Origin of the sequence: [Ruminococcus] torques ATCC 27756, from assembly GCF_000153925.1 — a bacterium.
GTDB classification, from domain to species: domain Bacteria; phylum Bacillota; class Clostridia; order Lachnospirales; family Lachnospiraceae; genus Mediterraneibacter; species Mediterraneibacter torques.
This window is the reverse complement of the sequence record NZ_DS264367.1, coordinates 57672-100621: the sequence shown is the minus strand read 5'-3', so window position 1 is coordinate 100621 and position 42950 is coordinate 57672. Positions and strand designations below refer to the sequence as shown.

Genomic DNA, 42950 nt, shown 5'->3' with positions numbered 1-42950 from the left:
TCTTCTTCAACTTCGATTTCCACACTGTCCGTAACTTTCTTTTCGCCCTGCACTGCCGTTGCCGTGATCGTTGCTTTTCCGGCTTTCAACGCTGTTACTTTTCCTGCTTCATCTACTTTGAGCACCGTCGCATCAGACGTTTTCCATGTGATTGTAACATCTTTTGCATCTGTCGGATCAACTTTTGCTGTCACTGTCGTTTCCTCTCCGACTTTCAGTTTCTTACTCTCCGCCGTTACTGTTACACTCTTAAGCTCCGGCGTCGGTTCTGGTTTTACCTCTTCTTCAACTTCGATTTCCACACTGTCCGTAACTTTCTTTTCGCCCTGCACTGCCGTTGCCATGATCGTTGCTTTTCCGGCTTTCAACGCTGTTACTTTTCCTGCTTCATCTACTTTGAGCACCGTCGCATCAGACGTTTTCCATGTGATTGTAACATCTTTTGCATCTGTTGGATCAACTTTTGCTGTCACTGTCGTTTCCTCTCCGACTTTCAGTTTCTTACTCTCTGCCGTTACTGTTACACTCTTAAGCTCCGGCGTCGGTTCTGGTTTCGGATTCAGATTTTCAAGTTTTTCTGTCTCAGCTTTCAATGCGTCTGCTTTTTCAGAAACATTATGATTTAATGCATATGCATTTTCATACGCTGATTCTGCTTCCATATACGCTGCAAAGAACTCTTTATACTTCTCATCACCGTACTGGATACCATACTCTTTTAACTTATCATCTGCTGCTTTGAGCGTCTCTTTCAAATGATCTTTATTTACCGTTTCATATGCTTCAAATTCTCTTAACTGGAATGTTCCGTCAACGCCCTGCATCTTAATATAACGTGTCTCAAGCGGCTGTTCAAACTTGATTGTATTTACTGATTCGCCTTTTATAGATGCTTTTCCTTCAATATCCTTCCAAACTTTTCCGTCTGAAGAAACTTGAAGTTTAAATGTCGCCGGCGCTTTATCCCACTGAAGGACAAGATGATCGATCTGATGTGTCTGAAGCATATCTACCGCAAAACTGCTGTCTGCATAAAGACCTTCAAAGAAAGAGTCTTTCTCACTGACATCTGTTCCATGTTTTCCGTCTGCCGTATTTCCGTCACCATCAATCGCCTTCCAGCCTACACGAAGCTTTTTATTTGCATTGTCGTAATTATTATCGCCTTTATGCTGCGCTGTTCCTGCTGCAGCTTTGTCCTGCGCTACATTGACTTCTGTCACTGCTTTACCCTCTGCCGCCAATTTAATCGTCTTTGGGGACAATGCTTTGTCATAAACTTTCAAGTCTGCGATCTTTCCGTCAAATCCGTTTCCGATCGTTGTCAACGGAAATACAAATGTAGATAAAAGATGATTGTAATCCGTTTCTGAATTTGTTGTTCTCGTCAATGCTTGTTTAAATTCTCCGTTGATGTAAAGTTTTGTTACCTGCTGTGTTCCGACGATCGTTACATTTACACTCTTATTTTCAGGAATTGTATAATCAAACTTCTGCTCAAAATAAGAACGGTTGATCTTTAATTTTCCGTCTGATCCGATCGACAAACGACCGTCTCGTCCATCAAACAACTGTGCGTCTCCTTTTTTATCCACTTTCAGATCAAACTGAACTGTATATGGATAATCAACAGATCTTAACCCTGTCGTAAGACTTCCATCTCCGTTCAAGTCAAGCCAGTTTTTACCATCTTCTTCTTTCACATCTGCGTTTATAACTGTTCCATTATATCCGTTTCCTGCCGCATCATATACGACTGTTCCGTCCTCGCCTGATTTTACATTTTTAAAATCATAATCTAATACAAGCGATGTCTCTGAAGGAATATCGGATGCCAGTTCCACTCCCGGACCTGCTTTTAATTTTTCAAACTTGAGGCTATACTCCTCATATGTCTGGTCTTCATCCGTTCCGCCCCATGTTTTCTCACTAAGAACAGCAGCCTGACGCATCAATCGTTCGTAATTATCACGTTCTGTCACACCCATGTCTGCAATATCTGCCCACATCGCAGTCTTTGCTCCGAGAAGATTCGGATCTGCCGGCTGAACCGTACCGCTGCTGCTGAATGTAACCGGTGTCCAGTTATTGAAAATATGCTCTACATTGACAACATCGCGTTTATCCCTTCCTGTATTTCCATACAAATGGAAAGAATCCACATTGACGATCTTAAATCCTTCGGCGCTTCGTTTCGCCGCATTATCCCATGAATTTGACCAGAAATCAATTTCGATATCTGTATAATCTTTTGTGGAAATTCCTTTATCATCAAAATACTGCTTCATAGATCCCCACATACGTACTTTTTTTCCGCTTTCCTGAACGGTGTCAGCCATCTCACGGATGTAATTACGCATTCCGTCAAATTCATCGTTCTTAATACTCCAGTATTCGTCCACTCCGATATCAACCGTGTCTCCTAAAAATACAGGATCTGCTTCGTTCAGATATTCGCTGTACAGCGCCTTAAGAAACTTTAACGCCCACTGTCCGCTTTCTCCTTTTACAGAAAGCAGCTCCCAGTCCCGGTCGCTTTTAATTCCGTCTTCCGGCATATTTTCAAAACCTTGTACTTTTCTGATTTCCTCGATATTGTTTCTCACATATCTGTTAAATAACAACGAATGTCCCGGCGCATCGATTTCCGAAATCGGATTCATGCCGCAATCCATCGCAAACTGCTGGAGATCTTTATATTCTTCTGCTGTATACTGCGGTTCTCCGCCGTAAGCTCCGTTTTCATCATTGTAATATGCATTCTGCTGAGGATCTGTCTTTAAACTCGGAAACGTTTTGCTTTCCAAACGGAACATTCCTTTATAATTTTTCCAGTTATTATAATCTTCGCGTCCTGTCGTAGCTCCCGAATGACGATTATCGTTCAGATGAAAATGTACTTCATTAATTTTATAAAATGAAAACGTCTTCACAATATCTTTCAAAGCATCCAAACGATACGGAACACGCGCGATATCGATCATTACTCCGCGTACTTCATATTGAGAGAAATCTCTTGTCACACCTTTAGGGAAAGAATACGTTCCGTCTTGTGTATAATACACCTGCTCTAACGTCTTTGTTCCGTACAGACATCCGGTGTATCCGTTACTGCTGATATGAATTCCTCCGTCGTCTGCTTTCAGTAAATATCCTTCCTTGCCTGTGTCGTATGTATCTTCCGGCAGTGACTCAATCAAGATATCGTCTTCGTCTCCGCCTTCTCCGCTGACAACCTCAAGTTCCATTCCGGTAATTTCTTTCATATCGCTCTTAAACTGAGACGCTACTTTCTCAAGTCCGACTCCTGCGCCGTCCTTTAAAACAATACGGGAATTTTCCGTAAGCTTAACTTCTCCCTCATATCCATACCATTCTTGAAGACTTGGAATCACTTCCGGTTCTTCATTCTGATTTTTTATCTCTGGATAAATCTCTGCATGTTTTGATTTTTTATTCGGCACATGAACCTGAAATGTTTTCTCTGCCGTATCTTCAGGATCATTTTCATTCACAACTTCCAATATCACATCCATATCATAATCATACATATTATGATCACTGATCTGACCCTCATCAGAAATAACCTGAGGATATTCGCTTCCCTTCACACTAATACTGAATCCATCAGGCATCTTCGGAAGCGGAACTGTCTCAGAATCTACCGTGATCGCCTCAAGCGCTTTTACAGAATCCATCGCTTCTTTTGCATTTTTCGGCGCCGGATCTGTCACCTCGGGTGTCTGTACCTGATCCCCATGTATCTCAATTTCCTGAACAGAAACACTGTTGCCGCCCGCGTTCGTATTTACTTTATTGAAATAGAAACGCACATAACGGTCAAGACGCTTTCCTTCTACATCTGTGATACTATCATGCTTATTCTGCTCATTTCCCGGCTGACATGTCACATGTTTAACAGTTTTCCACTCTGATTTTTTATCAGCCCTTGTCTGAATCTCATAGTCGATCGAATATACAAGTTTATAAAAATAAAGGTCGATGCTTGTAATATTCGTAACCTCATTTCTCAGATCTATCTCAAGCCACTGCGGGGTCTGCTGCTGATTTGGTGAAGTTCCGTTTTTCATTGTAGGTGCAGACCATCTGGAAGTATCCGACTTCTGTCCGTCAACTGCAAGATTTGCAGTCAGATTCGGCATTGCCGCCTCTACTCCTGACGCAGACGCCGTCTTATTCAATGCGATATTTCCTGTGATCGTCTCATAACCGCTTTCACTTTTCTTCGTTCCAATCACCTGAAATTCCCGCACCCCGATACTGCGGTTTGCCGCCTGACTGTTTCCTGATGTAAAGTAAAGCCTTATATAGCGTGGAATCTCTCTCGCTTTTCCGTTTTCCTTCACATCAACAGTTTTTTTCAAGTTCAGATCTGTACCTTCCGGCATGTCTGCAGTCGCAATCGTTGTCCACACTGCGTCTTCTGCATTGGAATCAGAAACTTCCACACGGAAATCTCCGTACAGCCTTGCAAAGAAATCAACCTTGATCTCTGATACAACGCAAATTCCTCCCAGGTCTACTTCCAGCCACTGCTCTGAAAACTCCGCGTCCTCTCCACTTTGCCATCTGCTGTTATCCGCTTCTCCGTTATTATCGGAAATTCCGTCAAACGCAAGCCCCGGTTCTCTTGCGGGAAGGTTGCCCGATGCCGCAAGAAACTTAGATGCCCGCGCAGTGCTTCCCCTGTCTGCCGCAAGATTTATTTCTTGCTGTTCAGCCTCTCCACTCATTTCTGTGTGAGCTTCTTCTGCCTGCACAACTCCAATACCCGGAACAGAAAATCCTGTCACACCGAGTATTGCTGCCATTACAAGCGCCGCTACTCTTTTCTTTTTCATATTATTCTTTTTCTCCTTCTATGTATCCATCTCTCAGCCCAGCTTTAATCATCCGGACACACGGATACAGTTATTTCTATAATAATCCTTTCAACTTGTTTTTGTCTACACTTTTTAATATTTCCACCTGTTTTTAAATAATTTTGTGCATTTTTTACATAACTTTATTATTTTGATACAGTAAAAAACCGGGTGCATTATGCACTCGGTCTTATCCCTATCTTACTCTGTCATTACATTTTTTCATTTACAAGTAGAAGTTTTTCAGCTCATATCGTATAATGTATAAAAAGCAACCCCCCTCTTTAAATCCTGAGAGCAGCCGTCATATGTACGCGAATAATATGTGGTGTTTTTCGGAACAGGTTCTCAAATCATGTACTGATTATTAGTTGCCGAAGCGTCAATGTGACGGCTGCTCTCAAGACTTAAAAAGAGGATAATTCATTATATGCACTTTATGGGATTAATATTCCATTTGTAGTCGAAGCATTTTCTTCATACGGATATTCATTCCCCGCGATATGATCACAATGAACTCTGTAATAATAACCTCTGTCTACTTTCAAAGATTTTGCCGTAGATAAGTAATAATTATTCTCATCCTCTGCAACCCATGCGTCTATCTGCCCCCACTCATCGTTCTTTTCATCATATTGATCGACATACACGATTGTTGCTATATATTTTACTTCATGGTTTGCCGTAGTAGATCCATATGCATATATACGGGAGATTCCTGCTTTTGATATGATAGATTCGCCATCCATCAGATGTACTCCCCTTAAATCAGGAGAAGATGTATATCCTATAGACCTCTCCTCAGTCGTAAGATATGAACCGTCAACTTGTTTTAACTCTCTGTCTGATGCTCTGACATTTGTCGCAGACGCTGCAACAATTCCGCATAACAGAACAGCGCTTCCTAATATAGATAAAATACGTCTCTTCATAACTTTTCTCATTCCTCTTTGATGTTTTACTCTTTTTTGCTTCTCTATTAAGTAAACAACCAAACAGGAAAAAACTTACGCGTTTTACTTAGAAAAATATAAATTTTTTAAAATTTTTTCAAATTCTTCCTTTTCAACTACTCCTTTAATCTCATATTGAGCCCCGGCATACTCAAACTCTGCCTCATATCGCTTTACTTTTTCTTCTTTTTCCTCATATTCTTTCACTTGAATTTCCATTCCATTATTTAGACAAAGAACATACTCATTAATCAAATTATCTGGTTCTTTCTGTGCAAATGAAGAATCTACATCATTCATATACATAGTATATTTAATTACTTCGTCTTCATGTTTATATAATAATGTCGCCTTTTTTAGATCTTGATTTATTTCATAATTTTTTAATGCCATCCTATCTGGTTTATAAATCAATCTCACTGGCAGTATTCCCAGTTGTTTTGATATCTCTTTATAAATATACACTTCATTTGTATCTTCTATTTCTTGCAAATCCATATTTTCAACATCTATATATGATGCCTTTTCTCCACTTTCATCCCTATCCCACCATACTTTCCAATATGATTTACTTCCTACTCCAGTCATCACGCTTCCAAATACAAGAATAAACACAGCCGCAACAGCAATTATTGCATAACGCCTTTTCTTTTTACGATATACAACTTTTGCCCGTTTTTCATATTCATAATCTTGTATTTTTTGAAACAAAGCTTCTTCCATATCTTCAGATACGGTTATATGGTCAAGATCTTTTCGTCCTGAAACTTCTTTTTCAAGTGCTTCTGCTTCTCTTTCTATTTCTTTTTTCAGTGATAATTTTTTCAGTTTTTTCATTCCTTACCCCTTTTTCTGTCCTATATTTTTCCTTGACATTTCACCAAATAAGGTTAAGATGAAATTAGCTTTAGCCATGTGCTACTATTACCGGAGGTAACTTTATGAAACGAATCATTTTAACCGGCGGCGGAACTGCCGGACATGTAACTCCTAATATCGCCTTAATTCCAAAACTTCGGGAACTTGGTTTTGATATTCACTATATCGGCTCTTATAACGGTATTGAAAAAGATCTGATCGAGCCTTTTGGCATTCCATATCACGGAATTTCTTCCGGGAAGCTTCGCCGTTATTTCAGTTTACAAAATTTTACCGATCCTTTCCGTGTTATTAAAGGTTTTGGAGAAGCCCGCAAACTGATTAAAAATTTAAAACCCGATGTCATTTTTTCAAAGGGCGGATTTGTATCTGTTCCTGTTGTACTCGCCGGAAAAAAATGTAAAGTTCCGGTGATTATTCATGAATCAGATATGACTCCCGGTCTTGCTAATAAAATCGCAATTCCGTCCGCAGCAAAAATATGCTGTAATTTTCCTGAAACATTGGATTGCCTTCCGGAAGGGAAAGCCGTCCTTACAGGTTCTCCGATCCGACAGGAACTTCTCTCAGGAAATAAAATTGCAGCAATGGATCTCTGCAAATTCACTGCAGACAAACCTGTTATCCTCGTAATCGGCGGAAGTCTTGGTTCTGTTGTTGTAAACAATGCGGTCAGAGAGAGCCTTCCATGTCTGCTGAAAGATTTCCAAATCATTCATTTATGCGGAAAAGGAAAAACCGATGAATCTTTAAAAAACACAAAAGGATACTGTCAATTTGAATATGTAAAAGATGAGCTTCGCGACATTTTTGCATTATCCGAGATTGTCATCTCCAGAGCCGGTGCAAACGCAATATGCGAACTCCTTGCTCTTAGGAAACCAAACCTTCTGATTCCGCTTTCTGCCAAAGCAAGCCGTGGAGATCAGATATTAAACGCCCGCTCTTTTGAACGTCAGGGATTCAGTATGGTTTTAGAGGAAGAAGATCTTACAAAAGAAACCCTTACTTCCACTGTATATAAACTGTTTGAAAAACGTGGTTCATACGTCGATGCAATGCGTAATTCCAACCAACAAGATTCGATTGACACGATCATCTCTATGATCACTCAGGCATCCAAATAAATGTTTTCAAAAACAATATATTATTCCAAGCGTTTATCCAAACATTCATCCTGACTCTTATTTAAGCAGCAACTATCTTAGAAGTAGCTGCTGCTTATTTTCTAAGGAATTCTACCATCTTTATCCTGCATCTCTTCATACTCCGCACCGAACTTTTTACGTATCCATTTCTTAGCCCTATGCAGCAAAGCATGTAAGACTTCTTTCCTAATTTCCATTATTTCGGCCACTTTTACCTGCGGTATATCCATGTAATAAACAAGTATGATTGCTTCATACCATCTTGGATTCTTCTTTGACAATGCTGCCATTATTTTCTCATGGAATTGCTTTTTGTATAAAACTTCCTCTTTCTCTATAAATTCCGTTTCTAAGCTTTCTCCAAACTGCTCTTTGTTTTTATACAATTCATCATCTTCAGACAGCACTTCCCTTTTGAACTTCTTATTAAAATTCAGCGCAGAATTTTTTGCTGTTGTATATAACCATGCCGAAACATTTCCATCTTTCAGCTCTTCAAATCCTATGTATAGTTTAAGAAATGTATCCTGAGTTATGTCTTCTGCCGCATCGTAATTATCACCTGAATAAATATACGCAACTTTCAGGACGAGATTTTTATACTTTTTATAAATCTCGTTGTATTCACGATTACCTGTTAACATAATTTCTCCGGTTTACTTCATTTTATCCAAAATTTCTTTTTTATCTTCTTCCGACAACTCTCCCATCTTCCAACCAAGACCGACTTGATCCCCTTTATATCTCGGTATCAGATGCATGTGAAAATGGAATACGCTCTGACCTGCGCACTCTTCATTATTTTGAACAATATTATATCCGTCGCAATCAAGAACTTTTGTTAATTTATTTACCATCTTTTTAGCAAGAATCATCGCTTTTGCAACTACTTCCTCATCAATATCATATAAATTGCGGTAATGTTCTTTCGGAAGAATCAATGCATGACCTTTTGATGCCGGTCCAAGATCCAGTATTACCCGAAAATCATCATCCTCATAAAGCGTTGCAGACGGAATTTCACCTGCCGCAATCTTACAGAAAATACAATCTTTTTCTTTCATAAAATAACGCCTCTTTTCCTTTGTTTATTATGATTACATATACCTCATTTTACCACAAAAGAAAAACTTTATCAAAAATTCCTATTTATTTTGTAGTATACTTTCTGTTGCATTTTTTGTCGAATTTCGTCGTATGAATTATATTGAACAAGAATTTTTCTCATGCTAGACTTAATTTATGCGTACACTGTTTCGCATATTTATTTCAGTATGAAAGCGAGAAAATATTTATGCTTACTAATATCAATATTAACAAAATGAACCAATTAACAAGTGAAAACAAATCGTTTCACAACTCCTTGAAAACCATCAGACGATTGTATCCATGATTTCCCATGAAATCAGAAACCCTCTGACTCTCGTATCCTCTGCTCTGCAGATTATAGAGATACAGCATCCTGAAGTTATTAACTTTCACGGTTGGTCTCAGGCAATCGAAGATATTGAATTTATGTGTAACCTGCTCAATGAACTTTCAGATTTCAACAACGGAAGTACGCTGCACCACTCTGTCTTTTCACTGGAAAAACTTCTCAAAAATATTGCCGTTTCCTTTGCAATGTCACTTGATTCGATAAATTCAAATATTGAGTTCACATCAAAAATATCACTTAATTCCGACAACTATACAGGTGATAAGATAAAATTTGAAGAAGTTATTTTAAATCTTCTGCAAAATGCAAAAGACGCTGTCTCTGAAAAAACTTTTACCGACTCAAAAGGATCTATTTTTCTTTGTGCCGAAAAAATATCTGATTCTATTGTAATTTCTTGTACCGACAACGGATGCGGAATTTCCGATGATATCGTTAATACTATTTTTGATCCGTTCGTCACATATAAAACAAATGGAACCGGACTGGGACTTGCTCTTTCAAAAAAGATTATAGAAGCTCACGGAGGCACTTTAATCGTAACTTCTTCTGATGAAACCGGAACTGTTTTCACTATAACATTGCCGGTCTGATCGAATATCAGTATTCGTTATAATGTATTTTTTTCGGTCTGTATAAAATAACAGCAAAAATGAATCCGCATATGAGCCCCCCTATATGAGCCATATTATCAACTCCGCTGCTCGTCAACCCAAAATAAAGACTCAGAACAACCATAAAAATCATTCCTCTTCCCGAAAGCTGTCCTAATCTTCCTCTGTTCGCAATTACTACATAGAGAAGCGCTCCCATCAGTCCGAAGACCGCTCCCGAAGCTCCTGCAGAAACCGCAGATTCTCCTGCAGAAATTGCTGCAATCAAAGAAAGTATATTTCCTCCGATTCCACTGAGAAAATAAATTATAATAAAACGAAGCTTTCCTATTTCAAGTTCCAGATTCCAACCTAATGCTCCGAGCATTACCATATTATTCATTAAATGTGTAATTCCAAAATGAAGAAACATACACGTAAATATTCTATAATATTCCTGTCCTTCTGTAATAAACGGTTCATACATCGCCCCATGCTGAAGCATAAAGGCTGCATCTTCCGTATCTCCTAACATTGACAAGATTAAAAATACTGCAACATTAATAACTATCAAAACAGTTGTACAAAAAGCTTCGGGTTTTCTTCTCACGTCAAGTCCTCTTTTCTACTACAATATATTTCTTTTTTAATTATAAAATACCCGATGTGCTGTGTCCATCCATTTCCGTAATCAAATCATCCCACTTTCCCCATCTGTCACCTTTTATTCTATTTATTACTTTTTTTACTGTGCTTTCCTTCATGTAGATTTGCTCTTCTTTACATATTTCTGATATTTTATCTGTACTTATCCGCTCTTCCGCAGGGGAAAATATTGCTTTTTCCGAAATGTTTTCCTGTGCTTCGTCTCTTTTCTTCTTTTCTTCTATTTTTCGTATTCTTTTTTGCTTTTCTGCCTGTTTCTGCTTTTTTACGTCTTTTTTACAAGTTTCTATCACCTTTTTAAGGTCATAATTTTCTTTTAATGTTTCCCTGTGTATTTTTGAAACAAGAAAAACACCTTCTGTATCTTTATAATCAAGATGTTTTACAAAGTATTCCGTAAGTTCATGAAACGCTTCACACATTGTCGGTTCATTTTCTTTTTTTATAATCGGCAGATAACAGAAATAGTATTGTTCTGCCTTTTTAAAAATCAATTTCGGATCCAAAATAATATGATTATTATTCAGAAAAAATATTTTTATCTGTTCTGTTATAACAGAAAGTTGTTCCATAAAATCTTCAATTTCTTTTCCGCTTATTTCTGCTTCTTCATAAATTTTATCCATACTCATTCCATTTTCCAGACGAAATGTATATCGGCTTTGCCCGTCGCGTCCGATACCTTGTACCGGCAGCATTCCCTTTATTTTATTATAATGTATCATCTTAATCTGATAATCTTCCTCATACGGAATAGGAAGATCTACATGTATATTGGTATATTCCCATTCATTCTGATATGTAATCTGCATTTTCTTTTCCACTCCGCTTTTTCTTCTCAATTAAAACAACTCCGCTTTTTACTGTCTTATTTTAGCAATCTGATCTTTTTTTCAGGATTTACAATATCAGCCGTACGTTTTACATTTGTTTTCATAAATGATCTTTTCGCCTCTGCAAATACTTGAACTTCCTCTTTATTTACTTCTGCAATAACATTAACATCTGTCATATAAATTAATTTCCCGTGAATTTTCTCTTGAAAAAATGCTTCTATATCATAATTTTTATCATATCTTCTGACATACTGCGCTCCCATAACGGCAGACTCAGCCGCAGCGCCTCCTATAATCGCTTTATCATGATAATAAAACACCGTATGAATGATAATTACAAAAAGACTGAAAAATAGCGGCATTATATATGACATTTCTATTACCGAATTTCCACTCACCCATCTCATCTTTTTAGTATCCATTCAAAATGATCCCTCCTGCATATGCTGCCATTAAAAACGGAATAAACGGAAACTTTGATTTTTTATGAAATTTTGTTTTTAGAAGCATAATAACCGAAAACAATCCTGCCATAAAAAACGCCATAAAAAGTACTGACATAAGACTCCAAAAGCCAAGAAATGCTCCCATAATAACTATTAAAATACTATCTCCGTAACCAAAAGATTCCTTTGTTAATTTACTAATTAAAAGAAAAAATGCTCCTGCGAGTATGCCTGCGATAATCTCTCCTGTTGAAACTGTCCTTTCACATATTACCGATAAAATTACCCATATAATTCCTGATAACAAAAATCCAAGATGCACTTGTCTTCTTTTTATATCCATGACGGCAAGTATTATCATGTAGATCAAAAATGTAATCTGGCAGAACACCCATCCGTTCTTCAACACAAAACCTGCAACATTTATTTCCCTGAACATCTCGAACACCCTCCTATACCTTGTACTTCCGTTTTTTTCACTGCTCTGATCGTTCTTTTTAACCCGCTGCATCCTAATGAATTATGGTATTTACTTCCATTTTCGGTAATATACACCCCGGTCGATGCATCACCGTATACACATTTTTCACAGGCATAATATATTCCGCCGTTTTCATTGCGTATTTCTTCCAACTGTTCATAAGGAACAAATCTAATAGACAACTGCAAATAAGAACAATGATAATCTTCATGATAAACCGATTGTTTTTCTGTTATATAAACAATTTCCGAATCTTCGGTTTTTTTGTCCTTTCCATACCCTGTCCATCCATGGATTCTGAATGTTTCTTCCATCTTTGCCGATGGATTTCCGAATAAAGGAAGCGGAACTCTCACCTCATACTTAACATGAATATTCATTTCTCCTGTTTTCGAGGATAAATATGAATTCCAACAAGAAATTCCTTCACTTCCATCAACAATGATACTTCTTTCAATTCTCTCTTTTCCAAGTAAACGAATAATATCTGATTTTAACTTGATTGTATTTAGAACCGGAATGACTGCTGTATCTTCCGCCGCACTTTTAGCAGCACTATAAGCAGCCTGTTTTACGCCTATTTTAATGCTCTGTATTTCGATCATCCATATAAGACAAAGTGCTGCGAAAAGAAACAACGGAATCGCAAATGCGGCTTCAATCGTAATGCTTCCTTTTTGTTTTTTGGTTATCTTTGGTACAGATGCTCTTTCAGATTTTGCCAAGTATTTATTTTTATTCGTATTGTATTTACTCATCGCAACCGACTTTTCCTTTCATTTTTTTATAAGATGATTTTTCCGCATGAGGGAGTGCGGGAGAGAGAAAGAGCATCTGCACCAAAGATAACCTTATTCGTACCCGTAATATGACGGAAATGTATACGCAAGATCACCGAATATTTCAACCTTATTTCTTATCTCACACTTCGTTACACAGTGATCTGCTCTAAATTTTTCACAGTTTTGTTCTAACCGCATATTTTCTTCTATACGATCGATCGTACGCATTGTTGTCTCCTCTTCCGGTTGTAAAAACAAAAATGCCCTCAAATATTCTTTATATGTAATTCCTTCTTCTGCATCCGCACCTGAAATACCGTCATCTCCTATTCCCAGTGTGAATAATGACGCAAGCGTCAACTGCCAGTTATCCGATGTTTTTACTAGCGGAACTTTATTTCCTGAAAGAAGAGATCTTATATCTATAACACCTTCTCCTGCCGCCCATGCTAACAGGATCAGTTGTTTTACAGCTTCCGCTGCTTCCGGAATTAATAATAAAGTTGAAATTGTCGCTGCCAATGCCATTGCTTCCGACTTTTTCACAGAATCTCCCATAAGATAAACATAATTTAAAGCCATCCTTATGAAAAATATTTTTGTAACGACACTTTCCAGATTTTCTTTATCAGAAGATTTTCCCGAAATAATATATTCAATCTCGTAATCAAGAGATCTGTTCTTTTCGTCTGAGTCTGGATATTCCGAAATATTTTCTTTGGAAGCCTGCGTAAAGTTCTGCATAATATATTCGTTAAACAACAATTTTTCTTTCGCCTTATCTGTATTTTTCCTCATAGGAAACTTGCCTCTTCCTGTCTGCAGACTCCTTTTTGAAGCCTGCAGATCAAGATCGATCTGACGCCCTGAAAGCGGCATATCCTTCGGCATTGCAACAGATAAAATTCCTGTTCTTTCTATCTGCTCCAAACATTGAAAGGGATTTTCTTCTAACTCTGCCAAATCTTCAGATTCTGTTTCTTCTTCATCCGCTCCTTCATTCTCTGATTGTCCAGATGATTTTATTTCTTCAAACTCATCAAGTATCGTTTCTTCCACCTGCCGGATTTCTTCTCCTTGTATGCTTTCTTCTTCCCATACAGATGTCCTGCCTGCCAGATCTTCTATCAGTCCTATTCCATATTTTTGCTCCATATATGTAAGAACCTGTTCCCTAAAAGCCTGTCCCTTGTTGTCAGTAAGATATTGAATCCCGTTTATCTTATAATCTATATTTTTATTACTGTAATAATGCATCCTGCCTATTATCTTATCTTCATTAAACTCTCCTGTTCCATAACTCCCATCGAGTCCGAATATATGGTACGCTTCCATCAGTTGGCTTTCATATTCTCCGAATACGGAAAATATTGCTCCGTCAGCACATATCCTGCTAAGATTCTTTTCTGTCTGTATCACAGTAATTTCTATAATTCCAAATATAAACGAAATAAGAAGAACAACTATAAGACTTAAAAATGCCGTTATTTCTGCTTTCTTTACTTTCATATTTTCTAATTAAATGCCTGAACTTTCAGATGTGATCTTATCGAAAATCGAATTGATCAGATTGATCAGTTCTGTTTTAAAGATCAACAGAAGCGCTATGACAATAACTAATATCAGCACGAGTTCTATCACTGTAATTCCCGATATATATTTTCTTTCCGTGAAAAATCTGCAAATATTTTCTTTTAAGTTTCTTTGACCGGAAATTACACAGCTTTTTATTTTCATAATCTTTTTTTCCATATTTTCTCCTTTCCTACGGCATTTTTTCCCGACTTTTTAAACTTTGCTTTTTCTCTTACTTGCTATCTTTTATTCGGATTTTATATTCTGATTGAGAAAAATGCCGGAACAATTACAATCGCAAAAACAATGATCAACATTAAAAATAACGGAATCATTAATTTTGTTCCTGCTTCTTCTCCTGCTTTTTTCGCCAGATTTTTTCGCTGCTCAAACGCATCCTCCGCTTCTCTTTCAAGTAATTCTGTAAGTCCTCTCGTTCCTTTTCTTAAGTTTTGAGACAACATCATTCCGAATTTTCGATATTCGGACAGATTACATCTTATACCGTATTCCTCATAACATTCTCCCTCAGAAGCTCCTCCGCTGATCTTATACATTACATTAACCATTTCTTCATAAGCTTTTTTCCTGCCGCACGCTTTAGCGGATATCTGTTCTTTCTCTTTTTGATCTTTCTCATATTCTCCGGCAATTTTAAACCATGCTTTTCTGATCGTCATTCCGGATTTGATATAAAGATTAAATTTATTAATAATTTGCGGATAGTCCAGTTTCATTTCTCTGAATTCTTTTTTCTTTTCTTCTTTCTCTTTTTGTGATGATGATATAATCACAAAAACTGCAAATCCGATTCCCATAACAAGAATTCCATATGCTCTCGTCTGAACTCCATATGCCCATATAACTTTTTTTCCGTTTACCTGTTCGGGAAGAACGATATAGTCTTTTGTTTTTGTCTTTTTATCAGCTTCTTCAACCTTTTCTTGAAGCTGCCTCATCTCTTCTTTATCAGCGCTTAATTCCGACGGAAATACTTTTGCATAAAATTCATATCGTTCTTCCTCATCTTCATATGTTAAAATCACTGTAAGTTTTATCAATGTTCCTTCTGTCGATAAATTATCCTGCTGTAAATGTCCCTGTATATCCATAACGTCATAACGATCCAGTTCCCATGAAACTTTCATATTTTTTTCCGGAACAGATGTGATTAGATTCAAGTCCGATCTTACTTCATCCAAACTTTTATTTTTTCCGAGAACAGCTTGTTCAACTTCTTTTTCAGCTTCTGAAAATGCATTTTTCAGCTCTTCTTCATCATATTTTTTCCCTGAAACCGAAATACTGATGTCTTCCTGTTTTTCATCAATCTTTACTTTCATGTTTTTGAGTTCATCTTTTCCGCTCTCATTCCGTCTTAATATTTCCCTTCCTTTCTCATCTTTTTCAAGCTTTTTCCCATTATCTTTACTATATACACATCCGAAAATAATAATCGAAATGACCGCGATCATCCCTGCTTTAACATAAACAGGATGCTTTTGGAATATTTTATTTACTGTTGCTCTGTTCATAGCCTATACCTCAATATGAATGATTTTTCTTCCAAAGCTGTACGCTGCAATATATACGATTAAACAAATTGTCATGAAACACCTCCCCGCTGCATTTTCGTATAAAACACTTAGAAATTCTCCGAATGTCAGCTTCATGTATAAAATAATAAAAAACGGAACTGCACACATAATTTCAAATTCTAATTTTTTTGAAGCGAACATCGTTTGGATTTCCTGTTCCGTATCAATCTTCCCGCTTATAATCTTTACTGCATTTCGTATGATTGAAATACTGTCTCCTCCGCTCATCTTCGCAGATGAAAATACAGTGACAAAATCTTCTGTATCCTCTTGTTTCATTCTTTCGGAAAACTGTTCCATCACGCTGACTGCCGGCATTTTCATATCAAGCTGATGTACCATTTTTCTAAATTCTTTTCTGATCCTTACATTTTCTTCATACATAGGTGCGAGATCTTTTTCTGCTTCTCTTATCGCATTTTCTACAGAGTATCCCGCTTTCAATGCCGCTCCCATTGCCTGTATCGCATTACTGAATTGAACTCTGAATTCCTTTTCTTTTTTACGGCACAAATCACGAAGTCCGTCTCTTGCATATATAACCCATATGGGAATCATAAAAAATATCGGAAGAAAAGATTCGTAAAATACATATGTGATCAAAAGGATGACCGCTATCGACTTTACTGCCAAAAAAATGTATTCTGTTTTTTTAATATCCTGCAGCCACAAGTTTTCCGGTATTTTCAAGTTCAGCAACCTTCATAATGCTTCCTTTAACTTTTTCATTTTCTGTTCCCACCTCCTTAAACTCATATAATGTTTTTGTCTGTATCTTCCCATCCTCATATCCGAGTATCTCTTCAATCATAAGAACTTTTCTCGTTTTATCCCTGATTCTTCCAAGATGAATAATAATGTCCAGAGCCGATGCAACCTGCCTTTGAATCGCCTGCAAAGGCAGGTCTATTCCCATCATCATCATCGTTTCAATTCTGTGAAGCATGTCCTTCGGGTTATTTGCATGACCGGTTGACATTGATCCGCTGTGTCCGTTCAGCATCGCCGATGAAATCATATCTACAGTCTCTTCTCCTCTGACTTCACCTACAATAATGCGATCCGGTCTCATTCTTAAAGCCGATTTGATCAGATCACGAATCGTAACTGCTCCTTCTCCTTCCAAATTTGCTTCACGCGCTTCAAGTCTGACAAGGTTTTCAACTCCCTGAATCTGAAGTTCTGCATTATCTTCTATCGTAATAATCCTTTCTTCTTTTGGGATAAAATCCGACATTGCATTCAAAAAAGTTGTTTTCCCGGCTCCTGTTCCACCGCTCACAAAAATATTATATTTTGAACGGACGATCTTCCTGATAAACTCTGCCGCTTCTTTCGTTAAACTTCCCATTTTGATCAGATCATTCATCTTAATCGCTTTTGACGGAAATTTTCTGATCGTCATGATCGGTCCGTTCACTGCCACTGGCTTTAATACAACATTTACCCTAGATCCATCAGCTAATCTTGCATCGACAATAGGTGAAGTCTCATTGACATACCTGTTTGCCTCTCCTACAATTTGCTGTATCACATCGCACAATCTTGACTCTGAGAAAAAATGTCTGTTTGTCCGATATAACTTTCCCTCTTTCTCATAAAAAATGTTCTCCGTTCCGTTCACCATAATCTCTGTAATACTGTCATCTTCAATCAAATCCTGTAATATATCCAGTCTGCGAAAAGCATTAAACAGTTCCCTGCTCAATCTGATTTTTTCACTTAAGGGGATAAATTCTTTTTTAGACTCATCCTCTAATACAGTCCTTATAATTTCCTGAAGTTCTTCTTCCTTTGTTTCTTTTGTCATATCCATGCGATGCATAACTTTCTCATACATCAATTCTGCAGATATCATACTATGTCACTTCACTCTCATCTGTCGCTTCATGGTTCGTTTTAATATGTCCGAATATCCTGCTGTTTTTAAATTTTCTTCATATTGCCTCATTTTTGCCATAGAAATTTCATCTTGTATATAAGGCGTATATATACGACTACATTTTTTCAATATGTCGTAAAGCCCCGAAACACAATCACCAAGATCAAGGATTACAGCCTTATATATGCATTGGTCCATAATCGTATCCAAAAAATAGATCCATTCTTTCTTCGTCACTTCTCTTAGATCATTCTCATTTGAGATAGGCATGATATAATCCAATTGCTTATATTGCCCTGTCATAAGGCTTGCTTTCAAACCATAATCAATTCTCTCTTGCTTTAAGTAATACAGAAGATCTCCTAAATCTTGATTTTTTTCACCTTTGAAATAAAAATCATTTCCCGAATATCCTTCCATGTTGATATAAAGAGTCGGAACTTTTTCCGATATTTTTTCGCCTAAACAAAGTGCAAACTCTGTTTTTCCGATTCTGTGTATCGGAGAATAGATACCGATCAGACCGCTTTCTTCAGGTTCGTCACGTATTCCTATTTTTCTTTTTGGAGCAGTAAAATCACTTTGAACCGCATCATATTTTTCTTCTGTTTTTTTCTGCGGCTTATGTGCGGCTTTCGCCTCTTCTTCTCCTATCCCCGATTGAATGATCTTAAGAATCTCATCTGCCGACTGATATCGGAATATCGTCGTTTCTCCCTGTTTTTCCTCTTTTTTCATACTTTCTGACAATATAAATTTCTTTTTTGCTTTTACATTCCCCCTTATTTCAGAGACGCAGTCTTCCGCAATCAAAAGAATTTCTATCTCTGCTTTTTCCGCAAACTGCTCTATCTTTTTCACATTACTGAAAAAATGAAATTGAAAACGCATTCCGAAACGTTTTACTAATATGCTTAATAAATGTTCCGCATATTCTTTCTGCACATCACAAATCAAAAAATTACCTGCAATGCCTTTATATTGTTTTTCCGTCATAATTTGAATTTTGCCGTGAACTATACAGCACGAATAAAAATATACGATATCCGGTCTTTTTTACTCCCGGATTTTTGAATATCTGCTTTCCCTCAAAAACAGATGTTCCAACAGTTGATCTCTGTCGGTAAAATGCATTATAAACAGCAGATTCTATTTTGTCTACAACAAATTTTAAATCTGCTGTTTTTTGTAAAAAACTCACAAAATCTGATAACAAACAATCCCATAAAGCAGTCCAACCCCAGGAATTCCAAGCATTCCCGATGTCAAAAAAGAGACTGCATTCAAACCTACATTAATTGAAGATTCAGGTGGAATAACGTATTGATTTATAAAAAAAATAAGCGCCATTCCTATCACCGCACGGATCATAAAATTCACTGCCATGTACAAAACTTTCTTTCCCAGTTGTCCCGCTCCCTTTCTTTTTACGTATTACCTTTTTACTTTAATACTTTTTATAAATTATTTTATTCTATATCATCACCCATTATTACATCGTATTCTTAATAGAACATCATCCGTACTTCTGTTCGCAGCGCCGCAAAAAAAGACCGACAATGAACTTTTTTTCAATCTATTTATCGCAAACTTCTAACGATTGAAAAATCAGTTCATTATCGATCTTTTCACACAGATTAAACTATTTATCAACAATGTTTTCTCTGTTTTTATTTGTTTTCCACATCATCTGATACGTTATCTTCTGAATTATCCACTATAATTTCAGATGTATTTTCCGGCGAGTCGTCCTCTTCTTTGATTTCAACTTCTTCACCGTCAATTTCCGCTGAAGCTGTTCTTACTTTTGCTACACTTGCCACTCTTTCTTTCTCAGGAAGATTAATCAATTTTACTCCTGATGTTATTCTTCCATATTGAGAAATATCAGAACATTTCATTCGGATTACGATTCCTTCTGTATTGATGATCATGATCTCGCTTTCTTCATCTACAGCTTTCATACCGACTACATTTCCGGTCTTTTCCGTAATCTTATAGCATTTCACGCCTTTTCCGCCGCGATTTTGTTTTGTGAATTCTTCCATACTTGTACGTTTTCCCATACCTTTTTCCGAAACAATCAGCATATCTTTGCCCTGACTGCTCATCTGCATACCGATGATTTCATCATTATCGCTCAAATTCATTCCTCTGACACCCATAGAAACACGGCCTGTGGAACGAACGTCTTTTTCGTTGAACCGGATACACTGTCCATATTTTGTAACAAGAAGAATATCCTGTGCATTATCTGTTACTTTTACTTCGATTAAAAGATCGTCTTCCCTTAATGAGATTGCCGCAAGTCCGGTCTTTCTCACGTTCATATAATCTTGGATCGGAGTCTTTTTAACAAGACCTTTCTTTGTTGCCATAAACAGATACTTTCCGTCTTCATATTCTTTGATCGGAATTGTCGCCGTAATTTTTTCATCCGGCATAAGCTGAAGTAAATTAATAACAGCCGTTCCTCTTGCCGTTCTTCCAGCTTCCGGTATCTCATATGCTTTCAGCCTGTACACACGACCTTTATTTGTGAAGAACATAATATAATGATGGCTCGTTGTAACAAATAATTCTCTTATAAAATCTTCTTCAAGCGTCTGCATTCCTTTAATTCCTTTGCCACCTCTGTTCTGGCTCTTGAACGTATCCATGCTCATCCGCTTAATATATCCCATATTTGTCACAGTAATGACAACATTTTCTCTCGGAATCAAATCCTCCATCGAAATGTCAAATTCATCATAGCCGATATGAGTTCTTCTTTCATCTCCGTATTTTTCGGAAATAACAAGAATTTCTTTTCTTATAACTCCGAGAAGAAGTTTTCTGTCCGCAAGAATTGCCCTATATTCTTCGATTTTTTTCATCAATTCAGCATATTCCGCTTCCAGTTTTTCTCTTTCCAAACCTGTAAGAGCACGCAGACGCATATCCACGATTGCCTGTGCCTGCACTTCTGAAAGATCAAATCGAGAGATCAACTCTGCTTTTGCTTCCTGAACATTTTTCGATCCACGAATAATCTTGATTACTTCGTCAATATTATCTAAGGCAATGAGCAATCCCTGCAAAATATGAGCTCTTTCTTCCGCCTTATTCAGATCGTATTTTGTTCTTCTTGTAACAACTTCTTCCTGATGCTTTAGATAATATTTCAGCATATCAAGAATGTTCATGACTTTCGGCTCATTATTTACAAGTGCAAGCATGATCACTCCGAACGTATCCTGAAGCTGTGTATGTTTATAAAGTTGATTTAGAATAACATTTGGATTTACATCACGGCGAAGTTCGATACAGATACGCATTCCTTCCCTGCTTGACTGATCGCTTAAATCCGTAATTCCATCTACTTTTTTGTCTCTTACAAGTTCTGCTATTTTTTCAATAAGACGTGCCTTATTTACCATAAACGGAAGTTCTGTAACGATAATTCTGTTTTTTCCGTTCTGCATCGGCTCGATATTTGTCACAGCTCTTACTCTGATTTTTCCGCGGCCTGTCCTATATGCTTCTTCTATTCCTCTCGTACCGAGTATCTCTGCCCCTGTAGGGAAATCAGGTCCTTTGATAATTTGAAGAATATCTTCAATCGAAGTTTCTCCGTTTTCATCAATCTGATCGTCTATGATCTTTACAACGGCATTGATGACTTCACGCAGATTATGCGGAGGAATATTGGTTGCCATACCAACCGCGATACCTGACGTACCATTTACAAGAAGATTAGGAAATCTTGACGGAAGTACAACAGGTTCTTTCTCTGTCTCGTCAAAGTTCGGGACAAAATCAACCGTATCTTTATTGATGTCCGCCGTCATTTCCATTGAAATTTTACTTAAACGTGCTTCTGTATAACGCATCGCGGCAGCTCCGTCTCCGTCGACAGAACCAAAATTTCCGTGACCGTCAACAAGAGGATATCTTGTTGACCATTCCTGTGCAAGATTTACTAAAGCCCCGTATATAGAACTGTCTCCATGAGGGTGATATTTACCCATTGTATCTCCGACGATACGGGCACATTTACGATGCGGTTTATCCGGACCGTTATTCAACTCGATCATGGAATACAAAATTCTTCTTTGCACCGGCTTCAGTCCGTCTCTTACATCCGGAAGAGCTCTTGCCGCAATAACGCTCATCGCGTAATCAATGTAGGAAGTTTCCATTGTCTTTTTCAAATCGACTTCATGGACTTTGTCAAAAATATTATCTTCCATTCTTTATCTCCTTTTTACTGATTAAATTCATAGAATTACTTTTAGTTTGCTTCCGCTCCTATCCGGTAAGAAAATCTTCGTTCCTTGATTTTCTTACCGGTTTGGCATTTCCAATGCCAAACCATAGAATTGCTTTTCTGTAAAAAATCAAGTAAACCTGATTTTTTACCTCAATCAATTCCATGAATAGTCGCTGTAAAGTGCTATATATCCAAATTTTTAACGTATTTTGCGTTTTCTTCTATGAATTCGCGTCTTGGTTCTACTTTATCTCCCATGAGAGTCGTAAATGTGAGATCGAGTTCAGATGACGTTTCTTCATCCATCGTTACACGCAGCAAAATTCTATGTTCAGGATCCATTGTTGTTTCCCATAACTGGTCTGCATCCATCTCACCCAGACCTTTATATCTCTGAATTTTATTATTACTGTCTCGTCCTACTTCTGTAAGTATCTGATTTAATTCTTCGTCGCTGTATGCATACCATACTTTTTTATTTTTTTCCAGCTTATAAAGAGGTGGCTGTGCAAGATATACATAACCTTCTTTGATAAGATCGGGCATGAAACGATAAAGAAACGTCAACAGCAATGTGCTTATATGTGCTCCGTCTACATCGGCATCGGTCATAATAATGATTTTATGATATCTTAATTTTGAAATATCAAAGTCTTCATGAATTCCGGTTCCGAATGCAGTTATCATAGCTTTAATCTCGGCATTTGCATATATTTTATCGAGACGCGCCTTTTCTACATTCAAAATTTTTCCTCGAAGAGGAAGGATTGCCTGTGTGGCACGATCACGAGCCGTCTTCGCCGAACCTCCGGCGGAATCTCCCTCTACGATGTATATTTCACAATTTACAGGATCTTTGTCGGAACAGTCTGCAAGTTTTCCCGGCAAAGACATTCCTTCCAACGCCGATTTTCTTCTCGTAAGATCTCTTGCTTTTCTTGCAGCTTCTCTTGCCCGCTGAGCCATAACTGATTTTTCAACCGTAATTTTGGCAACGCTTGGATTTTGTTCCAGAAAAATTTCAAGCTGAGTAGACAGAATACTGTTTACCGCACCTCTTGCCTCGCTGTTTCCAAGCTTTTGTTTCGTCTGACCTTCAAATTGAGGATCTTCGATCTTCACGCTTACGATTGCAGTAAGCCCTTCTCTGATATCGTCTCCGGAAAGATTCGGTTCGCTATCTTTAAGCAGTTTATTTTTCCTTGCATAATCATTAAACGTCTTTGTAAGAGCGCCTCTGAATCCCTCGATATGAGTTCCGCCCTCCGGCGTTGTAATATTATTTACAAAACCATAAGTATTTTCACTGTAAGAATCGTTATGCTGCATCGCAATTTCCACTGCAACGCCGTCTTTCATCCCTTCACAGTAAATGATCTGCTCGTAAAGCGGAGTTTTACTTTTATTCAAATATGTGACAAACTCTTTGATTCCGCCTTCATAGTGGAACGTATGCTCTCGTAATTCTTCGCCTCTCCAGTCTCTTAATACAATCTTCAGACCTTTTGTTAAAAACGCCATTTCCCTGAAACGCTGTTTCAACGTATCATAATCAAACACCGTATCGTCAAATATTTCTGCATCCGGGAAAAACGTAACCGTCGTTCCTGTGCGATCAGGTTCACATTCGCCGACCACTTTTAATTTATATACAACTTTTCCTCTTTCATAACGTTGCTTGTATATCTGACCGTCATGATATATTTCTACTTCAAGCCATTCCGAAAGTGCGTTTACTACAGATGCACCTACTCCGTGAAGTCCTCCGGATACTTTGTATCCTCCTCCGCCGAATTTTCCTCCTGCATGAAGTACAGTAAATACAACTTCAACTGCCGGAAGTCCCGCTTTGTGATTAATACCGACCGGAATACCTCTTCCGTTATCACACACTGTAACAGAATTATCTTTGTTAATATTTACTTGTATTTCATCGCAATATCCCGCCAGAGCTTCGTCTACGGAATTATCCACGATCTCATATACAAGATGGTGAAGTCCTCTCGTAGAAGTGCTGCCGATATACATACCGGGCCTTTTCCTTACGGCTTCCAGACCTTCCAGTATCTGGATCTGATCCGCTCCATATTCCGCGTCAAATTCTGTACTTGATGCACCCATGTAATACCCTCCTAATTTGCATTTACTGCATGTCCGTTCTTTATGTGAAATATCTTGTTAATAGAAAATCTGTGATTGACAAACTCATCCAGCCCTGTGCATGTTATGATCGTCTGTATATTATCGATACTATCCAATAAATAGTTTTGCCGATGTTTGTCCAGTTCAGACAATACATCGTCAAGAAGCAGGATAGGCGTATCATTTAATTCTTCTTTTACAAGTTCAATTTCAGATAATTTCAGCGATAAAGCCGCTGTTCTTTGCTGTCCCTGCGAACCGAATTTCCGAATATCCAGTCCCGCATCTGTCGTAAAACAGATATCGTCTCTGTGCGGACCGACTGTCGTACTCTTCATTCGCAGATCACGTTCCCTATATTTGCTCAAAGCAGTTTCAAACGTTATATTTCCGAGACTGCTCTCATATGTCAATGTGATCCGCTCTTTTCCTCCCGTCAGCTTGTAATGAATATCGGCAATAATATCATTGACCTGTTTTATAAACTGTTTACGCCGCTCTAATATTTTTTTTCCATATTCCGCAAGCTGCATGTCCCATATATCTAATGTCTCTATCAGATTTCTCTGTCCGTATATATCTTTTAACAAGGAATTTCTCTGATTAATGATTCGATTATAGTTAGAAAGATTATTGAGATAAATTTTATCGAGCTGTGAAAGTTCCAGATCAATAAATCTTCTTCTCCCTGCCGGTCCTTCTTTTATGATGTTCAGGTCTTCCGGTGAAAAGAACACAAAATGAACAATCCCGAAAAGTTCACCTGCTCTTCTGATCGGAACTTTATCGATGGCAATCCCTTTTGGACTGTTTTTCTTAAGATGCATGTCTATCTGAAAATCTATGTTCCTTTTCTCAATGATCGTCTCTATATGTGACTCATCATACCCGAATTGAATGACATCTCTGTCTTTCGTTCCCCTGTGAGACTTTGTTGTGCCCGATAAATATAAAGCTTCCAGTATATTCGTTTTTCCCTGAGCATTATCACCATACAGAATATTTGTCTTCGGATCAAATTTCAGATCAAGAAGATCATAATTTCTGTAATTTTTAAGCTTCAAAGATTTGATAACCATAACTTTCCCATCTAATTTATTTTACACGCTTTTTACATTTTTTTCAATGTTCGGATTCACCCTTTATTGTTTGACCGTCAACTCATTTTCTTCGTAAGATACAACGTCGTTCGGATACAGTTTACGACCTCTTCTCGTCTCAACTTCTCCGTTTACACTGACAAATCCGTCTTGTATTACTTCTTTTGCCTGCCCGCCGTTCTCAACAAATCCGGCTGCTTTTAAAACCTGTCCGAGCCGGATAAATTCTTCTCCGGCTCTCAAATGAAAAAATTCCATATTTTACTCCTTTTATACTGCTGCGTTAAAATTTACAGGAAGAATAAGATAAATATAACTTTGTGCCTCGTCTTTTATGAAACACGGCGCCTTTGCATTCATGAAATAAAGATCTACTTCTTCATCTTCGATCACTCGGAGCGCCTCGATCAAAAACTTCGGATTAAATCCGATAAGAAGGTCTTTGCCTTCTTTGATACACATAATATCTTCATCCATTGAACCGACCTGTGATTTTATTTTAAATTCCATTGATTCGTCTCTGATATCGATAATAAGCGGTTTTTTGTCTCCTTCTTTGATAAGCAAGGTAGCGCGGTCGATACATTCAAGAAGCTCTCTTTTATTTATTTTTACTTTCGTTTCATAATCGCTTGAGAGCATCTGATCTATACGGAAATATTCTCCTTCTATCAGTCTTGATACTACGATCGTCCTGTCGAATTCAAATACGATATGATTTTTCGTAAATGAAATATCTACATCGGCTTCTGCTTCCCCGCCTATGATCTTACTGATTTCCTGAAGTGTTTTTCCGGGAACGATTACCTTTTTAGGCGCATAAGAATCTTTCAGTTCTATTTTTCTGATTGAAATTCTATGACCGTCAAGTGATACGACTTTCAAAATATTATCTTCGATTTCAAAAAGTTCTCCTGTCATCATTTTATTCGTATCGCTGTCGGCGATCGAAAAGATCGTCTGACGGATTACTTCTTTTAGTGTAAACTCCGACACTGTTATAAAATCATCTTTCTCAATGTTCGGAAGATAAGAAAATTCATCTCCCGGAAGTGATGCGATTTTAAATTTTGCTTTTCCACCTGTGATAAGCGCCTGATTATCGCCTTGTGTATCTATGATAATTTCGTTGTCGGGAAGTTTCCTGACGATCTCTGCAAATATTTTTGCGTTAAGAGCCAAAATACCTCTTTCAATGATCTCTCCATCTATAGACGTTTCGATTCCAAGTTCCATATCGTTAGCTGTAAGTTTAATGACGTCTGTAGATGCGTCTATTAAAATACATTCGAGAATTGGCATCGTTGTTTTTGACGGAACAGCTTTGGAAACGATACTCACTCCTTTTGCCAGATTCTGTTTTGTGCATATGATTTTCATAAAAAAGTAACTCCTTTCGATCTGTGTGGAAAAGTCAGACGCGCACGAAATAATATAGATTTATATAAAATCAATTCCGCATTCGTCGTATTAGAGGCTGTGAATAAGTTGAAAACCATCTCAACCCCTTGAAAAATCAAGGTTTTCTGCTTGTGATAACTGTGTGGGATTCGAGTTGAAACGATGAGGAAAGTGTGGGTATAAATCTGAACCTCTTCAGGTCGATATTATGTTATTCACATCTTTTCCCATAGTTTTTAAGAAGTAATCTACATAGTTATCCACAATTATATCGGATTTATCTTCTTTTTTATAATGTTGACGGTATTATTAAGAGCTTCATCGGTTTTTAATTCGTTTTCGATCTTCTTAACGCCGTGATTGACAGAAGCATGGTCTTTTCCGCCTAAGATAGCGCCAATCGCCTTAAGAGGCGTATCCGTCAGAGTACGGCAAAGATACATGATGATCTGTCTTGGAAGGACGATTTCTGCATTTCGCTTCTTTCCTTTTAACTCTGAAATCGGAATATTAAAGTGTTCAGATACAATATCAATGATAAGTTCAGGCGTCACCTCTCGGTTATTATCCGGAGAGATCATATCCTTTAACGCCTCCGCCGCAAGCGGGATATCGATCTTTTTATTTTCAAGGTTAGAAAGAGCGATCAGCTTATTAAGAGAGCCTTCCAATTCACGAATATTCGATTTGATATTATTGGCAATATATTGCATAACATCGTCCGGAATATGGTATTTTTCAAGTCCGTCAAGTTCTTCTTTTTTTCTTAGAATTGCCATTCTTGTCTCATAATCAGGCGACGAGATATCGGCAATAAGTCCCCACTCAAATCTTGTCCTAAGACGGGCTTCAAGTGTCTCGATATCTTTCGGGGGTTTATCACTTGATATGATAATCTGTTTTCCCGATACATGAAGATGATTAAAAGTATGGAAGAATTCTTCCTGTGTACTTTCTTTTCCTATTATAAACTGAATATCGTCGATTAAAAGAACGTCGTTATTTCTGTACTTTTCACGGAATTTTGTCATGGCAAGTTCACTTCCCGTTTTACCGGCTTTCAAAGCGTCGATCAATTCATTCGTGAAAGTTTCACTTGTAACGTACAATACTTTTTTAGACGGATCGTTTGCAAGTATAAAATGAGCGACGGAATGCATAAGATGAGTTTTACCTAATCCGACGCCTCCGTATATAAAGAGAGGATTGTAAATCTCTCCGGGTGATTCCGCAACTGCAAGTGAAGCGGCATGCGCGAAATTGTTGTTACTTCCGACTACGAAAGTATCAAATGTATATTTTGGATTCAGGTTCGCTTTTTCATAAATCGCGTTAACACGGTTTTTCTTAATAATATTTTCCTTTTTTTCCTGAATAACCGCTTCATTGTCTGTAACAAAAGCAACTTCAAATTCAATTCCGGTTACTTCCGCAATGCAGACTTTAAAAGGAAGAAGATATTTTTCTTCGATATGTTCAAGGCTTGCCCTTAGTTGGACGAGAATATAAACGGTATTGTCCTTTACTTCATAAACTGTCAAAGGCGCAATCCAAGTAGTATAAGAAATATTAGATGAGCAGTATTCAAGTTTCATCTTATTTAATATCAAATCCCAGTTTTGTTCTACAATATTCATCAAAAGTAACTCCTAATCAATAGAATAGAGAGATATAAAGGCAGAATCTCTCTATTACATTTTACATCAAAAGCGGTTCTTAGGCAATGAGAAATAATGTGTATAACTTTATTCACAACAATAATCTGCGTAATATAGACGTTTTTTTGAAAAAAATTGTTTTATTCACAGCTTATCCCAAAGTTTTTAACAAGTTATCCACATAAAAAACGAAAATTTTCCCCATTCTGTGAATAACTTTTGGAAAAGTCAAAATAACTTGCATTATTTTAACAATTCAGCTTTTGTTATTTGTAAAACTGTGATGTATGCTTATTATAGTAGCGTTATTGCAAAATATTTCTATGAAACCCTTGATTTTGCTTGACTTATAGCAGGTTTCTTACTATAATTAAGAGCAGTGTTTTTTCAAATTATAATAAGAAAAGGTTAAATTTGATAAAAGCGCGGAAAAAAAACGTTAATTATTGTGAATACTTTATTATAAGGTATATCAGAAAAGAGGAGGTGTATTTGATATGAAAATGACATTTCAGCCGAAAAAAAGATCCAGATCTAAAGTTCACGGATTCAGAGCAAGAATGAGCACACCGGGCGGAAGAAAAGTATTAGCTGCCAGAAGAGCAAAAGGAAGAAAACAGTTATCAGCTTAGGCCGCATATATGTGGCCTTTTCTTCTATTTATTTTTATTAAGCAGTCAGGACAGACTGAAGAAGAGGTTTTGAATGAAATTTTCCCAGTCTTTAAAGAAAAACAGAGATTTTCAGAATGTTTATAAAAAGGGAACGTCTTTTGCAAACAGTTATCTTGTTATGTACATTTTAGAAAATGGACTTCAGGAAAACCGAATAGGGATATCGGTAAGTAAAAAAGTCGGAAACAGTGTTGTCAGACATCATCTGACCAGACTGATAAGAGAGAGTTACAGACTGTCGGAAGAACATTTCCGTTGTGGAATAGATATAGTTGTAATTGCAAGAACAAGTGCCAAAGGAAGAAATTATCATGAGATTGAGAGCGCACTGATCCACCTCGGAAAGCTTCATAAAATATATAAATAATTAAAAGGAAGTGGCGCGGATGAAGCAGGTGATGTTATGGCTGATCCGGTTTTACAGAAAGTATTTATCCGGTATGAAAGGATACAGCACATGTAAGTATTATCCCACATGTTCCCAGTATGGGATCGAGGCGATAGAAAAATACGGTGCGGTTAAAGGCGGTGCACTGACCGTCTGGAGAATCCTGCGCTGCAATCCGTTTTCAAAAGGCGGGTATGATCCGGTACCTTAAGGAGGACAAGTAATGGAAATTTTTGTAATGTCGGCTGCAGGAATTTATGACTGGCCGATCATTAAGCAAGTATCATGGCTGTTAGGTCAGGTCATGAACGGAATCTACAACGCGTTGAGCGCAATCGGAATTGAAAATATCGGTGTGGCGATTATCGTATTTACGATTATCGTATATACGCTTCTTCTTCCGCTTACGATCAAACAGCAGAAGTTTACAAAGATGTCGGCAGTAATGCAGCCGGAGATTCAGAAGATCCAGAAAAGATATGCAAATAAAAAGGATCAGGCTTCCATGCTGAAACAGCAGGAAGAGATGAATATGGTTTACGATAAATATGGTCTGAAGATGTCAAGCGGATGTCTTCCTTCATTATTGCAGCTCGTATTCCTGTTCGGACTTTATCCGGTAGTACAAAATATTCCGGAATATGTTACAAAAGTAAGAAACGTATATATACCTCTTGTTGAGAAAATCCAGGCAACAACAGGGTATGAGAAGATTATGTCATCTCTTGCGACAGGTCTTGTTCCGGGAGCTGAATCATTAGATTATACTAAAGCGGGCAATATGATCGAAGTGATGTATAAATTCCAAAGTTCCACATGGAATGAGCTGGTCGATAAGATGCCGAAATTTGAAAGCGTTGTAAATAATACTATGTCAGAAGTTTCTCATCTGAATAACTTTTTGGGAGTCGATATAGGAGCACATCCGTGGAATCTTCTTACAGATGCTTTGGCGGCGGCTTCGATCGCAGGAGTTATTATCGCAGTACTGATTCCGGTACTTGCAGGTTTGACACAGTTTATCAGCGTGAAACTTTCACAGGCAGGCGCAGGTGGAGCGGCAATGAGTGATGATAATCCGATGGCAGCTTCCATGAAGACAATGACTTATACAATGCCGTTGATCTCTGTTGTATTCGGTTTTACACTCCCGGCAGGACTTGGTTTATACTGGGTAGCCAGCGCGGCTGTACGAAGCGTTCAGCAGCTTGCGGTAAATAAATATTTGTCGAAAAAGAGTATTGATGATATTATAAAAGAAAATCAGGAAAAAGCGAAAAAGAAACGCGAGAAAAAAGGTACTTCGGCAGAAGAAATCAATAAGATGGCAACAACAAGTACCCGGAACGTAGGAACATCTTCTTCTAAGGCAAAGGGAAGAGCAATCGATGCCGAAAAAGAAGAAAAGATCAGAAAAGCACAGGAACTTGCGAAAAATGCAAAACCCGGAAGTCTTACATCAAAGGCAAATCTTGTAAATAAATATAACAGCGGTGTAAAAACAGAAGAAGTGATTCCGGAGAAGCAGGATAATAAAAAGAAGAAGTAAACTGTTTGCGGGAAAGGAATGAATGGTATGAAAGGTAGTATCAGAGTATCTGCGAAAACTTTGGACGATGCGATTACAGAAGCGTTGATTCAATTAGGTGTTACAAGCGACAGACTTGAATATAATGTCATTGAAAAAGGAAGCGCAGGTTTTCTTGGAATCGGTATGAAACAGGCTGTGATCGAAGCGTGGAAAAAAGAAGATAAAGAAGAAGAAGAGTTTCTGAAAGCTGTCGAAGAAACAATAAGAGAGAATCCCGTAAAAGAGTATTTTGCAAAAGAAGACAATGTAAAAGAAGATGATGTAAAAGAACATCAGGCAGAAGAAGCAGCGAAAAAGGAAGAAGCTGTGCGGGAAGAAAAGACAGAAAAAGAAGAAGCTTCAGTAAATGCAAAAGAAGAAAAGTCAGAGCCGGTATCTGTAAAAGAAAAAGAGCTTCTTGCAAAAGTAGAAGATGAGACGATCAGATATGTAGAGCAGTTTGTAAAAGACACATTAAAAGCGATGGATATGGATGTTGAGATCACATCGTCAATCGACAAAGACGGAGCTCTTTATGTTGATATGAAAGGTGAGAATATGGGAATTCTTATCGGTAAGAGAGGACAAACTCTTGATTCCCTTCAATATCTTGCAAACCGCGTTGCAAACAAACATCAGTCAGGTTATGTAAGAGTGAAACTCGATACAGAAAATTATCGTGCAAGAAGAGAAGAGACATTAAAACATCTTGCGAAAAATATTGCACATAAGGTAAAAAGGAACAGAAGACCTGTTATACTTGAGCCGATGAACCCGTATGAAAGAAGGATTATTCATTCCACACTGCAGTCAGATCCATATGTAACGACACACAGTGAAGGTGAAGAGCCGTACAGAAAAGTTGTAGTTACATTAAAAAGATAATTAAATAAAATAAAAGACGTCTGATAGTTTGCGGATATCGTGAAACGTCAGGCGTTTTTTTGTGAATAAATAAGTGGATAAATAAGCTGACGTTTACGGAAATGTTTTAAGTTGACGAATGGGAACTTTCAATCTAAAATAAAATGTAATGCTTTATTTTTAGTTTGCGGGAAGTTAAGTATTAAATTAAGAAATCGGGAGAACGGGATAAAATGAGAAAAGAAACGATCGCAGCCATATCGACCGGAATGACAAACTCGGGAATAGGAATTGTGAGAATCAGCGGAGAGGAAGCTGTTTTAGTTGCAGACCGTATTTACAGAGGTAAGAAAAAGCTTTGTGAAGTAAAAAGCCATACGATAAATTATGGATATATTGTAGACAGAGAAATATCTTCGGCAGAAAAGAAATCGGAAGAAGTAATAGACGAGGTTCTTGTAACTGTGATGAAAGCTCCCGGAACATTTACAGGAGAAGATACCGTGGAGATAAATTGTCACGGCGGAACATTTGTTGTAAAAAAAGTGTTGGAACTCGTGTTAAAAAACGGGGCAAGTCCCGCCGAACCGGGAGAATTTACAAAGAGGGCATTTTTAAACGGAAAGATGGATCTTTCACAGGCTGAAGCGGTTATAGATGTAATCAATTCCGAAAACGAATATGCACTTCAAAGTTCTGTCAGCCAGCTAAAAGGAAGCGTAAAAAAGAAGATTAATGATATAAGAAAAAAAATTATTTATCATACGGCATTTATAGAGACAGCGCTTGATGATCCGGAGCATATCAGCGTAGATGGATATTCCGATACTTTGCGCAGTTCGGCGGAAGAGATTATTCAGGAATTGGAACGACTGATTCATTCGGCAGATGACGGTCGCGTGATAAAAGAAGGAATCAAAACGGTGATTGTCGGAAAACCGAACGCAGGAAAATCGTCACTTTTGAATGTTCTTGCAGGACATGAGAGAGCAATCGTAACAGATATAGAAGGAACAACGAGAGATGTATTAGAAGAGACGATCAAATTAGGCGGACTCAACTTAAATGTTGTCGATACGGCAGGAATCCGCCAGACAGAAGATCTGATTGAAAAAATCGGCGTAGATAAAGCGTTAGAATATGCAGAGACAGCAGATCTGATCATTTATGTAGTCGATGCATCGAGAAGTCTGGATGAAAATGATGAGAAGATCATTAATATGATCAGTGACAAAAAGTCGATTGTTTTATTAAATAAATCAGATATCGACACTGTGATTTCGGCAGAACATATAAAAGAAAAAGTTTCAAATATTCCGATCATCTCAATATCTGCAAAAGAAGAAAGAGGAATCAAAGACCTGGAAGATAAAGTGAAAGAGATGTTTTTAAAAGGCGACATTTCATTTAATGATCAAGTGTATATATCAAATGTTCGTCAGAAAAACGCTCTGTTGGAAGCTCTCGAAAGTATGAAAAAGGTAATAAGAAGTATCGATGATAATATGCCGGAAGATTTTTATTCGATCGATTTGATGGATGCGTATGAAAGTCTCGGGTATATTACGGGAAATTCAGTAGGAGAAGACTTGATAAATGAAATATTCAGCAAATTCTGTATGGGAAAATAAAGATCAATATGATATTGCGGTTGTAGGAGCGGGACACGCAGGATGTGAAGCAGCGCTGGCGTGCGCCCGGTTAGGATTTAAAACGGTAATGTTTACGGTAAGTGTAGACAGTATTGCATTGATGCCGTGTAATCCGAATATAGGGGGAAGTTCAAAAGGACATCTTGTAAAAGAAATCGATGCCCTCGGCGGAGAAATGGGAAAGGTGATCGACAAGACATTTATACAGTCGAAAATGTTAAATCAGTCAAAAGGTCCGGCAGTTCACTCTCTTCGTGCACAGGCAGATAAATCCGACTATAGCAAAGAGATGCGGAGGGTTTTGGAAGAACAGGACAATCTTGATATCCGTCAGATGGAAGTGACGGATATTATAGCAGACGATCCGAATGAATCTGGAATTCGGAAAATAAAAGGGGTTCAGACATATTCGGGGGCTATATATCCGTGTAAAGCCGTTATTTTGTGTACAGGCACATATTTAAAAGCCCGCTGCATTTACGGAGAAATAAGTACGCAGACAGGTCCTAACGGGCTGCAGAGCGCAAATTATCTTACCGACAGTTTGAAATCACTTGGAATTAAGATGTATAGATTTAAAACGGGAACTCCTGCAAGAATTGATAAAAACTCAATCGATTTTACAAAGATGGAAGAACAAAAAGGTGATGAAAGAGTCGTGCCTTTTTCTTTTACGACAGATCCGGAAGACGTTCAGATCGATCAAGTGTCATGCTGGCTTACATATACAAACGAAACGACGCACGAAATCATTCGGGAAAATCTGGACAGATCGCCGCTGTTTTCCGGTGCGATTGAAGGAACAGGACCGAGATATTGTCCGTCGATAGAAGATAAAGTAGTAAAATTCCCAGATAAAAACAGACATCAGGTCTTTATTGAGCCGGAAGGAATCCATACAAATGAAATGTATGTCGGCGGAATGTCGAGTTCATTACCGGAAGACGTTCAGTATGCAATGTATAGAAGTGTTCCGGGTTTGGAACATGCAAAGATCGTAAGAAATGCATATGCGATCGAGTATGATTGTATAGATGCAAGGCAGTTAAAAAGTACGTTGGAATTTAAAAATATAGAAGGATTATTCAGCGGCGGGCAGTTTAACGGAAGTTCGGGATATGAAGAAGCTGCGGCACAGGGAATCGTAGCCGGAATTAATGCGGCAAGAAAATTGCAGGGAAAAGAAGGGATTGTCATTGACAGATCACAGGGGTATATAGGTGTTTTAATCGATGATCTCGTTACAAAAGAGAGTCGCGAGCCATATCGGATGATGACGTCAAGAGCAGAGTACAGACTTTTGCTCAGACAGGATAATGCAGACCAAAGATTAACAAAAATAGGATATAAGATAGGTCTTATCAGCGAAGAAAGATACGAGAAACTGCTTGAAAAAGAACGGTTGATCGAAGAAGAAATACATCGGGTGGAACGGGTAAATATCGGAACGTCGGAAGAAGTTCAGAATCTGTTAAAAACATATGAAAGCACCCCGTTAACATCAGGAACAACTCTTGCGGAACTGATCAGAAGACCTGAATTATCGTATGAAAAACTTGCTCCGATAGACAAAAACAGAAAAAATCTTCCCGAAGACGTGGCACAGCAGGTTGATATTAATATTAAATACGACGGGTATATAAAACGTCAGATGCGTCAAGTGGAACAATTTAAAAAATTGGAAAATAAAAAGATACCGGAAGATATAAATTATGATGAAATAAAAAGTCTCCGTATAGAAGCAAAACAGAAATTAAATCAGATCCGTCCTGCATCGATAGGACAGGCATCCAGAATATCAGGAGTATCTCCGGCAGATGTATCGGTTCTTCTTGTTTATTTAGGAAGCAGATGAGAAGTATTTAGAATGTAGATAGAGAATAAAATATAAAATAGATTTTATATTTGTATGAAGTATTATTAAAAACTCTGTTCTATTACAAATAGAACAGAGTTGAAAAGTGGAACAGTTAAAAGAGGAAAAGATGATGGCAGAAAAAAGTAAGTTTGAAGAAGAACTTGAAAAATTGAATATTAATCTTACAGAACATCAGAAAGAGCAGTTTGATCGCTATTATGAAATGCTCGTAGAATGGAATAATGTAATGAATCTGACAGGAATTACCGATTATGACGAGGTAAATCTGAAACATTTTACAGATAGTCTGACGCTTGTAAGAAATATAGATATGAATAAGATAGATGCGGTAATAGATATAGGAACAGGAGCAGGTTTTCCCGGACTTCCGATAAAGATAGCGTTTCCGCATATTCACGTTGTTTTGCTTGATTCATTAAATAAAAGAATAAAATTCTTAAATGCAGTTATAGAAGAATTAGATCTTGCAGACGTCGAAACACTTCACGGAAGAGCGGAAGATTATGCGAAAAGAAAGGAATACAGAGAACAGTTTGATCTTTGCGTATCGAGAGCTGTTGCAAATTTATCAACTTTGAGTGAGTATTGTATTCCTTTTGTAAAAAGAAACGGATATTTTGTTTCATATAAAAGCGGCTCATCTGATGAAGAAATTCAACAGGCAGAAAAGGCAGTGAATATACTTGGCGGAAAAATCGAAAAAACAGACAAATTTTTATTACCGGAAACAGATATGGGAAGGGCGCTTGTAAATATTAAAAAGATTAAAATTACACCGGCAAAATATCCGAGGAAGGCCGGAATGCCTTCAAGAGAGCCGTTATAACATGTCGGCATATAAAGGTTGCGCATAAAAATATTATAAAAACGGAAATACAAGAAAAAGAGAGAATATATAACTAAAAGTGAGCATATATAACTAAAAAATGTGAATAAGTATAATTGAGGAATAAATAAAAACGCCGGAATACGGCGTTTTTATTTATTAAAATTTAAATTTTAAAAAGTATTCTATAAAATGAATTTAAAAAGATAAATTTATGAATGTCATATATTGATAAGCTATTTCTCTAAGAGCGGTTTTACTATTTCAATAAATTCATCCGATTTTTCCACATGAGGAAGCATTTTAGCATGATCTATTCCGATGATTTCTATCTCCGGAATTTGATTTTGATATTGGTTTGCGGAAAGAATATTTTCAGGATTATCATTTCCTATAATAATTGTAATTTTATTTTTTAATTTGCCCAGACAAAAAGAAATATTTGCATTTGTATAACCCAATTTCTGACAAGCGTATACATATTTTGAATGAGATTTATTTCTGTGCGATGATTCAAAACATCCTAATATATCTTTTTCATTTACTTTGTTTTGATTGTAGAAATATGCGGAAGTAAATCTCTCGTATATAATGGATTTTCTTGTTTTTATGTTATATATAAAAGTACCTATAACAGGCATATATAGTATGTTTTTTAATAATTTGCTCTGTTTAGAAGGAACTTTTGCAAGTGAAACTAAGCTTTGAGGATTTATCATTATAATACGATCGATTAAGGTGTCGTCATTTGCACATGTCATTAAAACAAAAGGAGAGGAGTCCCGCGAAACAATGACGTCTGTTTTTTCACCTATTACATTTTTGATAAAATCGGTAAGCAGCTGCACATATAAAAAGTTAGTATATGTTAAGATCGGACGTTCAGAACAACCACATCCAAGCAAATCAATAGAATATACAGTGTTTGTTGCTGAAAAGTGATCTATGATCTTATTCCATTCATGAGAAGATGAGAAAACATTAAAATTGTGTATAAGAAGAAGAGGCGTTCCTGCCCCTTTCTTTTTATAAGAAATTTTTCCGTATTTCCAATCATAGACGTTATAATCATCTGCACCAAGAAGATTATCAGCAGTAGCAATATATGTAGAGATTCTGTTAAAAACATGCATTGCCGTTAAAGAAACACCTGTAAAAACAGCAATTCTCTTTAATAACTTATTCTTATCCATAGGATTTCACCATCTTTCAATACTTTATTTAATTATTATACTACACTGAATTTATCAATTCAAGAATGAAAGAAATAATAAGAATATTTTAAGAGATAATAGAAATGATTTATAAAATGTTTCACGTGAAACATTTTATTGTAATAAAAAGCAGAAGCAGAAATAAAAAAGTCAAAAATAGAAAATGATTTTTTGTTAGTAATGGTAGATATAAAAGGTTATTTTAAAAGATAAAAACGTGAAAAGTTAATAAAATGTTTCACGTGAAACATTCAAAAGTTATAGATTAATAATTTGAAAAGTGGTATAATATAAAATACGCGAACATAAGGAATTTAGATTGTGAAAACATCAGTGTTCTTATTGCGAGCGTCTTGGAATATGAAGCAATATTATATAAAATATGTTAAAAGAACGCATATGAGGAGGCAAAAATGGGGAGAATAATAGCTATTGCCAACCAAAAAGGCGGGGTAGGTAAGACAACAACTTCTATAAATCTATCGGCTGCTCTTGCAAGTAAAGGGAAAAAAGTTCTTGCTCTTGATATGGATCCACAAGGAAATATGACAAGTGGTTTAGGTGTTGATAAAGACGAAGCTGAAAAAACAGTTTATGATCTGATAATAGGAAATGCGGGAATTGAAGAGTGTATATGTAAAGATGCACTTGAAAATCTTGACGTTCTTCCTTCTAATATAAACCTTTCGGCGGCAGAGATTGAATTGATCGGTGTTGAAAATAAGGAATATATATTAAAAACTGAAGTGGAAAAAGTAAAAGATGAATATGATTTTGTTGTAATTGATTGTCCGCCTGCATTGAGCATGCTTACAATAAATGCAATGACAACGGCTGATTCTATAATAGTGCCTATACAATGCGAATATTATGCATTGGAAGGACTGAGTCAGTTGATACATACGATTGAACTTGTACAGGAGAGATTGAATCCGAATCTTGAGATAGAAGGCGTCGTATTTACAATGTATGATGCAAGAACGAATCTTTCCCTACAAGTTGTGGAAAACGTTAAGGATAATTTGAATCAGAATATTTATAAGACAATTATTCCGAGAAATATTAGATTAGCGGAAGCTCCTAGTTATGGAATGCCGATCAATCTTTATGATCCGAAGTCAACAGGAGCTACGAGTTATATGCTGTTGGCAGAAGAAGTTATTCATAAAGGAGAAGAGTGATTATGGCAGGGAAAAGAAATGGTCTTGGAAAAGGATTGGATAGTCTTATCCCGAATAAGACTGTGAAGGAAGAATCAGCATCTCAGCAGAAAGTAAGTAAAGAAAAACAAGAAAAAAATGTTGGATCCGGGGAAATATTAGTAAAAATAAATGAAGTTGAACCGAACAGAGAACAGCCAAGAAAAGAATTTGATGAAGATTCGCTTATGGAATTGGCAGATTCTATCAGGCAATTTGGAATATTACAGCCGCTTCTTGTTCAAAAAAAGAAAGATTATTATGAAATCATAGCGGGTGAGAGAAGATGGAGAGCTGCAAAGCTTGCGGGAATTAAAGATGTTCCGATTATTGTGAAAAACTATACGGATCAGGAGATTGTTGAAATTTCTCTTATTGAAAATATTCAGAGGGAAAATTTGAATCCGATCGAGGAAGCAATGGCATATAAACGTCTGCTAGAGGAATTTGATTTAAAACAAGATGAAGTTGCAGAGCGGGTTTCAAAAAGTCGGACAGCGGTAACGAATTCCATGCGGCTGCTTAAACTAAGTGAGCGTGTACAGCAGATGATAGTTGATGATATGATCAGTACCGGACATGCAAGAGCTTTGTTGGCGCTTGACGATGAAGAACAGCAGTATATATTGGCAAACAAGATATTTGATGAAAAATTAAGCGTTCGGGAAACTGAAAAACTTGTAAAAGCTTTAAAAAATCCCAAAAAAGAAGTAAAAGTACAAAAACGAGAACACATGTTTGTGTACAATAATCTCGAAGAACACTTGAAAAATATAATAGGAACAAAAGTGAGTGTTAACCCAAAAGCGAATGGAAAGGGAAAGATTGAGATAGAATATTATTCAGAGGAAGAACTTGAAAGAATCTATGATTTGATCATGTCTATTCAATCAAAATAGAAGAAATAGAAATGTGAAAAGGAAGAACGTATAGAAAAAAGATGAAGCAAAAGTCATAAAATATGGGGAGATGAAAAGAAATGAAAGGTATATTGGATAGTTGGGGAGTAGATCCGTTTTATCTGTTTGTCGTTATGTTTATCATACAAATTGTAATGATCGTATTGTATGTGATGCTGAATACAAAATATAGACGTTTACAGAAAAGTTATGTAACATTTATGCGTGGAAAAAACGGAAAAAATCTTGAAAAAAGTATTTTCGGCAAATTTGATGAACTGGATGAAATCGCAGAACTTGTGAGAGCAAATGAAAAAGAAGTAAAAGAAATTTCGGAAAAAATGAAAACACATTATCAGAAGGTCGGAATTGTCAAATACGATGCTTTTCACGAAATGGGCGGAGAATTGAGTTTTGCACTTACAATGCTGGATGAAAACAATAACGGATGGATCTTCAATGCAATGCACAGCAGAGAAGGCTGTTACACTTATATAAAAGAAGTTGTAAACGGTGAAAGCTATATTGAGTTATCATCCGAAGAAAAAGAATGTCTGGAAAAAGCGGTGTATCAAGAAAAATATGATTTGAGAGATATGGAAGAATAACCGTATAGAAAAGTGTGATCATAAAGAAAAGATATAAGTTTTAGCAATAATAAAATGTGAATTTTAATTAGGAAAAGAGTAAAGAAGAAAAAGGAGTATATGTTATGTTAGATATTAAATTTTTAAGAAGTAACCCGGAAATCGTAAAACAAAATATTAAAAATAAATTTCAGGATGAAAAACTTCCTCTTGTTGATGAAGTAATTGAATTAGACTTAAGAAACAGAGAGATAAAGCAGGAAGTAGAAGCTCTTCGTGCAGAAAAGAATAAATCTTCAAAAGAAATCGGAGCAATGATGGCTCAGAAAAAATTTGAAGAAGCAGAAGTTCTTAAGAAAAAAGTAAGTGAAAGCGCAGGAAGAATCGAGGAGTTGTCTGTAGAAGAAAAAGAAGTTGAAGAAAAAATCAAGAAAATCATGATGACCATTCCGAATATTATCGATCCGTCTGTTCCGATTGGAAAAGATGACAGTGAGAATGTAGAACTCGAGCGTTTTGGAGAGCCGGTAGTTCCTGATTTTGAAATTCCGTATCACACAGAGATTATGGAAGCGTTTAACGGCATTGATCTTGACAGTGCGAGAAAAGTTGCAGGAAACGGTTTTTATTATCTTATGGGAGATATAGCAAGACTGCATTCGGCAGTGATATCTTATGCCCGCGATTTTATGATCAACAGAGGTTTTACATATTGTATACCTCCGTTTATGATCAGAAGTAATGTTGTTACAGGCGTAATGAGTTTTGCGGAAATGGATGCGATGATGTATAAGATTGAAGGAGAAGATCTTTATCTTATCGGAACAAGCGAGCATTCTATGATCGGAAAGTTTATTAATACACAGCTTACGGAAGAGGAACTTCCACAGACACTGACAAGTTATTCACCTTGTTTCAGAAAAGAAAAAGGAGCTCACGGAATCGAAGAAAGAGGAGTATACCGTATTCATCAGTTTGAAAAACAGGAAATGATCGTTGTCTGCAAACCGGAAGAAAGTATGGAGTGGTATGAAAAATTGTGGAAAAATACAGTTGATCTGTTCCGTTCTATGGATATTCCGGTAAGAACACTTGAGTGTTGTTCGGGAGATCTTGCAGATTTGAAAGTGAAGTCTGTAGATGTAGAAGCGTGGTCTCCGCGTCAGAAAAAATATTTTGAGGTAGGAAGTTGTTCAAATCTCGGAGATGCACAGGCGAGACGTCTCGGTATTCGCGTGAAAGGTAAAGACGGAAGCTATTTTGCACATACACTGAATAATACAGTTGTCGCTCCGCCGAGAATGCTGATTGCATTTTTGGAAAATAATCTTCAGGCTGACGGATCGGTAAAAATTCCTGAAGTTCTCAGACCGTATATGGGCGGAAATGAGAAAATAGAAGTCAAGAAAAAATAAGAGTAAAAAGATCTGAAAACAATCAAGACAGAAAGATGAAAAATAGATGCATAAGTATTTAAAAGCGTTAGGATTTGATAATATTCAAACAAGATCAGACTTAAAAAAGCTGTTGGAAGAAGTTGAAGAGCAGTGTACTCATCAGACAATAGTTTCTTATAAGCCGGGAGAAGATTTCTGTGAGCTGAAAAAAGAATACGGACAAAGTATGGGAATTGCACTGTGCGGCGGATTAGATGAAAGAGAATATTTTGATCCTTATTATTATTTTCCGTATTTTGAAGGAAGCGGTATAAGCACATATGCAGAAATTGCCGTAGAGAGAAAAATTGAAAAAGAACAATATCTCGGAATGTGTGAAGATTCTAAGATCGGAATAAGTCTGATATTTACGGTGCAGAACGGAATCGAATATATGAGAGAGCGTCAGGCCGGATTCCCGGCAGATCCGACGACGTCAGTTACTTTATCCGGGCTTGCTTTATCAGGAATGATATTGCTTCCGGTAAGCAAAGACGAGAAAAGCGTAAGGTCGGAAAAAGAAGCTTCGGATAACCGGAAGATGCTCATTAATGCAGCAAGAAACGGAGATCAGAGCGCGATAGAAACACTGACATTAGACGATATAGATATGTATTCTCAAGTTTCAAAAAGACTTGCAAATGAGGATATATTTTCTATAGTGGATACGTATTTTATGCCGTATGGAATAGAGTGCGATCTTTATTCTATCATGGGAGAGATACTGGCAGTCCGCAGACGAAAAAACATCGTCACGGACAGGGAAGTATATCAGATGAAGCTTAATGTAAACGAGCTTCAATTTGATATATGTGTTCCCGTATCCGAGACGATGGGAGAACCTGAGATCGGGAGACGGTTCAAAGGAACAATCTGGCTGCAGGGATATATTAATTTTTAATATGAATAATCGCCGGAAGAGCCGAAAGGCACACTACGGGATCATCTTTTGTTTTCGAGTCAGCATAAATGCGGAGATTGCAGAAGCGGCTGGAATTGTCAGAACAATTCCGAATGTTCCGCATAGTCCCTGAGCAATTTCGATGCTG

At 37.1% G+C, this 42950-nt stretch carries 40 protein-coding genes (1 of these 40 only partly in view); 15 read left to right on the top strand and 25 right to left on the bottom strand.

The window, feature by feature from the left end; all coding sequences use genetic code 11:
* From RUMTOR_RS10405 to RUMTOR_RS10395, 3 genes are all read right to left on the bottom strand, one after another.
* Window positions 1-4862: discoidin domain-containing protein (locus RUMTOR_RS10405; RefSeq protein ID WP_004847723.1), on the bottom strand; the 4862-nt coding region annotated here is incomplete at its 3' end.
* Window positions 4863-5320: 458 nt separating this feature from the next.
* Window positions 5321-5815 (bottom strand): DUF6147 family protein, encoded by a 495-nt coding sequence (locus RUMTOR_RS10400; protein WP_009242949.1) that lies wholly within the window; start codon window positions 5813-5815, stop codon window positions 5321-5323.
* Window positions 5816-5899: 84 nt separating this feature from the next.
* The gene (locus tag RUMTOR_RS10395; RefSeq protein WP_004847720.1) at window positions 5900-6673 is read right to left on the bottom strand and encodes a DUF4367 domain-containing protein; all 774 of its coding nucleotides are present in this window, start codon (window positions 6671-6673) and stop codon (window positions 5900-5902) included.
* Window positions 6674-6777: 104 nt separating this feature from the next.
* Between RUMTOR_RS10395 and RUMTOR_RS10390 the strand changes: the two genes are divergently transcribed.
* Window positions 6778-7842 (top strand): undecaprenyldiphospho-muramoylpentapeptide beta-N-acetylglucosaminyltransferase, encoded by a 1065-nt coding sequence (locus RUMTOR_RS10390; RefSeq protein WP_004847719.1) that lies wholly within the window; start codon window positions 6778-6780, stop codon window positions 7840-7842.
* A gap of 101 nt (window positions 7843-7943) precedes the next feature.
* Here RUMTOR_RS10390 and RUMTOR_RS10385 read toward each other — a convergent pair whose 3' ends face one another.
* Together RUMTOR_RS10385 and RUMTOR_RS10380 are read right to left on the bottom strand one after the other, a co-directional pair.
* On the bottom strand, window positions 7944-8507 hold the full coding sequence (locus RUMTOR_RS10385; protein ID WP_004847717.1) for an RNA polymerase sigma factor: 564 nt from the start codon (window positions 8505-8507) through the stop codon (window positions 7944-7946).
* Window positions 8508-8519: 12 nt separating this feature from the next.
* Window positions 8520-8927: an HIT family protein gene (locus RUMTOR_RS10380; RefSeq protein WP_004847715.1), complete on the bottom strand. Its 408-nt coding sequence runs from the start codon at window positions 8925-8927 to the stop codon at window positions 8520-8522.
* A gap of 325 nt (window positions 8928-9252) precedes the next feature.
* Between RUMTOR_RS10380 and RUMTOR_RS10375 the strand changes: the two genes are divergently transcribed.
* Window positions 9253-9894, top strand: coding sequence for a sensor histidine kinase (locus RUMTOR_RS10375; protein WP_004847713.1), 642 nt, complete (start codon window positions 9253-9255; stop codon window positions 9892-9894).
* A 7-nt stretch (window positions 9895-9901) separates the two neighbouring features.
* Here RUMTOR_RS10375 and RUMTOR_RS10370 read toward each other — a convergent pair whose 3' ends face one another.
* The 18 genes from RUMTOR_RS10370 to dnaA all read right to left on the bottom strand — a co-directional run bounded on the left by RUMTOR_RS10370 (window position 9902) and on the right by dnaA (window position 28692).
* The gene (locus RUMTOR_RS10370; protein WP_009242952.1) at window positions 9902-10504 is read right to left on the bottom strand and encodes a rhomboid family intramembrane serine protease; all 603 of its coding nucleotides are present in this window, start codon (window positions 10502-10504) and stop codon (window positions 9902-9904) included.
* A gap of 40 nt (window positions 10505-10544) precedes the next feature.
* Complete coding sequence (locus RUMTOR_RS10365; protein WP_009242953.1) at window positions 10545-11402, bottom strand: DUF6382 domain-containing protein; 858 nt, start codon at window positions 11400-11402, stop codon at window positions 10545-10547.
* A gap of 26 nt (window positions 11403-11428) precedes the next feature.
* The gene (locus RUMTOR_RS10360; RefSeq protein WP_004847708.1) at window positions 11429-11818 is read right to left on the bottom strand and encodes a TadE family protein; all 390 of its coding nucleotides are present in this window, start codon (window positions 11816-11818) and stop codon (window positions 11429-11431) included.
* Window positions 11808-12281: a prepilin peptidase gene (locus RUMTOR_RS10355; protein ID WP_004847706.1), complete on the bottom strand. Its 474-nt coding sequence runs from the start codon at window positions 12279-12281 to the stop codon at window positions 11808-11810. Before RUMTOR_RS10355 ends, RUMTOR_RS10360 begins: the two co-directional genes overlap by 11 nt.
* Window positions 12266-13081, bottom strand: coding sequence for a hypothetical protein (locus RUMTOR_RS10350; RefSeq protein WP_004847702.1), 816 nt, complete (start codon window positions 13079-13081; stop codon window positions 12266-12268). The genes RUMTOR_RS10355 and RUMTOR_RS10350 overlap by 16 nt, the downstream gene beginning before the upstream one ends.
* Before the next feature lie 93 nt (window positions 13082-13174).
* Complete coding sequence (locus tag RUMTOR_RS10345) at window positions 13175-14614, bottom strand: DUF5702 domain-containing protein (protein WP_004847698.1); 1440 nt, start codon at window positions 14612-14614, stop codon at window positions 13175-13177.
* A 9-nt stretch (window positions 14615-14623) separates the two neighbouring features.
* Complete coding sequence (locus RUMTOR_RS10340; RefSeq protein ID WP_004847697.1) at window positions 14624-14857, bottom strand: Flp1 family type IVb pilin; 234 nt, start codon at window positions 14855-14857, stop codon at window positions 14624-14626.
* A gap of 80 nt (window positions 14858-14937) precedes the next feature.
* Entirely contained in the window at window positions 14938-16215 is a 1278-nt protein-coding gene (locus tag RUMTOR_RS10335; protein ID WP_004847696.1) for a type II secretion system F family protein, read from the bottom strand.
* Between the two features lie 3 nt (window positions 16216-16218).
* Window positions 16219-16836, bottom strand: a complete 618-nt coding sequence (locus RUMTOR_RS10330) for a type II secretion system F family protein (protein ID WP_004847695.1) — start codon at window positions 16834-16836, stop codon at window positions 16219-16221.
* Between the two features lie 94 nt (window positions 16837-16930).
* Window positions 16931-18136 carry a CpaF family protein gene (locus RUMTOR_RS10325; protein WP_004847694.1) on the bottom strand — a complete coding sequence of 402 codons (1206 nt, stop codon included), beginning with the start codon at window positions 18134-18136 and terminating at the stop codon, window positions 16931-16933.
* Between the two features lie 6 nt (window positions 18137-18142).
* Window positions 18143-19156 carry a P-loop NTPase family protein gene (locus RUMTOR_RS10320; RefSeq protein WP_004847693.1) on the bottom strand — a complete coding sequence of 338 codons (1014 nt, stop codon included), beginning with the start codon at window positions 19154-19156 and terminating at the stop codon, window positions 18143-18145.
* Window positions 19157-19357: 201 nt separating this feature from the next.
* Window positions 19358-19567 carry a pro-sigmaK processing inhibitor BofA family protein gene (locus RUMTOR_RS10310; RefSeq protein WP_081017317.1) on the bottom strand — a complete coding sequence of 70 codons (210 nt, stop codon included), beginning with the start codon at window positions 19565-19567 and terminating at the stop codon, window positions 19358-19360.
* Between the two features lie 263 nt (window positions 19568-19830).
* Window positions 19831-22392, bottom strand: a complete 2562-nt coding sequence (gene gyrA / locus RUMTOR_RS10305; RefSeq protein WP_004847687.1) for a DNA gyrase subunit A — start codon at window positions 22390-22392, stop codon at window positions 19831-19833.
* Window positions 22393-22595: 203 nt separating this feature from the next.
* Window positions 22596-24533, bottom strand: a complete 1938-nt coding sequence (gene gyrB / locus RUMTOR_RS10300) for a DNA topoisomerase (ATP-hydrolyzing) subunit B (RefSeq protein ID WP_004847685.1) — start codon at window positions 24531-24533, stop codon at window positions 22596-22598.
* 11 nt (window positions 24534-24544) lie between these two features.
* Window positions 24545-25633 (bottom strand): DNA replication/repair protein RecF, encoded by a 1089-nt coding sequence (gene recF / locus RUMTOR_RS10295; protein WP_004847684.1) that lies wholly within the window; start codon window positions 25631-25633, stop codon window positions 24545-24547.
* Window positions 25634-25696: 63 nt separating this feature from the next.
* Window positions 25697-25912 (bottom strand): RNA-binding S4 domain-containing protein, encoded by a 216-nt coding sequence (locus RUMTOR_RS10290; RefSeq protein ID WP_004847683.1) that lies wholly within the window; start codon window positions 25910-25912, stop codon window positions 25697-25699.
* A gap of 12 nt (window positions 25913-25924) precedes the next feature.
* Window positions 25925-27034, bottom strand: a complete 1110-nt coding sequence (gene dnaN / locus RUMTOR_RS10285) for a DNA polymerase III subunit beta (RefSeq protein ID WP_004847682.1) — start codon at window positions 27032-27034, stop codon at window positions 25925-25927.
* Between the two features lie 287 nt (window positions 27035-27321).
* Window positions 27322-28692, bottom strand: coding sequence for a chromosomal replication initiator protein DnaA (gene dnaA / locus RUMTOR_RS10280; RefSeq protein WP_004847681.1), 1371 nt, complete (start codon window positions 28690-28692; stop codon window positions 27322-27324).
* Window positions 28693-29210: 518 nt separating this feature from the next.
* Between dnaA and rpmH the strand changes: the two genes are divergently transcribed.
* From rpmH to rsmG, 8 genes are all read left to right on the top strand, one after another.
* Window positions 29211-29345 carry a 50S ribosomal protein L34 gene (gene rpmH, locus RUMTOR_RS10275; protein WP_004847680.1) on the top strand — a complete coding sequence of 45 codons (135 nt, stop codon included), beginning with the start codon at window positions 29211-29213 and terminating at the stop codon, window positions 29343-29345.
* 73 nt (window positions 29346-29418) lie between these two features.
* Window positions 29419-29754 (top strand): ribonuclease P protein component, encoded by a 336-nt coding sequence (gene rnpA, locus RUMTOR_RS10270; RefSeq protein WP_004847679.1) that lies wholly within the window; start codon window positions 29419-29421, stop codon window positions 29752-29754.
* A 19-nt stretch (window positions 29755-29773) separates the two neighbouring features.
* Window positions 29774-29986 (top strand): membrane protein insertion efficiency factor YidD, encoded by a 213-nt coding sequence (gene yidD / locus RUMTOR_RS10265; protein ID WP_009242967.1) that lies wholly within the window; start codon window positions 29774-29776, stop codon window positions 29984-29986.
* A gap of 12 nt (window positions 29987-29998) precedes the next feature.
* Entirely contained in the window at window positions 29999-31324 is a 1326-nt protein-coding gene (locus RUMTOR_RS10260; RefSeq protein ID WP_004847677.1) for a YidC/Oxa1 family membrane protein insertase, read from the top strand.
* A gap of 27 nt (window positions 31325-31351) precedes the next feature.
* A complete protein-coding gene (gene jag, locus RUMTOR_RS10255) occupies window positions 31352-32230 on the top strand; it encodes an RNA-binding cell elongation regulator Jag/EloR (protein WP_044998229.1) in 879 nt (292 codons plus the stop codon).
* A gap of 212 nt (window positions 32231-32442) precedes the next feature.
* A complete protein-coding gene (mnmE, locus tag RUMTOR_RS10250) occupies window positions 32443-33840 on the top strand; it encodes a tRNA uridine-5-carboxymethylaminomethyl(34) synthesis GTPase MnmE (protein WP_004847675.1) in 1398 nt (465 codons plus the stop codon).
* The gene (gene mnmG / locus RUMTOR_RS10245) at window positions 33806-35716 is read left to right on the top strand and encodes a tRNA uridine-5-carboxymethylaminomethyl(34) synthesis enzyme MnmG (protein WP_004847674.1); all 1911 of its coding nucleotides are present in this window, start codon (window positions 33806-33808) and stop codon (window positions 35714-35716) included. Before mnmE ends, mnmG begins: the two co-directional genes overlap by 35 nt.
* 130 nt (window positions 35717-35846) lie before the next feature.
* On the top strand, window positions 35847-36566 hold the full coding sequence (gene rsmG, locus RUMTOR_RS10240) for a 16S rRNA (guanine(527)-N(7))-methyltransferase RsmG (protein WP_004847673.1): 720 nt from the start codon (window positions 35847-35849) through the stop codon (window positions 36564-36566).
* 236 nt (window positions 36567-36802) lie between these two features.
* Here the strand turns inward: rsmG and RUMTOR_RS10235 are convergent, their stop codons facing one another.
* A complete protein-coding gene (locus RUMTOR_RS10235; protein ID WP_004847672.1) occupies window positions 36803-37759 on the bottom strand; it encodes a hypothetical protein in 957 nt (318 codons plus the stop codon).
* A gap of 434 nt (window positions 37760-38193) precedes the next feature.
* On the opposite strand from RUMTOR_RS10235, the gene RUMTOR_RS10230 reads away from it, so the two are divergent.
* The 5 genes from RUMTOR_RS10230 (at window position 38194) to RUMTOR_RS10210 (ending at window position 42802) form a co-directional block, all read left to right on the top strand.
* A complete protein-coding gene (locus RUMTOR_RS10230; protein WP_004847671.1) occupies window positions 38194-38961 on the top strand; it encodes a ParA family protein in 768 nt (255 codons plus the stop codon).
* Window positions 38962-38963: 2 nt separating this feature from the next.
* Window positions 38964-39878: a ParB/RepB/Spo0J family partition protein gene (locus RUMTOR_RS10225; RefSeq protein ID WP_004847670.1), complete on the top strand. Its 915-nt coding sequence runs from the start codon at window positions 38964-38966 to the stop codon at window positions 39876-39878.
* 80 nt (window positions 39879-39958) lie between these two features.
* Window positions 39959-40486, top strand: coding sequence for a DUF4446 family protein (locus tag RUMTOR_RS10220; protein ID WP_004847669.1), 528 nt, complete (start codon window positions 39959-39961; stop codon window positions 40484-40486).
* 104 nt (window positions 40487-40590) lie between these two features.
* Window positions 40591-41880, top strand: coding sequence for a serine--tRNA ligase (serS, locus tag RUMTOR_RS10215; protein ID WP_004847668.1), 1290 nt, complete (start codon window positions 40591-40593; stop codon window positions 41878-41880).
* A 46-nt stretch (window positions 41881-41926) separates the two neighbouring features.
* Window positions 41927-42802 (top strand): DUF3881 family protein, encoded by an 876-nt coding sequence (locus tag RUMTOR_RS10210; protein WP_004847667.1) that lies wholly within the window; start codon window positions 41927-41929, stop codon window positions 42800-42802.
* Window positions 42803-42835: 33 nt separating this feature from the next.
* On the opposite strand, the gene RUMTOR_RS10205 is transcribed toward RUMTOR_RS10210, so the two are convergent.
* Window positions 42836-42950, bottom strand: partial view of a YibE/F family protein gene (locus tag RUMTOR_RS10205; RefSeq protein WP_004847666.1) — the 3' portion only. 1034 nt of this gene lie beyond the right edge of the window; only the last 115 of its 1149 coding nucleotides appear in the window; the start codon falls outside the window, past its right edge — the gene reads right to left on this strand; its stop codon occupies window positions 42836-42838.

Bases quoted from the DNA above. Each gene is read 5' to 3' on its own strand.
- RUMTOR_RS10325 (WP_004847694.1), bottom strand. From the start codon at position 18,136: ATGATATCTGCAGAATTGATGTATGAGAAAGTTATGCATCGCATGGAT.
- RUMTOR_RS10340 (WP_004847697.1), bottom strand. From the start codon at position 14,857: ATGGAAAAAAAGATTATGAAAATAAAAAGCTGTGTAATTTCCGGTCAA.
- RUMTOR_RS10385 (WP_004847717.1), bottom strand. From the start codon at position 8,507: ATGTTAACAGGTAATCGTGAATACAACGAGATTTATAAAAAGTATAAA.
- RUMTOR_RS10260 (WP_004847677.1), top strand. From the start codon at position 29,999: ATGGAAATTTTTGTAATGTCGGCTGCAGGAATTTATGACTGGCCGATC.
- RUMTOR_RS10320 (WP_004847693.1), bottom strand. From the start codon at position 19,156: ATGACGGAAAAACAATATAAAGGCATTGCAGGTAATTTTTTGATTTGT.
- RUMTOR_RS10380 (WP_004847715.1), bottom strand. From the start codon at position 8,927: ATGAAAGAAAAAGATTGTATTTTCTGTAAGATTGCGGCAGGTGAAATT.
- dnaA (WP_004847681.1), bottom strand. From the start codon at position 28,692: ATGAATATTGTAGAACAAAACTGGGATTTGATATTAAATAAGATGAAA.
- RUMTOR_RS10345 (WP_004847698.1), bottom strand. From the start codon at position 14,614: ATGAAAGTAAAGAAAGCAGAAATAACGGCATTTTTAAGTCTTATAGTT.
- RUMTOR_RS10355 (WP_004847706.1), bottom strand. From the start codon at position 12,281: ATGTTCAGGGAAATAAATGTTGCAGGTTTTGTGTTGAAGAACGGATGG.
- RUMTOR_RS10225 (WP_004847670.1), top strand. From the start codon at position 38,964: ATGGCAGGGAAAAGAAATGGTCTTGGAAAAGGATTGGATAGTCTTATC.
- RUMTOR_RS10330 (WP_004847695.1), bottom strand. From the start codon at position 16,836: ATGATTCCCATATGGGTTATATATGCAAGAGACGGACTTCGTGATTTG.
- rnpA (WP_004847679.1), top strand. From the start codon at position 29,419: ATGAAATTTTCCCAGTCTTTAAAGAAAAACAGAGATTTTCAGAATGTT.
- gyrB (WP_004847685.1), bottom strand. From the start codon at position 24,533: ATGGGTGCATCAAGTACAGAATTTGACGCGGAATATGGAGCGGATCAG.
- rsmG (WP_004847673.1), top strand. From the start codon at position 35,847: ATGATGGCAGAAAAAAGTAAGTTTGAAGAAGAACTTGAAAAATTGAAT.
- recF (WP_004847684.1), bottom strand. From the start codon at position 25,633: ATGGTTATCAAATCTTTGAAGCTTAAAAATTACAGAAATTATGATCTT.
- mnmG (WP_004847674.1), top strand. From the start codon at position 33,806: ATGAAATATTCAGCAAATTCTGTATGGGAAAATAAAGATCAATATGAT.
- RUMTOR_RS10375 (WP_004847713.1), top strand. From the start codon at position 9,253: ATGATTTCCCATGAAATCAGAAACCCTCTGACTCTCGTATCCTCTGCT.
- dnaN (WP_004847682.1), bottom strand. From the start codon at position 27,034: ATGAAAATCATATGCACAAAACAGAATCTGGCAAAAGGAGTGAGTATC.
- RUMTOR_RS10360 (WP_004847708.1), bottom strand. From the start codon at position 11,818: ATGGATACTAAAAAGATGAGATGGGTGAGTGGAAATTCGGTAATAGAA.
- RUMTOR_RS10220 (WP_004847669.1), top strand. From the start codon at position 39,959: ATGAAAGGTATATTGGATAGTTGGGGAGTAGATCCGTTTTATCTGTTT.
- rpmH (WP_004847680.1), top strand. From the start codon at position 29,211: ATGAAAATGACATTTCAGCCGAAAAAAAGATCCAGATCTAAAGTTCAC.
- RUMTOR_RS10350 (WP_004847702.1), bottom strand. From the start codon at position 13,081: ATGAGTAAATACAATACGAATAAAAATAAATACTTGGCAAAATCTGAA.
- gyrA (WP_004847687.1), bottom strand. From the start codon at position 22,392: ATGGAAGATAATATTTTTGACAAAGTCCATGAAGTCGATTTGAAAAAG.
- jag (WP_044998229.1), top strand. From the start codon at position 31,352: ATGAAAGGTAGTATCAGAGTATCTGCGAAAACTTTGGACGATGCGATT.
- RUMTOR_RS10235 (WP_004847672.1), bottom strand. From the start codon at position 37,759: ATGGATAAGAATAAGTTATTAAAGAGAATTGCTGTTTTTACAGGTGTT.
- RUMTOR_RS10390 (WP_004847719.1), top strand. From the start codon at position 6,778: ATGAAACGAATCATTTTAACCGGCGGCGGAACTGCCGGACATGTAACT.
- RUMTOR_RS10230 (WP_004847671.1), top strand. From the start codon at position 38,194: ATGGGGAGAATAATAGCTATTGCCAACCAAAAAGGCGGGGTAGGTAAG.
- mnmE (WP_004847675.1), top strand. From the start codon at position 32,443: ATGAGAAAAGAAACGATCGCAGCCATATCGACCGGAATGACAAACTCG.
- serS (WP_004847668.1), top strand. From the start codon at position 40,591: ATGTTAGATATTAAATTTTTAAGAAGTAACCCGGAAATCGTAAAACAA.
- RUMTOR_RS10395 (WP_004847720.1), bottom strand. From the start codon at position 6,673: ATGAAAAAACTGAAAAAATTATCACTGAAAAAAGAAATAGAAAGAGAA.
- RUMTOR_RS10335 (WP_004847696.1), bottom strand. From the start codon at position 16,215: ATGAACAGAGCAACAGTAAATAAAATATTCCAAAAGCATCCTGTTTAT.
- yidD (WP_009242967.1), top strand. From the start codon at position 29,774: ATGAAGCAGGTGATGTTATGGCTGATCCGGTTTTACAGAAAGTATTTA.
- RUMTOR_RS10210 (WP_004847667.1), top strand. From the start codon at position 41,927: ATGCATAAGTATTTAAAAGCGTTAGGATTTGATAATATTCAAACAAGA.
- RUMTOR_RS10400 (WP_009242949.1), bottom strand. From the start codon at position 5,815: ATGAAGAGACGTATTTTATCTATATTAGGAAGCGCTGTTCTGTTATGC.
- RUMTOR_RS10290 (WP_004847683.1), bottom strand. From the start codon at position 25,912: ATGGAATTTTTTCATTTGAGAGCCGGAGAAGAATTTATCCGGCTCGGA.